The sequence below is a fragment of the Kocuria flava genome (genome assembly GCF_001482365.1).
Taxonomy (GTDB): Bacteria; Actinomycetota; Actinomycetes; order Actinomycetales; family Micrococcaceae; genus Kocuria; species Kocuria flava.
On sequence record NZ_CP013254.1, the window covers coordinates 338,602 to 394,227 of the forward strand.

Annotated in this window: 52 protein-coding genes and 1 pseudogene (2 of these 53 cut by a window edge); 21 read left to right on the top strand and 32 right to left on the bottom strand. The window is 75.9% G+C overall.

What is annotated here, in order from left to right; genetic code table 11:
• From AS188_RS01565 to AS188_RS01585, 5 genes are all read right to left on the bottom strand, one after another.
• Positions 1-161: the start of a macrolide 2'-phosphotransferase gene (locus AS188_RS01565; RefSeq protein ID WP_058857365.1), read on the bottom strand. 733 nt of this gene lie to the left of the window's left edge; only the first 161 of its 894 coding nucleotides appear in the window; the start codon lies at positions 159-161; the stop codon falls past the left edge of the window.
• Positions 158-1,075, bottom strand: coding sequence for a spermidine synthase (locus AS188_RS01570; RefSeq protein WP_058857366.1), 918 nt, complete (start codon positions 1,073-1,075; stop codon positions 158-160). Before AS188_RS01570 ends, AS188_RS01565 begins: the two co-directional genes overlap by 4 nt.
• Complete coding sequence (locus tag AS188_RS17070) at positions 1,072-1,422, bottom strand: GNAT family N-acetyltransferase (RefSeq protein WP_058857367.1); 351 nt, start codon at positions 1,420-1,422, stop codon at positions 1,072-1,074. Before AS188_RS17070 ends, AS188_RS01570 begins: the two co-directional genes overlap by 4 nt.
• A gap of 188 nt (positions 1,423-1,610) precedes the next feature.
• A complete protein-coding gene (locus AS188_RS01580; RefSeq protein ID WP_058857368.1) occupies positions 1,611-1,928 on the bottom strand; it encodes a thiamine-binding protein in 318 nt (105 codons plus the stop codon).
• 117 nt (positions 1,929-2,045) lie between these two features.
• A complete protein-coding gene (locus AS188_RS01585; RefSeq protein WP_058857369.1) occupies positions 2,046-2,615 on the bottom strand; it encodes a rhodanese-like domain-containing protein in 570 nt (189 codons plus the stop codon).
• 123 nt (positions 2,616-2,738) lie between these two features.
• Between AS188_RS01585 and AS188_RS01590 the strand changes: the two genes are divergently transcribed.
• From AS188_RS01590 to AS188_RS01610, 5 genes are all read left to right on the top strand, one after another.
• The gene (locus AS188_RS01590; protein ID WP_058857370.1) at positions 2,739-2,996 is read left to right on the top strand and encodes a metal-sensitive transcriptional regulator; all 258 of its coding nucleotides are present in this window, start codon (positions 2,739-2,741) and stop codon (positions 2,994-2,996) included.
• Positions 2,997-3,128: 132 nt separating this feature from the next.
• On the top strand, positions 3,129-5,222 hold the full coding sequence (gene pta, locus AS188_RS01595; protein ID WP_058857371.1) for a phosphate acetyltransferase: 2,094 nt from the start codon (positions 3,129-3,131) through the stop codon (positions 5,220-5,222).
• Positions 5,223-5,253: 31 nt separating this feature from the next.
• Entirely contained in the window at positions 5,254-6,408 is a 1,155-nt protein-coding gene (locus tag AS188_RS01600; protein WP_058857372.1) for an acetate/propionate family kinase, read from the top strand.
• 88 nt (positions 6,409-6,496) lie between these two features.
• Positions 6,497-6,994, top strand: coding sequence for a hypothetical protein (locus tag AS188_RS01605; RefSeq protein ID WP_058857373.1), 498 nt, complete (start codon positions 6,497-6,499; stop codon positions 6,992-6,994).
• Between the two features lie 109 nt (positions 6,995-7,103).
• Complete coding sequence (locus tag AS188_RS01610) at positions 7,104-8,114, top strand: pirin family protein (protein WP_058857374.1); 1,011 nt, start codon at positions 7,104-7,106, stop codon at positions 8,112-8,114.
• A gap of 30 nt (positions 8,115-8,144) precedes the next feature.
• On the opposite strand, the gene ppc is transcribed toward AS188_RS01610, so the two are convergent.
• Positions 8,145-10,919 carry a phosphoenolpyruvate carboxylase gene (gene ppc / locus AS188_RS01615; RefSeq protein WP_058857375.1) on the bottom strand — a complete coding sequence of 925 codons (2,775 nt, stop codon included), beginning with the start codon at positions 10,917-10,919 and terminating at the stop codon, positions 8,145-8,147.
• Positions 10,920-11,119: 200 nt separating this feature from the next.
• Here ppc and AS188_RS01620 point away from each other — a divergent pair, with 200 nt between their 5' ends.
• Positions 11,120-11,599: a hypothetical protein gene (locus AS188_RS01620; protein WP_058857376.1), complete on the top strand. Its 480-nt coding sequence runs from the start codon at positions 11,120-11,122 to the stop codon at positions 11,597-11,599.
• Between the two features lie 12 nt (positions 11,600-11,611).
• Here the strand turns inward: AS188_RS01620 and AS188_RS01625 are convergent, their stop codons facing one another.
• Positions 11,612-12,115: a phosphoribosyltransferase gene (locus AS188_RS01625; protein WP_058857377.1), complete on the bottom strand. Its 504-nt coding sequence runs from the start codon at positions 12,113-12,115 to the stop codon at positions 11,612-11,614.
• Between the two features lie 185 nt (positions 12,116-12,300).
• On the opposite strand from AS188_RS01625, the gene AS188_RS01630 reads away from it, so the two are divergent.
• Positions 12,301-12,885: a cysteine hydrolase family protein gene (locus AS188_RS01630; protein ID WP_058857378.1), complete on the top strand. Its 585-nt coding sequence runs from the start codon at positions 12,301-12,303 to the stop codon at positions 12,883-12,885.
• A 128-nt stretch (positions 12,886-13,013) separates the two neighbouring features.
• Here AS188_RS01630 and AS188_RS01635 read toward each other — a convergent pair whose 3' ends face one another.
• The 6 genes from AS188_RS01635 to AS188_RS01660 form a co-directional block, all read right to left on the bottom strand.
• Positions 13,014-14,063, bottom strand: coding sequence for an LLM class flavin-dependent oxidoreductase (locus tag AS188_RS01635; protein ID WP_058857379.1), 1,050 nt, complete (start codon positions 14,061-14,063; stop codon positions 13,014-13,016).
• A 65-nt stretch (positions 14,064-14,128) separates the two neighbouring features.
• Complete coding sequence (locus tag AS188_RS01640; RefSeq protein WP_058857380.1) at positions 14,129-14,782, bottom strand: hypothetical protein; 654 nt, start codon at positions 14,780-14,782, stop codon at positions 14,129-14,131.
• Between the two features lie 53 nt (positions 14,783-14,835).
• Positions 14,836-16,701, bottom strand: coding sequence for a gamma-glutamyltransferase (gene ggt / locus AS188_RS01645; RefSeq protein ID WP_058857381.1), 1,866 nt, complete (start codon positions 16,699-16,701; stop codon positions 14,836-14,838).
• A gap of 45 nt (positions 16,702-16,746) precedes the next feature.
• Positions 16,747-20,271 (bottom strand): proline dehydrogenase family protein, encoded by a 3,525-nt coding sequence (locus tag AS188_RS01650; protein WP_058857382.1) that lies wholly within the window; start codon positions 20,269-20,271, stop codon positions 16,747-16,749.
• A 165-nt stretch (positions 20,272-20,436) separates the two neighbouring features.
• Positions 20,437-20,910 carry a DUF2867 domain-containing protein gene (locus AS188_RS01655; protein ID WP_058857383.1) on the bottom strand — a complete coding sequence of 158 codons (474 nt, stop codon included), beginning with the start codon at positions 20,908-20,910 and terminating at the stop codon, positions 20,437-20,439.
• A 69-nt stretch (positions 20,911-20,979) separates the two neighbouring features.
• A complete protein-coding gene (locus AS188_RS01660; protein ID WP_058857384.1) occupies positions 20,980-21,393 on the bottom strand; it encodes an NUDIX hydrolase in 414 nt (137 codons plus the stop codon).
• Between the two features lie 131 nt (positions 21,394-21,524).
• Between AS188_RS01660 and AS188_RS01665 the strand changes: the two genes are divergently transcribed.
• Genes AS188_RS01665 through AS188_RS01680 form a run of 4 tightly spaced genes read left to right on the top strand, consistent with a single transcriptional unit; the run spans position 21,525 to position 25,045 of the window.
• Positions 21,525-22,688 carry an LLM class flavin-dependent oxidoreductase gene (locus AS188_RS01665; protein WP_058857385.1) on the top strand — a complete coding sequence of 388 codons (1,164 nt, stop codon included), beginning with the start codon at positions 21,525-21,527 and terminating at the stop codon, positions 22,686-22,688.
• On the top strand, positions 22,685-23,485 hold the full coding sequence (locus AS188_RS01670) for a CE1759 family FMN reductase (protein ID WP_236945024.1): 801 nt from the start codon (positions 22,685-22,687) through the stop codon (positions 23,483-23,485). Before AS188_RS01665 ends, AS188_RS01670 begins: the two co-directional genes overlap by 4 nt.
• Positions 23,482-23,931, top strand: coding sequence for a MarR family winged helix-turn-helix transcriptional regulator (locus AS188_RS01675; RefSeq protein WP_058857386.1), 450 nt, complete (start codon positions 23,482-23,484; stop codon positions 23,929-23,931). The genes AS188_RS01670 and AS188_RS01675 overlap by 4 nt, the downstream gene beginning before the upstream one ends.
• Before the next feature lie 46 nt (positions 23,932-23,977).
• Positions 23,978-25,045 carry a threonine aldolase family protein gene (locus tag AS188_RS01680; RefSeq protein WP_058857387.1) on the top strand — a complete coding sequence of 356 codons (1,068 nt, stop codon included), beginning with the start codon at positions 23,978-23,980 and terminating at the stop codon, positions 25,043-25,045.
• Between the two features lie 29 nt (positions 25,046-25,074).
• Here the strand turns inward: AS188_RS01680 and AS188_RS17805 are convergent, their stop codons facing one another.
• From AS188_RS17805 to AS188_RS01690, 3 genes are all read right to left on the bottom strand, one after another.
• Positions 25,075-25,176 (bottom strand): MFS transporter small subunit, encoded by a 102-nt coding sequence (locus AS188_RS17805; protein ID WP_414842748.1) that lies wholly within the window; start codon positions 25,174-25,176, stop codon positions 25,075-25,077.
• Positions 25,173-26,630 carry an OFA family MFS transporter gene (locus tag AS188_RS01685; protein WP_058857388.1) on the bottom strand — a complete coding sequence of 486 codons (1,458 nt, stop codon included), beginning with the start codon at positions 26,628-26,630 and terminating at the stop codon, positions 25,173-25,175. The genes AS188_RS17805 and AS188_RS01685 overlap by 4 nt, the downstream gene beginning before the upstream one ends.
• Before the next feature lie 253 nt (positions 26,631-26,883).
• On the bottom strand, positions 26,884-29,217 hold the full coding sequence (locus AS188_RS01690) for a glycosyltransferase family A protein (RefSeq protein ID WP_058857389.1): 2,334 nt from the start codon (positions 29,215-29,217) through the stop codon (positions 26,884-26,886).
• Positions 29,218-29,613: 396 nt separating this feature from the next.
• Here AS188_RS01690 and AS188_RS01695 point away from each other — a divergent pair, with 396 nt between their 5' ends.
• From AS188_RS01695 to AS188_RS17740, 3 genes and pseudogenes are all read left to right on the top strand, one after another.
• A complete protein-coding gene (locus tag AS188_RS01695) occupies positions 29,614-30,264 on the top strand; it encodes a helix-turn-helix transcriptional regulator (protein WP_058857390.1) in 651 nt (216 codons plus the stop codon).
• 312 nt (positions 30,265-30,576) lie between these two features.
• A pseudogene (locus AS188_RS17735) lies at positions 30,577-30,930 on the top strand (FAD-binding oxidoreductase); the annotation flags it as partial.
• 127 nt (positions 30,931-31,057) lie between these two features.
• A complete protein-coding gene (locus AS188_RS17740) occupies positions 31,058-31,864 on the top strand; it encodes an FAD-binding oxidoreductase (RefSeq protein WP_307725695.1) in 807 nt (268 codons plus the stop codon).
• Between the two features lie 12 nt (positions 31,865-31,876).
• Here the strand turns inward: AS188_RS17740 and AS188_RS01705 are convergent, their stop codons facing one another.
• The 3 genes from AS188_RS01705 to AS188_RS01715 are packed head-to-tail and all read right to left on the bottom strand — an operon-like array spanning position 31,877 to position 34,982.
• On the bottom strand, positions 31,877-32,188 hold the full coding sequence (locus tag AS188_RS01705) for an AzlD domain-containing protein (protein ID WP_058857391.1): 312 nt from the start codon (positions 32,186-32,188) through the stop codon (positions 31,877-31,879).
• Entirely contained in the window at positions 32,185-32,919 is a 735-nt protein-coding gene (locus AS188_RS01710) for an AzlC family ABC transporter permease (RefSeq protein ID WP_083529147.1), read from the bottom strand. The genes AS188_RS01705 and AS188_RS01710 overlap by 4 nt, the downstream gene beginning before the upstream one ends.
• Positions 32,916-34,982, bottom strand: a complete 2,067-nt coding sequence (locus AS188_RS01715; protein ID WP_083529148.1) for a glycoside hydrolase family 15 protein — start codon at positions 34,980-34,982, stop codon at positions 32,916-32,918. The genes AS188_RS01710 and AS188_RS01715 overlap by 4 nt, the downstream gene beginning before the upstream one ends.
• 90 nt (positions 34,983-35,072) lie before the next feature.
• On the opposite strand from AS188_RS01715, the gene AS188_RS01720 reads away from it, so the two are divergent.
• The 3 genes from AS188_RS01720 (at position 35,073) to AS188_RS01730 (ending at position 37,976) form a co-directional block, all read left to right on the top strand.
• Positions 35,073-35,387: a metal-sensitive transcriptional regulator gene (locus AS188_RS01720; RefSeq protein ID WP_058857392.1), complete on the top strand. Its 315-nt coding sequence runs from the start codon at positions 35,073-35,075 to the stop codon at positions 35,385-35,387.
• A gap of 53 nt (positions 35,388-35,440) precedes the next feature.
• Positions 35,441-35,650 (top strand): heavy-metal-associated domain-containing protein, encoded by a 210-nt coding sequence (locus AS188_RS01725; RefSeq protein ID WP_083529150.1) that lies wholly within the window; start codon positions 35,441-35,443, stop codon positions 35,648-35,650.
• Between the two features lie 67 nt (positions 35,651-35,717).
• The gene (locus AS188_RS01730; RefSeq protein ID WP_112255019.1) at positions 35,718-37,976 is read left to right on the top strand and encodes a heavy metal translocating P-type ATPase; all 2,259 of its coding nucleotides are present in this window, start codon (positions 35,718-35,720) and stop codon (positions 37,974-37,976) included.
• A gap of 120 nt (positions 37,977-38,096) precedes the next feature.
• Here the strand turns inward: AS188_RS01730 and AS188_RS01735 are convergent, their stop codons facing one another.
• The 4 genes from AS188_RS01735 to pdxR form a co-directional block, all read right to left on the bottom strand.
• Positions 38,097-38,288, bottom strand: coding sequence for a hypothetical protein (locus AS188_RS01735; RefSeq protein ID WP_058857394.1), 192 nt, complete (start codon positions 38,286-38,288; stop codon positions 38,097-38,099).
• Between the two features lie 174 nt (positions 38,289-38,462).
• Positions 38,463-38,885: a hypothetical protein gene (locus AS188_RS01740; protein WP_058857395.1), complete on the bottom strand. Its 423-nt coding sequence runs from the start codon at positions 38,883-38,885 to the stop codon at positions 38,463-38,465.
• Between the two features lie 102 nt (positions 38,886-38,987).
• Positions 38,988-39,578: a hypothetical protein gene (locus AS188_RS01745; protein WP_083529151.1), complete on the bottom strand. Its 591-nt coding sequence runs from the start codon at positions 39,576-39,578 to the stop codon at positions 38,988-38,990.
• A gap of 152 nt (positions 39,579-39,730) precedes the next feature.
• Positions 39,731-41,245 carry a MocR-like pyridoxine biosynthesis transcription factor PdxR gene (gene pdxR, locus AS188_RS01750; protein ID WP_058857396.1) on the bottom strand — a complete coding sequence of 505 codons (1,515 nt, stop codon included), beginning with the start codon at positions 41,243-41,245 and terminating at the stop codon, positions 39,731-39,733.
• Between the two features lie 98 nt (positions 41,246-41,343).
• Here pdxR and pdxS point away from each other — a divergent pair, with 98 nt between their 5' ends.
• Both pdxS and pdxT read left to right on the top strand, forming a co-directional pair.
• Positions 41,344-42,264 (top strand): pyridoxal 5'-phosphate synthase lyase subunit PdxS, encoded by a 921-nt coding sequence (pdxS, locus tag AS188_RS01755; protein WP_058857397.1) that lies wholly within the window; start codon positions 41,344-41,346, stop codon positions 42,262-42,264.
• The gene (gene pdxT / locus AS188_RS01760) at positions 42,261-42,863 is read left to right on the top strand and encodes a pyridoxal 5'-phosphate synthase glutaminase subunit PdxT (RefSeq protein ID WP_058857398.1); all 603 of its coding nucleotides are present in this window, start codon (positions 42,261-42,263) and stop codon (positions 42,861-42,863) included. Before pdxS ends, pdxT begins: the two co-directional genes overlap by 4 nt.
• 86 nt (positions 42,864-42,949) lie before the next feature.
• Here pdxT and AS188_RS01765 read toward each other — a convergent pair whose 3' ends face one another.
• From AS188_RS01765 to AS188_RS01780, 4 genes are all read right to left on the bottom strand, one after another.
• On the bottom strand, positions 42,950-43,837 hold the full coding sequence (locus AS188_RS01765; protein ID WP_058857399.1) for a universal stress protein: 888 nt from the start codon (positions 43,835-43,837) through the stop codon (positions 42,950-42,952).
• 33 nt (positions 43,838-43,870) lie between these two features.
• Positions 43,871-44,827 (bottom strand): universal stress protein, encoded by a 957-nt coding sequence (locus tag AS188_RS01770; RefSeq protein ID WP_058857400.1) that lies wholly within the window; start codon positions 44,825-44,827, stop codon positions 43,871-43,873.
• A 63-nt stretch (positions 44,828-44,890) separates the two neighbouring features.
• A complete protein-coding gene (locus AS188_RS01775) occupies positions 44,891-46,243 on the bottom strand; it encodes an MATE family efflux transporter (protein ID WP_058857401.1) in 1,353 nt (450 codons plus the stop codon).
• Between the two features lie 158 nt (positions 46,244-46,401).
• Positions 46,402-46,779, bottom strand: a complete 378-nt coding sequence (locus AS188_RS01780) for an RNA-binding S4 domain-containing protein (RefSeq protein WP_058857402.1) — start codon at positions 46,777-46,779, stop codon at positions 46,402-46,404.
• 126 nt (positions 46,780-46,905) lie between these two features.
• Here AS188_RS01780 and AS188_RS01785 point away from each other — a divergent pair, with 126 nt between their 5' ends.
• Positions 46,906-47,793 carry an ABC transporter substrate-binding protein gene (locus tag AS188_RS01785; RefSeq protein ID WP_058857403.1) on the top strand — a complete coding sequence of 296 codons (888 nt, stop codon included), beginning with the start codon at positions 46,906-46,908 and terminating at the stop codon, positions 47,791-47,793.
• A 196-nt stretch (positions 47,794-47,989) separates the two neighbouring features.
• Here AS188_RS01785 and AS188_RS16310 read toward each other — a convergent pair whose 3' ends face one another.
• Both AS188_RS16310 and AS188_RS01795 read right to left on the bottom strand, forming a co-directional pair.
• On the bottom strand, positions 47,990-50,371 hold the full coding sequence (locus AS188_RS16310) for an amino acid permease (RefSeq protein WP_083529152.1): 2,382 nt from the start codon (positions 50,369-50,371) through the stop codon (positions 47,990-47,992).
• On the bottom strand, positions 50,368-51,825 hold the full coding sequence (locus AS188_RS01795) for a flavin monoamine oxidase family protein (RefSeq protein WP_058857404.1): 1,458 nt from the start codon (positions 51,823-51,825) through the stop codon (positions 50,368-50,370). The genes AS188_RS16310 and AS188_RS01795 overlap by 4 nt, the downstream gene beginning before the upstream one ends.
• 172 nt (positions 51,826-51,997) lie before the next feature.
• On the opposite strand from AS188_RS01795, the gene AS188_RS01800 reads away from it, so the two are divergent.
• Positions 51,998-52,663: a TetR/AcrR family transcriptional regulator gene (locus AS188_RS01800; protein ID WP_058857405.1), complete on the top strand. Its 666-nt coding sequence runs from the start codon at positions 51,998-52,000 to the stop codon at positions 52,661-52,663.
• 18 nt (positions 52,664-52,681) lie between these two features.
• Here AS188_RS01800 and AS188_RS01805 read toward each other — a convergent pair whose 3' ends face one another.
• The 3 genes from AS188_RS01805 to AS188_RS01815 form a co-directional block, all read right to left on the bottom strand.
• Positions 52,682-54,115, bottom strand: a complete 1,434-nt coding sequence (locus tag AS188_RS01805; RefSeq protein ID WP_058857406.1) for an aminobutyraldehyde dehydrogenase — start codon at positions 54,113-54,115, stop codon at positions 52,682-52,684.
• 241 nt (positions 54,116-54,356) lie between these two features.
• Positions 54,357-54,584 (bottom strand): sulfurtransferase TusA family protein, encoded by a 228-nt coding sequence (locus AS188_RS01810; RefSeq protein ID WP_058857407.1) that lies wholly within the window; start codon positions 54,582-54,584, stop codon positions 54,357-54,359.
• Between the two features lie 35 nt (positions 54,585-54,619).
• Positions 54,620-55,626 carry the 3' portion of a YeeE/YedE family protein gene (locus AS188_RS01815; RefSeq protein WP_058857408.1) on the bottom strand. 49 nt of this gene lie beyond the right edge of the window, so 1,007 of the gene's 1,056 nt are visible here — the last part of the coding sequence; its start codon lies off the right edge, out of view; the stop codon is at positions 54,620-54,622.

The window sequence follows — 55,626 nt, forward strand, 5'->3', positions numbered from 1 at the left end:
CGGGGGATGCGCAGCACCCACCGCCGGCCGTCGGTCCCGTCGGCGAGGACGACCCGGAAGTCGAGCCCGGCCTCCTCGACGCGCAGCGAGGCGGGGTCGAGGTCGAGGCCGTGACGGGCGGCGAGCGCGAGGAGCGCGCCGGCACCGGGCGCGGCGCTCACGGGCGTTCTGCCGGGCCGCGGCCGCCGGGGGCGGGACCGGCCCCCGGGGCGGGGTCGTGGCGGGACGCGGCGCCGGCGGTGAAGGCGCGCACCCAGGCGCCGTCCTTGTACTGGGCGGGCACGGCGCCGCCGAGCAGCTCGCGGGTCAGCGCCGCGGCCGCGGCCGATCCCTCGGCCGGCAGCGGGGCGTGGGAGGCCGCGAGCACGACGTTGCCGTAGCGGCGGCCCTTGAGCATCGCGGGGTCGGCCACGGCGGCGACGTGGCCGAAGACCTCGGCGAGCGCGGCGAGCTCGGCCCGGGCGCCGGCGAGGTCGCGGGTGTCGCCGCAGTTGAGCAGGTAGAGCCCGCCGGGGGCGAGGACCGTCTCGACGTGCCGGGCGAACTCGACCGTGGTCAGGGGCCGGGGCGTCTCGGCCCCGGCGAACACGTCCCGCACCACGATCTCCCGGGTGCCGGGGGTGAGGGCCTCGACGACCTCGCGGGCCTCCCCCACCCGGATCCGCAGCAGCGGGGCCCGGGGCAGGTCGAACCACCGGCGCACGAGCTCGGCGAGCCGGCCGTCGAGCTCGACGACGACCTGGCGCGCGGTGGGGTGGGCGTGGGCGAACCAGCGGGCCAGGGAGCAGGCGCCGCCGCCGAGGTGCAGCACGCGCAGACGGGCCGGGTCCAGGTGGGCGCGCACGTGGGCCCCGGCCAGGGCGGCGATCCAGCGCATGTACTCGAAGTCGAGCCGCTCGGGGTGCTCGGGGTCCACGTGGGAGGAGGGCACGCCGTTGACGTGCAGCACCCAGGAGCCGGGGGCGTACTCGTCGGGGACGAGCTCGGCGGTGCCGGTGTCGATCGGGTAGGTCCCCGCCGCGGGACCGGCGGCCGGCCCCGCGGCCCGTCCCGCCGCGCGGGAGCGGCGGCTCATGCGGGCCCCTCCCGGAGCATGCGGTGCATCCGCTGCCCGGTCCACGGCCCGCCGGCGGGGAAGGACCCGACGAGGGCGCGGAAGCCGTGCTTGGCGTAGAACGCCTCGGCGCGGGCGTTGCCGTCCATGATCCACAGGTAGGTGGCGGCCGCGTCCGTGACGGCGGCCAGCAGCGCGGCGCCGAGGCCGGTGCCGTGGGTCGCGGCGAGCGTGTAGAGCAGGAACAGCTGCCGGCCGGCCGGCGGCGGGGGAACCCCGGCCCGGGCCTCCCACGCCGCGGGGGCGGGCCCGGCGGCGGCGAGGCCGACGGGCGCCCCGTCGTCGTCGACGGCGAGCGCCGCGCGCACGCGCGCGTCGGCGAGCAGGGCGCGGTCGTGGCCGGCGGTGCGCGCGGCCTCGGCCAGCTGCCGGTCGGCGAAGGCGTCGCCGAACAGGGGTCGGTAGGTCTCCTCGAGGCAGCGCAGGTGCAGCGCGGACCAGGCGGCGGCGTCGCCGGTGCCGGCGGGACGGATCCGCGCCGCGGTGCGGGGTGCGGTCAGGACTCGATCGCCTGCCGCTGGATCGCGGCCTCGAGCCGCTCGACCTTGCCCTCGAGCTCGCCGGAGCGGCCCGGGCGGATGTCGGCCTTGAGCACGAGGGACACGCGCGGGCCGTAGGCGCCCACGGCCTCGGTGGCCCGGCGCACGACGTCCATCACCTCGTCCCACTCGCCCTCGATCGTGGTGAACATGGCGTCGGTGCGGTTCGGCAGTCCGGACGCGCGGACCACGCGCACGGCGGCGGCGACGGCGTCGTGCACGGACCCGGACTCGTCCGAGCCGCCCGACGGGGAGACGGAGAAGGCAACCAGCATGGGCCCATCCTCCCACCCGGACCGGCCGCGGTGAAGCCCGCCGCGGGCGCGGGCGCCCCCGTGACGGCGCACGGCCCCGCCGGCTCCTCCCGGGAGCCGGCGGGCGGGGCCGGCCCGTCACCTGTCGGCGAGCTGCTCCAGGACGGCGTCCTTGGACGGGTCCTTCGCGCCCTGGTTCCAGGGCATCTTCGAGAGCACGTTGGCCATCGCGCAGGTGTTCGACAGCGCCGACCAGGCGAGCCCGGCGCCGACGCCGCCGGAGACCAGGCGCAGCTTCGGGGAGACGAGCGTGCCGCCCAGGGTGCCGAGCACCACGAGGGAGCCGGCGACCATGCGCACCTGGCGGTCCATGGCCCAGGTCGAGGAGCCGCGCACGACCGCGCCGCCGGCCTTCTCGAAGTCGTCGACGGTGCCGTCGACGACGTAGGCGTTGTCGGTGCCCGCGGCGGAGAGGCTCTCCTGGGCGCGGGAGGCCCGGGCGCCGGAGCGGCAGATCAGCGCGACCTTGCCGCCGAGGGCGGCGGCGATGTCCTGCGCGTGGTCGGCGACCAGGTCGACGGGGACGTGGTAGGCGCCGTCGATGTGCTCGGCGGCGAACTCGGCGGCGGAGCGCACGTCGAGGACGGCGACCTCCTCACCGGAGTCGATCCAGGACTTCAGCTCGGCGGGCGAGACCTTCGAGGTCATAGGGTGTTTCCTTCCGGACGTCGGTGGGTGTGCCACCAGTGTGCACCATACCCCCTAGGGTATGCAAGATCCCCTAGGGGGTATATGATGGACACCGATCCACCCCGCACCCAGGAGCACGCCATGCAACTCGATCCCCAGGACCTCACCCCCACCCTCAACCGCCTCAAGCGCGCGCAGGGCCAGCTCGGGGCCGTCATCCGCATGCTCGAGGAAGGCCGCGAGTGCAAGGAGGTCGTCACCCAGCTCTCGGCGGTCTCCCGCGCCCTGGACAAGGCCGGCTTCTCGATCATCGCCACCGGCCTGGACCAGTGCCTGCGCTCGGAGGACCCGAGCCTGGACAAGGCCGAGCTGGAGAAGATGTTCCTCTCCCTCGCCTGAGGGGCCCCGCCCGGGCCGTCCGCCCGGGTTCCTCCACCGGGCGCTGCGCCCGGGCGCACTCCGGGGCCGCGGCCGGGCCCACCCCTAGACTGGGGCCACCAGCCCGCCCGCGGCCCCGGAGGACGCCCCGTCATGACCCAAGGCATCTACGTCAGCGCGATGACCCCCCAGTCCGGCAAGTCGCTGGTCGTGCTGGGCCTGGCCGACTCGCTGTTCCGCAAGACCGACCGGCTGGGCTACTTCCGGCCCGTCCACCTCGGGGCGACCCCGGCCGAGGACCCGATGGTCCAGCTGATGAAGCGCAGCTTCGGGCTGACCGACGAGCGCTGCCGGGGCGGCTTCTCCCTGGCCCGCACCCGCGAGCTGCTGGCCGCCGGCGACCACGACGAGCTCGACGCGATGGCGGTGAGCGTCTACGCCGAGATGGCCCCGCACTGCGACGTGGTCGTGGTCGACGGCACCGACCTGCTCGCCCACAACGCCGCCACGGCGGAGTTCGACATGAACGCGCGGATGGCCAACAACCTGGGCGCCTCCGTGCTCGCCGTGGTCGGCGCGGACGAGGCCGAGTCCCGGGCGGACGTGCTCAACGCCGTCGAGGTCACCCGGGCGGAGCTCTACCAGGCCCGGTGCGACATCTTCGCCGTGATCGTCAACCGCACCCGCCCCGAGTGGGCCGAGGAGATCGCCGCGCGGGCGGCCCGGGGCGTGCGCGGGCTGCCCGTCTATGCGATCCCGGAGAACCCGGCGGTCGCGGCCCCCACGGTCGCGGAGCTGCGGGACCGGCACGGCTTCGGCACGGGCCCCGCCGAGGTCTCGATGGACCGCGACGTCAAGGGCGTGAAGGTCGCCGCGATGACGGTCGGGCACTACCTCGACCAGCTGGCCGACGGCGACTTCGTGATCACCCCCGGCGACCGCGCCGACATCGTCGTCGCCTCCCTCGCCTCCGCCCTCTCCCCCGCCCTGCCGGTGCCCTCCGGGATGCTGCTCACGGGCGGGTTCAGCACCGAGGGCCGGATCCAGGACCTCACCGCGGCGGCGCCGTTCCCGGTGCTCACCACGCCGCTGGACACCTACTCCGCGGCCCGCACCGTCTCCCGCACCCGGGGCACGCTCTCGGGCGCCCACCCGCGCAAGGTCGCCGCCGCGCTCGGCGAGTGGGCCCGCCGCGTGGACGGCCAGGAGCTGGTCAGCCGCCTCGACCTGCCCCGCCCGGCCCGGCGGACCCCGCTGCGCTTCCTGCACGAGCTGGTCGAGACCGCGCGGGCGGACCGGAAGAACATCGTGCTGCCCGAGGGCGAGGACCCCCGCATCCTGCGCGCCGCCGAGATGATCCACCGCCGCAACTTCTGCGACCTGACGATCCTGGGCGACCCCGGCCGCATCGCGCAGCTGTGCCAGACGGAGGGCATCGCCCTCGACTTCGCCGAGGAGGGCCTCGACCTCGTCGACTTCGAGCGGGACGAGCGGCTGCGCCACCGCTACGCCGACGAGTACGTGCGCCTGCGCGCCCACAAGGGCGTCACGAAGGAGACCGCCCTCGAGCGGATGCTCGACGGCTCCTACTTCGGCACGATGATGGTGCAGACCGGGGACGTGGACGGCATGGTCTCGGGCGCGGCCCACACCACGGCCAACACCATCCGCCCGGCCCTGGAGTTCGTGAAGACCGCCGAGGGCGTGCGCACCGTCTCCTCGGTGTTCTTCATGCTCCTCGAGGACCGGGTGCTCGTCTACGGCGACTGCGCCGTGATCCCCAACCCGGACGCGCACCAGCTCGCCGACATCGCGCTCGCCTCGGCGCGCACCGCCCGCCAGTTCGGGGTCGAGCCGAAGGTCGCGATGCTCTCCTACTCCACCGGCGGCTCCGGCTCCGGGGCGGACGTCGAGACGGTGCGGGAGGCCACCCGGCTCGTGCGGGGGATGCGCCCGGACTTCGAGGTCGAGGGCCCCATCCAGTACGACGCCGCGGTGGACGCCTCGATCGCCGCCTCCAAGCTGCCGGGCTCGGCCGTGGCCGGGCAGGCGACCGTGTTCGTCTTCCCCGACCTGAACACCGGCAACAACACCTACAAGGCGGTCCAGCAGTCCGCCGGCGCGGTGGCCGTGGGCCCGGTGCTCCAGGGGCTGCGCAAGCCGGTCAACGACCTCTCGCGCGGCTGCACCGTGGACGACATCGTCAACACGGTCGCGATCACCGCGATCCAGGCCCAGAGCGCCTGAGCCCGCCCCACCGACCCAGGGAGTTCCCGCCATGCTCGTGCTCGTCGTCAACTGCGGCTCGTCCTCGCTGAAGTACCAGGTCCGGGAGGTCGCGGCCGGCACGGACGGCGGTACCGTGCTCACCTCCGGGCTGGTGGAGAACATCGGCGGCCCGCAGGTGCGCGACCACACCGAGGCCCTCGAGCTGCTCGCCCGGCGCCTCGACGAGGAGCTGGGCGGGCGCACGGTCGACGCCGCCGGGCACCGCGTGGTGCACGGCGGGGAGCGCTTCTCCGCGCCCGTGCTCGTCACCCACGAGATCGTGCGGGAGATCGAGCGGCTGGCCCCGCTGGCCCCGCTGCACAACCCGGCCGCCGTGCTGGGCCTGCGCGCCGTGCTGCGCACGTGGCCGCACCTGCCGCAGGTCGCGGTCTTCGACACCGCGTTCCACCGCAGCATGCCCGAGCACGTGTGGCGCTACGCGGTGCCGGAGGAGTTCTACGAGCGCTGGGGGATCCGCCGCTACGGCTTCCACGGCACCTCCCACGACTGGGTCACCGGGCGGGCCGCGCAGTTCCTGGGCGTGCCGCGGGAGGACTTCCACGCCGTGGTCGCCCACCTGGGCAACGGCGCCTCGGTCACCGCCGTGCGCGGCGGGCGCTCCTACGACACCTCGATGGGCTACACCCCGCTGGCCGGGCTCGTGATGGGCACCCGCACCGGCGACCTCGACCCCTCCGTGGTCACCTCCGTGCTGCGCCGGGACCCGTCGATGACCCCCGAGGCCCTCGACGGGCTGCTCAACACGGCCTCCGGGCTCAGGGCCATCGCCGGCCACCACGACATGCGCACGGTCCAGGAGGCCGCCGACCGCGGGGACGAGCGCGCCGAGCTGGCGCTCGAGATGGCCGCCCACCGGCTGGCGAAGTACGTGGGCGGCTACCACGTGGCCGTCGGCGGGGCCCGGGCGCTCGTGTTCACCGCCGGGATCGGCGAGAACGCCGCGGCGTTCCGGGCCCGGGTCTGCGGGCGGCTGGGCGCCCTCGGCGTCGTGCTCGACGACGACGCCAACGCGGCCCGCTCCCGCGGGACCCGGCGGATCTCGGCCCCCGGCTCCGGGCTCGAGGTGCTCGTGGTGCCCACCGACGAGGAGCAGGCCATCGCCGCCGCGACCGCCGAGCTGGTCGCCGGGACCGCGGCGGGCTGAGCTCCCCCGCCGCTGGTGGGTGGGGCTCCGCCCGCCCGTCGCACCGGGGCGCTGGCGCACCGATGATAAGTATGCTGAAGTAAGGTGCATGGACGTCTCCGGATTCAAGACCCTGTTCGGCGAGAGCGTGCGCACCTGGATGGACTGGGACGCCGTCGGCGAGGACAACGCCTCCGTGGAGGACCGCGTGATCACCGAGCGCGAGGACGTGGGCGAGCTCTGGACGGTGTGGCACGTGGACCCCGAGGGCAACCCCGGCGAGTGGTCGGAGCCGCAGAACAAGCCCCTGCAGGTCTGCGAGGCCGCCGTGCACGACTGGCCCGAGGACCGCCGGGCGAAGATCGAGCGCATGCGCGAGCAGTTCACCGACGAGAAGGACGAGCCGGTCGTGATGGCCCTGCCGGCCTACCGGGCCGGCGACGAGTTCATCGTCCTGGACTCCAACCACCGGCTGATCGCCGCCTATCTCGCCGAGGTCCCGCTGCGCATCCTTGCCGTGGTCCTCGACGGGCCGCTCTCCGCCCGGGTCCTCCCCGGGCTGCGGCACTTCCAGGACCAGGACCCGCACGCCGGGCGCGGGCACTGAGCGGGCCCCGGGCCTGCCCCGCGCCTTGACGGGCCCTCCGCCCGGGTGTCTGCTGGGTCCGGGACCGCACGACCGTGCGCCGACCCCGACGGAGTTCAGGAGCACCGCGATGACCAACCTCGAGGCCCGCCCGCAGGAGATCGTGTGCACCGAGGCCCTCGGCGCCGGGGCGGCCCTGCTGGCCCCGCGCGACGTGCCCCTGGGCGGGCCGCGGGCGATGACCGTGCGACGGACCCTGCCTCAGCGGGAGCGGTCGCTGATCGGCGCCTGGTGCTTCGTCGACCACTACGGGCCCGACCCCGTGGCCGACTCGGGGGGCATGCGCGTGGCCCGCCACCCGCACACGGGCCTGGCCACGGTGAGCCTGCTGTTCACCGGCGGGATCTCCCACCTCGACTCCGCGGGCCACGCCGCGGAGGTGCGCCCCGGGGAGGTCAACCTCATGATCGCCGGGCGCGGGATCTCCCACCAGGAGTTCTCCACCCCCGACACCGACCTCCTCCACGGGGTGCAGCTGTGGTACGCCCTGCCCGAGGCGACCCGGCACCTGCCGCCCGGCTTCGAGCACCACACCCCCGAGCCGGTGACCCTGGACGGGGCCGTGCTGCGGGTGTTCATCGGCGCGCTGGCCGGGTCCGTCTCCCCGGTGGTCACGCACACCCCGCCCCTGCTCGCCGCCCAGCTCGACCTGCGGCCCGGCGCCCGGCTGGTCCTGGACCTGGACCCGGCCTGCGAGCACGGGATCCTGCTCGACGCGGGACGGCTGAGCCTCGAGGGCGCACCGGTGCCGGGCGACCACCTCGCCTACCTGCCGCCCGGGTACGGGTCCGTGGTGCTCGAGGCCGGCGAGGAACCGGTGCGGGCCCTGCTGATCGGCGGGGAGCCGCTGGGCGAGCAGATCGTCATGTGGTGGAACTTCATCGGCCGCACCCACGAGGAGGTCGCCTCCTACCGGGCGGCCTGGCAGGCCGAGATCGGTGCCGAGCCCGCCGGACCCCCGCCCGGCGGCAGCTGCGACGACGGCGCGCCCCACCCCCGCTTCGGGCCCTACCCGGACGGGCAGCCCGCCCCGCTGCCGGCCCCGGCCCTGCCGGGCGTCCAGCTGCGCCCGCGCGGCTGAGCCCCGCGGGACGGGTCCTCCCGGCGCGCCTCAGCCGGTGTTGCGCAGGCCCGCGGCGATGCCGTTGATGGTGATGAGCATCGCCCGCTGCAGCTGCTCGTCCGGCTCGCCGCCGGCCTCCCGGAGCCGGCGCAGCAGCTCGACCTGCAGGTGGGAGATCGGGTCGAGGTACTGGTCGCGCACCGCGAGGGTCTGCTGCAGGACCGGGTTGTCGTCCAGCGGCTCGGCCTGGCCGGTGAGCCGGGCGAGCTCCTCGCAGGTCAGGGCGAACTCCGCCCGGACGGTGTCGAAGACGTGGTGCAGCCGCTCGGGCACGAGCGCGGAGACGTACTGGGCGGCGATCCCGAGGTCCGTCTTGGCCACGGTCATCTCCACGTTGGAGACCAGTGAGGCGAAGAAGTGCCAGCGCTCGAGCATCGCCGCGAGGTCCTGTGCCATCCCGGCCTCCCGGGCGGCGCGCAGCCCGGAGCCCACGCCGAACCAGCCGGGGACGATCTGGCGCGACTGGGTCCAGCCGAAGACCCACGGGATGGCGCGCAGCCCCTCGATCCCCGCGTCCGACGACGGGCGCTTCGAGGGCCGGGAACCGATGTTCAGCGCCCCCAGCTGCTCCACGGGGGTCGCGGTCACGAAGTACTCGGGCAGGTCGGGGTCCTCGATCAGCCCGCGGTAGGCGGCGAAGGCGGCGTCGCTGACCACGTCCATCACCTGCCCCCACCGCTCGAGCTCGGCCTCGGAGGAGCGCGGGCCCTGGTGCAGGGCGGTCGCGCGCAGCACGGCGGCCAGGGACAGCTCGAGGTTCTCCCGGGCCAGGGCCGGCAGGGAGTACTTGTCGCTGATCACCTCGCCCTGCTCGGTGAAGCGGATCTCACCGTCGAGCACTCCGCCGGGCTGGGCGAGGATCGCGTCGTGGGTGGGGCCGCCGCCGCGGCCCACGGACCCGCCGCGGCCGTGGAAGAGCCGCAGCCGCACCCCGTGCCGGGCGGCGACGTCGCGCAGCCGGCGCTCGGTGCGGTGGATCTCCCACCGGCTGGTCATCACCCCGGACTCCTTGTTGGAGTCGGAGTAGCCGAGCATGACCTCCTGCAGGTCCCCGCGGGCGCGCACGACCTCACGGTAGGCGGGGTCGGAGAGCAGCTCGTCGATCACCTCGGCCGAGCGGCGCAGCTCGTGGACGGTCTCCAGCAGCGGGGCGAAGCCCAGGCCCGCCCGGGGCCGCTCCCCCGTGAGGTCCACGAGCCCGGCCTCGCGGGCGAGGACCACGGGGGCGAGGATGTCGTCCGCGCCGCGGGTCATCGACACGATGTAGGTCTCCACGGCCTCCTCGCCGTAGACCGCCTGGGCCCGGCCGATCTCGCGGAAGACGGCGAAGGTGCGGTCCGCGTCCCCCTCGAGCTGCACCGTCCCGGTGGCCAGTCCCGGCGGGGCCAGCGGCCGGCGCCCGGCCAGCTCGGCGGCCAGCACCCGGGTGCGGCCGGCGCGGTCCAGCTGCGCGTAGGGCCGGTCGTGCTCGCCGAGGCGGTCCAGCAGCTGCCCGACGGCCTCGTGGTGGGCGTCGGCGTGCTCGCGCACGTCGAGGGAGGCCAGGACCAGCCCCGATCCGGCGATCGTGCGCGCGGCCGCCGCGAGCGCCCCGCCGGCCGCCCGCTCGCCCGCGTGCGCGCGCAGGGACCGGGCGACCACGTCGAGGTCGGCGAGCAGCTGCCCGGTGCTGCGGTAGTCGCGGCCGGGCTCGTGGGCGGTCTCCTCCGCGAAGCGGCGGCGGGTGTTGAGCAGCTTGGCCTTGATGCAGGTGAGCTTGAGCCGGTAGGGCTCCTGGGCGTTGAGCTCGAGCACGCGGGCGTCCAGGCCCGGCAGGTGGGCAACGTCCTCGGCCACGGAGTCCAGCAGCTCCTGCTCCACGGCCACGATCGCGGTCGAGGAGGACAGCCGGGAGACGAGCAGCTCGAGGAAGCCCAGGGCGGTGTCGACGGCGGCCTGGCCCTGCAGGCGGAGCACCTCGCGGGTGATGGCCGGGGTGACGTTGGGGTTGCCGTCGCGGTCGCCGCCGATCCAGGAGCCGAAGCGCAGCGGCGGTCCCGCGGGCAGGGCCACCTCGTGCTCCCCGAGCAGGTCCTCGAGGTCGGCCAGCAGCCCCGGCACCGTCCCGGAGAGCACCTCCCGCAGGTAGTACAGGGCGTTGCGGGCCTCGTCGAGCGGGGTGGGCCGGGACCGGCGCAGCTCGTCGGTCTGCCACAGCAGCTCGACGAGCTCCGCGAGGCGCCGGTCCTGGCGGCGGCGGGCCGCGGTGCCCTCGGCGGTGTCCTCGGCCAGCAGGTCGGAGAGGTGGCGGATCTTCGTGAGCACCGACCGGCGGGAGGCCTCGGTGGGGTGGGCGGTGAACACCGGGCGCACGTCGAGGCGCTCCACGGCGGTGCGCAGCCCGTCCGGGCCGGCCTCCCCGGCGACGTCGGCCACGGCCGCGGCCAGCCACGCCTGCGCCTCGGGGCGGGCGCCGAGCAGCCGCACCCGGTGGACCTGCTCGGCCGCGTTGGCCAGGTGGAAGTAGTGGGCGAAGGCCCGCACGAGGTCGGTCGCCCGCTCCAGCGGGAGGGAGCCCAGCAGCTCGCGGGCGCGGCGGGCGGCGTCGTCGTCGCCGGAGGCCTTGGCCTCCTTGGTGAGCCCGCGCACCTGCTCGACGAGCTCGAGCAGCTCGGGCCCGCGCTGGCGCACCAGGGTCTCCCCCAGCAGCGTGGTGATCCGCCGGACGTCGGCGCGCAGCGGGGCGTCGATGCGGTGGGGGACGGGACGGTCGTGCTCGGTCATGGGCGGGCGCTCCTGCCTGCTCGGTCGGGCCGGTTCCGGGCACGACCGCCGGGCGGACGCGCCGTCGGTGTCCTGGCTCACCCTACCGGCCCGCCCCGGCTCGCTCCCAGGCCCGGCGTGGCCGGGCGCGCCGGGCGGGGCCCGCGACCCGTACCACCGGGCGGGCGGGCGCGGTAGGTTCGGCGCAGGAGGTGTGCGCGATGACCCACCACCCGGGCCGCGTCCCCGGCGGGACGCCGGGCGGACCCCGCGGCGGGGCGCCCGTGCCGGCCGCGCTGCGGCCGCTGCTGCGCCTGACCCTCGTGTCCATGGCCGTCACCGTGCTCACCGGGGTGGTCGAGGCCTGGACGGGCCCGGGGCCCGTGCCCGGTCCCCTGCCGGGGGCCGGGATCGCCGGCCCGACGACACCGCTGGGGCTGGCCGTGCTCGCCTACGGGCTGCTGCTGACGGCGGCGCTCTACGCCCTGGTGTACCTCCCGCTGCGCGAGCGGCGGCAGTGGGGGTGGGTGCTGGGGATCGTCCTGTGCGCGCTGGCGGTCCTGGGCGACGTCGTGGACCTGCTCGTCCACCTGCTCTCGGGGCGCCTGCTGCCGGGGCTGCTGACGCTGGCGCTCGTGGGCGTCAACACCGTGTGGCTGGTGGTCGCCGGCCGCCCCGCGGTGCGCGCGGTGCTGCGCTGAGCGCTGTCCGGGTCAGGCCCCGGCGGTGAGCGGCGGGGCCGCGGACCAGGGGAAGACGATCCACTCGTCGGTGGCCCGCCACACGAAGTCGGGCTCGACCACCGAGCGCGGCTTGGCGTAGATCACCGCGGAGCGCGCCTCGGCGCCGAAGCCGCGCAGCAGCTCGAGCACCAGGGCGAGGGTGCGCCCGGAGTCGGCGACGTCGTCGACCACGAGCAGCTTCCGGCCCGCGATCGACTCGGTGTCCAGCATGGGGGCCAGCAGCACCGGGTCGGGCAGGGTCTGGTGGACGTCGGTGTAGAACTCCACGTTGATCGCGTCCGAGAGCTTCACGCCCATCGCGTAGGACAGCGCCCCGGCCGGCAGGAGGCCGCCGCGGGCGACCGCGATGATGATGTCCGGCACGAAGCCGCTGTCCACCACCGTGCGGGCCAGCTCCTGGGTCGCCTCCCCGAAGCCCGCCCAGGTCAGGACCTCCTTGCCCTCGAGCTCCGCTGCGTCCGCGTGATAAGCCATGGCGCACACGCTACCCGAGCGGCGCCCCGGCCCCGTGCGCCCGGCCGGGGTGCGTCCGGCGGGCCGGCCGCTCTGCCGTCCGCGCAGGTCATCAGTATGCTGGGCGAAACGGGCGGTCCCCCGCCCGGAATCCGCACCGACCCGCACCGCGCGGCGCCCGCGGGCACCGCGCCGGAAGGAGCACCATGAGCCCGCGCCACCCCGGGGGCCGCACGGCCCTGCTCGTCGTGGACATGCAGAACTCCTACTTCGACTTCCCCGAGCTCGAGGAGCAGCGCGAGCCCGTGACCGCGAAGGTCAACGAGCTCGTTCGCGCGGCCCGGGCCGGGGACAACCCGATCCTGCTCGTCCGCACCCAGCACGAGCGCGACCGCTCGACCTGGACCGTGAGCATGCACGACGACGACCAGGGCTTCGCCTTCCCCGGCACCGAGCAGGCCGAGTACGTGGCCGGGCTCGACACCGAGGACGGTGTCGGGCTCGTGAAGACCCGCGACAGCGCCTTCTTCAACACCGACCTCGCCGCGCGGCTGCGCAACCTCGGGGCGGAGCGGGTGGTCGTCTGCGGCGTCTCGACGCACAGCTGCGTGGCCCAGACCGCGATCGACGCCTTCGCCCACGACTTCCGCGGCGCCGTGGCCCGCGAGGCGGTCGCCTCCGAGAACGCCGAGCTCTCCCGGGCGCTGCTGGCCTTCCTCGAGGACGAGCTGCGCCAGGAGCTCCTGGACCAGGAGGAGGCGGTGGCGCGGCTGCGCGGCGGCTCCGCCTGAACGCCTGCCCGGACCCCGGCCCCTCCCCGGGCTCCTCCCAGGGCGCGAGGGGCGGCGTCCGGCGGGTATGCCCCTCGCGGAGCCGCCGGACGCCGCCCCTCGCGGCAGGTGGGGAGTTGCGGGAAGGGTCAGGCCGTGGCCGCGCCCTCCGGCAGGTCGGCGAGCATGTCCTCCACGTAGCGGCGGACCTCCGTGCCGTAGAGCTCGATGCTGCGGGTCATCCGCGCGTGCTCCAGCGTGCCGGCGGCGTACTTGAGGTCGAAGCGGGAGGCGCCCAGCGCCGTCGTCGAGGCCACGATCTTGCGGGCCACCGTCTCGGGGGAGCCCACGAAGTAGGCGCCCTCGGGCCCGCACATGGCGTCGAACTCCGCGCGGGTGAGCGGGCCCCAGCCGCGCTCGCGGCCGATCCGCCCGTGCGTGTGGGCCTGGGCCGGGAAGAACTCCTCGCGGGCCTGCTCGTCGGTCTCGGCGACGTGGCCCGGGGAGTGGAAGGCCACCGGCTGGGGGCCCTTCCCGAAGTGCTCCAGGGCCCGGCGGTAGTAGTCGGCGAACGGCCGGAACGCCGCGGGCCGCCCGCCGATGATCGCGAAGATCACGGGCAGCCCGTAGCGGGCCGCCCGGACCACGGACTCCGGCGAGCCGCCCACCGCGATCCACGCCGGCAGCGAGCCCGACTCCGTCCTGGGATGGACCTGCAGGCCCTGGATGGGGGCCCGCAGCCGGCCCTCCCAGTGGACCGGGCCCTCGGCGCGCAGCACGTCGAACAGCGCGAGCTTCTCCTCGAACAGCTCCCCGTACTGGGACAGCGGCAGGCCGAACAGCGGGAAGGACTCGGTGAAGGAGCCGCGGCCGAGGATCACCTCGGCCCGGCCCGAGGAGAGGGCGTCGACCGTGGCGAAGCGCTGGTAGACGCGCACGGGGTCGTCGGAGCTGAGCACCGTCACGGCCGAGCCCAGGCGGATCCGCTCGGTGCGGGTGGCGATGCCGGCCAGGACGGTCTCGGGGCTGGAGACCGCGAAGTCCTCGCGGTGGTGCTCACCGATGCCGAAGAAGTCCAGGCCCACCCGGTCCGCCAGCTCGGCCTCGGCCACGACGTTGCGGATCACCTGGGCGGCGCTGAGCATCCGGCCGTCGGGGCCGGGGTAGATGTCGCCGAACGTGTTGAGCCCGAGCTCCATGGGTCCTCCTCCAGATTTTGTTGAACTGTCCACAGAACCGGGAGGGGGTGCCGCGTATTCCGGGCTCAGCGGTTCACCCACTCCCACGCGAGGTGCTTCTCGGGGGCGGGGACGCCGCTGACGATCCAGGCGATCTCGTCGGTGGACAGCGGGAAGGCCGGGCGGTCCGGGTCGGCCTCGACCTCGCCCGGGCGGCCGAGGCTCCACAGCTGCGCGAACACCGTCGTGGCCCCCCACCGCTCCACGAGCGCCCCGAGGACCTCGTCCGAGCGCTCCGCCAGGTGGTCCTGGAGGAAGCCGCCGACCAGCCGCGCGAAGCCCTCGGGGTCCTGCTCGGCCTCGGCGGGGTCCAGCTCCCAGTGCTCGCCGAGGACGGCGAGCAGCTCGGCGTCCTCCAGCGGCGCGCCGTCCTCGCGCGGGTCGGGCAGCTCGACGGTGTCGGGGTCCTCCGTGCCGACGGCGAGGAAGCGCTGCTGCACGGCGAGCAGGGCCGCCACGAGCAGCACGTCCGCGGCCCGCCCGGACCCGTCCCCCGGCTCGAGCAGGGCCTCCCAGCCGTGGCGCACCCACGCCCAGGTGCGCTGCTCGTCCCGGTCGACCGAGCGCGAGCGCCACCCGGTCGTGGCGGCCCGCCACCGGGCGTCCAGGGCCGGGTCGCCCGCGGCGGTGTCGGCCGGGCCGGGGACCGGCTCCGGGTCGGGGACGTGGCTGAAGAGCACGGGCTTCCTCCTGGGCGGTGGCGCGGCGGGTGACCTGCCCAGGGTAGGCCGCTTCAGCGGGACCGGTCGGGGCGCACCACCATGGCGGAGCCGCCGTGGCCGCGCTCCGTCTCGGCGGCGGCCTCGAAGCGGCCGTCGCCGAGGATGCGGATCGCCGAGGCGTTGCCGATCCAGCGCACGTCCTCGAGCTCGTGGCCGAGCCCGCCCAGCTGCGCGCCGAGGGACGAGCCGGCGAGGCCGAGGTCGGCGCCGGCGGTCTCCCCGTTGCGGGAGCTCAGCCGCGGGGCGGCGATGGCGTCGACGAGCGGCAGCCCGCGGTCGACGTGGCCCGTGACGATCTGGGCGACCGTGGTGATGATCGTGGCCCCGCCCGGGGTGCCCACGGCCAGCCACGGCTCGCCGTCGCGCAGCACGACGGTGGGGCTCATCGACGAGCGCGGCCGCTTGCCGGGGCCGGGCAGGTTCGGGTGGGGCACGCCCTCGGTGATCGGGGCGAACTCGAAGTCGGTGAGCTCGTTGTTGAGCAGGAACCCGTGGCCCGGCACCGTGATCCCCGACCCGCCGGTCTGCTCGATGGTCAGGGTGTAGGCGACCACGTTGCCCCAGCGGTCGGCGACGTTCAGGTGCGTGGTCGACACCCCGCCGGCCACGGCCTCCTGGGCGGGCGCGGCGGCCCCGCACGCGGCGTAGTCGCCGTCGGGCTGCCCGAACGGGACCGGGCGCGGCCGGGCGGCCGCGGGGTCGAAGCCGCAGGCGCGCTCGTCGGCGAAGGCCTGGCCGGTGAGCTCGGCGACGGGCACGTCCGCGACGTCGCCGACCCACCGGTTGCGGTCGGCGAAGGCGGTGGCCGTGGCCTCGGCGAAGCGGTGCAGGTACTGCTCCTCGGGGACCTCGGACAGGGTCTCCCCGGTGCGCTCGTCGTAGGCCTCGAGCAGGTTCAGGGTCTCGGCCACGGTGGTGCCGCCGGAGCTGGGCACCCCCATGCCGTAGACCTCCAGGCCCCGGTACTCGCTGCGGGTGGGCTCGCCGAACAGCGCCTCGTAGGAGGCGACGTCCTCGAGGGTGAGCTCGCCCTGCAGCACCTCCACGCCCTCGGCGGTGGTCGGGGTGCGGGTCTCGGCCACGATCGCCTCCGCGATGCCGCCCTCGTAGAAGGCCTCCGTGCCCTGCTGACGGATGGTCCGGTAGGTGCGGGCGAGGTCGGGGTTGCGGAAGACGGTGCCGACCTCGGGGGCCTGCCCGTCGACGAGGAAGGTCTCGGCGGTCTCGGGGAACTGCGCGAAGCGCTCGGCGTTGGCCGCGGTCTGCTCGGCGAAGTTGGCGTCGACGGCGAACCCGCGCTGGGCGATCCGCTCGGCGGGGTGCAGCAGCCGGCCCAGCTCCATCGTGCCGAACTCCTCGGCCGCGGCCTCCCAGGTGGCCAGGGTGCCGGGCACGCCCACGGACTTGCCGGAGTTCACCACGGTGTCGAAGTCGAGGGGCTCGCCGTCCGCGCCGAGGAACTCGTCCTCGTCGTAGGTCGCCGGGGCGGTCTCGCGGCCGTCGATCGTGCGGACCTCCCCGGTGCGGGCGTCGTAGTGGACGAAGAAGCCGCCGCCGCCGATGCCCGCGGAGTAGGGCTCGGTCACCCCGAGGGTCGCGGCCATCGCCACGGCGGCGTCCGCGGCGTTGCCGCCGCGCTCGAGGACGTCGATGCCGACGCGGCTGGCCACGGGGTCCACGGAGGAGACCGCCCCGCCGCGCCCGCTCATCTGCGGGACCTTGGGCGGCTCGGCCGTGGGCGGGCCGCCGCCCCGGGCGTGCCCGGGGTGCTCGTGCGGCGGGCGCTCGTGGGCGGCCGCGGGGCCGGCGAGGACGGTGCCGGGCAGGGCGAGCGCCCCGGCCAGTCCGAGGGCGAAGGTTCTCGAGGAGGCGCGCATGGGCTCATGCTGGCACCGGGGCGGGGCCCTGACCAGGACGAACGGCTAGAAGTCCGACCGTTGCGCGCCCGCGTCGGCCGGGGCGGCGCCCCCGAGCAGGCGGCGCACGACCGTCTGGGCGTCCCGGGAGGGGTTGCCGAAGCGGTGGGTCGTGACGGAGACGGACTGCTCGGCGAGCAGGTGCAGCAGCTCGACCCGGGAGGCGCCGACGACGGGCCCGGCGAGCACGGCCGTCTCCGGGTTCCCGGCGAGGGCCGCGGCGAGCCCGGGGGCCGTGCCGACCACGCGGATCCGCCCGGCGGTGCCGGACTCGGCCCAGTCGGCGGCGACGTGGGCGAAGGCCTCGTCGGCGCAGGGGTCGAGCATCGCGCGGAAGAGCTCGCGCACCGGGGCGGGGACCTCCGCGGCGGGGGCGAGCACCACCCGGGAGCCCGAGCGCACCGCGGCCAGCCCGACCCGGGCCACGTCCGTGAGCGGGGCGTCCTCGGCGGCGCGCACGACGACGTCGCGCGGGCGGTAGCGCAGCACGTTGGCCTCGCACGCCAGCCCGCTGGGGTCGTGGGCCCTGCCGAACTCGAGCTCCCACCAGCTCTGGTCGTGCTCGGCGCAGGCGCGCAGCCACGCGGCGTCGGGCTCGGGCAGCAGCGGTGCGAGGGCCTCGAGGTGGGCGGCGAGCTCGGGGTCGAGCCGGGCGCCGGTGCCGCCGGTCGCGAAGGGCGCCTTCTCCCAGGTGCCGAGGCCGGCGAGGTAGTGGGGTCCGCCCGCCTTGGTGCCCGGGCCCACGGCGGAGCGCTTCCAGCCGCCGAAGGGCTGGCGGCGCACGATCGCCCCGGTGGTGCCCCGGTTGACGTAGAGGTTGCCGGCCTGCACGAGCTCGACCCAGGTGCTGATCTCGTCGGGGTCCAGGGAGTGCAGCCCGGCGGTGAGCCCGTAGTCCACGGCGTTCTGCAGCTCGAGGGCCTCGGGCAGGTCCTCGGCGCTCATCAGCCCGAGCACGGGCCCGAAGCACTCGGTGCGGTGGAAGAAGGAGCCGGGGGCGACCCCGGTGCGGATCCCGGGCCGCCACAGCCGCCCGGTGTCGTCGAGCGGGCGCGGCTCCAGCAGCCACTCCTCCCCCGGCTCGAGCCGGGTCAGGGCCCGGTGCAGCTTCTCCCCCGGCTCGCCCACGACCGGCCCGACGGTGGCCTGCAGGTTCTGGGGCCGGTCGACGACCAGGGAGGAGGCGGCGTCGAGCAGCTGGCGGCGGAAGCGCTCGGAGCGGGCCACGCTGCCCACGAGGATGCCCAGGGACGCCGCCGAGCACTTCTGCCCGGCGTGGCCGAAGGCGCTGGCGACGAGGTCCTCCACGGCCCGGTCCCGGTCGGCGCTGGGGGTGATCACCAGGGCGTTCTTCCCGGAGGTCTCCGCCGTGAGGCCGCGCCCGTGCCGCCAGCCGCTGAACAGCCGGGCGGTCTCGTAGGCACCGGTCAGCACGACCCGGTCCACGCCCTCGTGGGCCACCAGCGCCCGGCCGGTCTCCCCCTCGACGGAGTCGACGAGCTGGAGCACGTCCCGCGGCACGCCGGCCGCCCACAGGGCCTCGACCACGGCGGTCGAGCAGCGCCGGGTCTCCGGGGCGGGCTTGTGCAGCACGGCGGCGCCCGCGGCCAGGGCCGCCACGGTGGAGCCGGTGGGGATGGCCAGCGGGAAGTTCCACGGCGGGGTGACGAGCACCAGCGTGTCGGGGACGAACCGGGCGCCGTCGACGTCCTCGAGCTCGAGGGCGCGGCGGGCGTACCAGCGGCAGAAGTCGACCGCCTCGGAGACCTCGGGGTCGGACTGGTCGAGGGTCTTGCCGGCCTCGGCCCCGGCGACGGCGAGCAGGTGCGCGCGGCGGGCGGCCAGCACGTCGGCCGCCCGGTTGAGGATCTCCGCCCGCTCCCGCGCCCCGCGGGCGCGCCAGCCCTCGGCGGCGGCCCGGCCGGTGGCGACGACCCGGTCGACGTCGCCGGGGCCGAACGGCTCGGGGACGGGCAGCGCCCCGTACCAGGCGCGGTCGGCGATGCGGGCCCCGATCCCCCGGGCCCAGGTCTGGTTCGCGGGCAGGGAGACGTCGGTGTCGGGCTCGTTGCGGAACGGCTCCGTCAGCGGCACGTGGGCCGAGCCGGCGCCGTGCGCGCCGCGGTCCTGGGTGCGGGCGGGGGCCGGGACGGCGCCGTCGTCGTCGGCGAGGGCCTCGAGGGCGGCGCGGAAGCGGGTCTCCTCGCGGCGGAAGACCTCGTTGTCCGGGGCGAGGGCGAAGATCCCGGACATGAAGTTCTCGGGCGAGGCGTTCTCCTCGAGCCGGCGCACGAGGTAGGAGACGGCGACGTCGAACTCCGCCGGGCGCACGGCCGGGACGTAGAGCAGCAGCTGCCCCACGTCGGCGCTGACGGCCCGGGCCTGCTCCACGGCCATGCCCTGGAGCATCTCGAACTCGATCCGCTCCGTGACGCCGCGGCGCCGGGCCAGCAGGTGGGCGAAGGCGATGTCGAACAGGTTGTGCCCGGCGACCCCCAGGCGCAGCCCGCGCATCCGCTCGGGCTCGAAGAGCCAGGCCAGCACGCGCTTGTAGTTGGTGTCGGTCTCCTGCTTGGACCCCCACGCGGCCAGGGGCCAGCCGTGCAGCTCGGCGTCCACGCGCTCCATGGGCAGGTTCGCGCCCTTGACCAGCCGCACCTTGATCCCGGCCCCGCCGTCGGCGACCCGCCGCGCCGACCACGCGGAGAGCCGCTGGAGGACCCCGAGCGCGTCCGGCAGGTAGGCCTGGACCACGATCCCGGCCTCCAGCCCGCGCAGCTCGGGGTGCTCCAGCAGCCGGGTGAAGACCTCGGTGGTCAGGTGCAGGTCGGAGTAGACCTCCATGTCGAGGTTGAGGAACGTCGTGCCGGCGGGGGCGGCGGCCGCGGCGCGGTAGAGGGGCAGCAGCCGGTCGACGACCTGCGCCACGGTCTCCTCGAAGCCCCAGTGGGAGAGCTGCGGGACCACCGAGGAGACCTTGATCGAGACGTAGTCGACGTCCTCGCGCTCGAGCAGCGCCGCGGCGTCGGCGAGGTGCTTGTCCGCCTCCTGGGCCCCGAGCACCTCCTCGCCGAGCAGGTTGATGTTGAGCCGGTGGCCCTGGGCCCGCAGCTGCCGCACGGCCCGGCCGAAGGGCCCGGGCCGGGCGTCGACGATCATGTGCCCCACGAGCCGGCGCAGGCGCGCCCGGGCGGCGGGCACGACCACCTGCGGGGCGGTCGGGGCCAGGGCCGCGCCGGCGCGCAGCTGGGCGCGGTCGGCGCGCGGCATCGTCCGGGGCACGATCGGGGCCAGGGCGTGCAGGGCCGCGGCGGCGGCCCGCTCGTCCTCGGTGCGCACCACGCGGTCGACGAAGCCCACGGTGAACTCCAGGCCGTGGGGGTCCTGCAGGACGGTCGCGAGCCGGTCGGCGGCGGCATCCCGGTGGCGGCGCCCGCGGCGGGCCCGCTCGAGCCAGGTGCGCACGAGGGCCACGGCGTCGTCGGCGAGCACGCCGAGGTCGTCGGTCGGGTCCGGGGCATCGGCAGGCATGGCACGCTCCTGGGCTCCGCCCGGCCTCGGTCGCCGGGGCACTCCCCCGGCTCCCGGCCGGTTGCCGCCGGGCGCGTCGGCCGGTGCCACCACGCTACGGCGGGGCGGGCCGCTGCGGAAGGGACCGGCCCGCCCGGATCCCGTCCGCCCCGGCGGGCGGGGCGCTCAGCCGGCGGCGGCGCGCAGGACGTCGTCGGCCAGGCGCCCGAGCACGGCCCGGTGCGGGACGAGCATCGCGTACCAGTAGAGGTGCCCGGCGGGCCCGGCGGGCCGGAAGACGGTGGTCTGGCGGTAGCGCACGGTGCCGCCGGGGCCCGGGAGCAGGGCGATGTCCAGCCAGGCCTCCCCGGGCATCCGGACCAGGGAGCGCAGCCGCAGGTGCCGGCCCCGCTCGAGAGCCTCGACCGTCCACCAGTCCAGGCGCCGGCCCTCGGCGAGGCGGTCCGGGTCCTCGCGGTGGCGCAGCCGGGAGGGCGGCAGGGACGCCCGGTTGGGCAGGGCCCGCAGGAACCACAGGCGGTCGGTGCCGTGCCAGCCGCGCTCGCCGCCGAGGCCCTCGACGGCGGCCCACAGCGCGTCGGGTCCGGCCGTGCTCGTGCGCTCGACGGTGTCGACGTAGAAGCCCCGTTCGCGTGCCATGGGTCCATGGAAGCACGGCCGGGACGACGACGGGGCGCGGATCGCGCAACCGGTCCGGGGATGCCGGCCTCAGCCGCCGGCGGGCTCGGGGGGCAGCACGCCGAAGCGCACGAGGTGCCCGATCAGCCCGTCGGTCGTGGGAAGCCCGGCCAGCTCTCCGGGGGAGGCCCAGCGCACCGCGGCGGCGTCGTCGCCGGCCCGCAGGGTCCCGCCGCAGGCCACGGCCTCGACGTCGTGCACCTCGTAGACGAGGTCCTCCCCGGCGGGCACCCGCACCGTGCCGAGCTCCCGGCGGACCCGCACCCGCAGCCCGGTCTCCTCGAGGACCTCGCGCGCGGCGGCGCCCGCCACGGTCTCCCCGGGCTCCAGCGCGCCGCCGGGCAGGGTCCACCGGCCGCGCTGGGGCGCCCGGCCCCGCTGCACGAGCAGCAGCCGGCCCCGCTCGTCGAGGACGACGGCCGCGGCGGCCCGCACGGTGCGCATGAGGCGCACCCTACCGGGGCGGGGGGGCGGGCCGGGAACAAACCGGCGGGGACCCGCGTTCCCCAGGTAGTTCAAATTTGAAAGACCTGGGCGGCGCCCGCGCGGGTCCCGCGACCGACCAGGAGGACGGCATGCAGTTCGGCATCTTCACCATCGGGGACGTCACCCCGGACCCCACCACGGGGCGCACCCCCACCGAGCACGAGCGGATCATGGCCACCGTCGAGATCGCGAAGAAGGCCGAGGAGGTCGGCCTCGACGTCTTCGCCACGGGCCAGCACCACAACCCGCCGTTCGTGGCCCCGGCGAACCCGCCGATCCTGCTGGCGAGCATCGCGGCGCAGACCGAGCGGATCCGGCTGTCCACGGCGACCACGCTGATCACCACGACCGATCCCGTGCGCATCGCCGAGGACTACGCCTACCTCCAGCACCTGACCGGGGGCCGGGTGGACCTCACCATGGGCCGCGGCAACACCGGTCCCGTCTACCCCTGGTTCGGCCAGGACATCCGCCAGGGCATCCCGCTCGCGGTCGAGCACTACCACCTGCTGCACCGGCTGTGGCGGGAGGACGTGGTCGACTGGCAGGGCCGGTTCCGCACCGCGCTCCAGGGCTTCACCGCGACCCCGCGCCCGCTCGACGGCGTGGCGCCGTTCGTGTGGCACGGCTCGATCCGCTCCCCGGAGATCCCCGAGCAGGCCGCCTACTACGGCGACGGGTTCTTCCACAACAACATCTTCTGGCCCGCCGAGCACACGCAGCGGATGGTGGAGTTCTACCGCACCCGCTACGAGCACTACGGCCACGGCTCGGCCGACCAGGCGATCGTGGGCCTGGGCGGGCAGGTGTTCATGCGCCGGCGCTCCCAGGACGCCGTGCGGGAGTTCCGCCCCTACTTCGACAACGCCCCGGTCTACGGCCACGGGCCCTCCCTGGAGGACTTCACGGCCCAGACGCCGCTGACCGTGGGCACCCCCGAGCAGGTGGTCGAGAAGACCCTCGGCTTCCGCGACTACGCCGGGGACTACCAGCGCCAGCTCTTCCTCATCGACCACGCCGGGCTGCCGCTGAAGACCGTGCTGGAGCAGATCGACCTGCTGGGCGAGGAGGTCGTGCCGGTGCTGCGCAAGGAGTTCGCCGCGCTGAAGCCCGCGCACGTGCCCGAGGCCCCGACCCACGCCTCGCTGGTGGCCCGCCACCGCGCCGGCCAGGACCCGGTGCCCGGCGGCGCCGACGACTCCCCCGCCGGGCGCGCCCGCGCCGCGCGGTCCCCGGAGGAGGCCCGCCGGTGAGCACCCCGACGACGACGGGCGCGCCCCGCCCGCTCACCCTGGCGGTCGTCTCCGCGGGAATGTCCGACGCGTCCTCGACCTCGCTGCTGGCCGACCGGCTGACCGGGGCGGTCCGCGAGGCCCTGGCCCCCGTGCCGGTGCGGGTCGAGCGCATCGAGCTGCGCCCGCTGGCGCACGCGATCGCCGACCACCTGCTCACCGGGTTCCCCGGCCCGCAGCTCGCGCAGGCCCTCGCGGCGCTGGACCGCGCGGACGCCGTGGTCGCGGCCACGCCCACGTACCAGGCCTCCTACTCGGGGCTGTTCAAGTCCTTCGCCGACCTCATCGGCGCGGACGTGCTCGAGGACGTGCCCGTGCTCGTGGCCGCGACCGGCGGCAGCGCCCGGCACTCCCTGGTGCTCGACACCGCCCTGCGCCCCCTGTTCACCCACCTGCGGGCGCTCGTGCTGCCCGTGGGGGTGTACGCGGCCACCGAGGACTGGGCCGGCCCGGAGCTCGAGGCCCGCATCCGGCGGGCGGGCGCCCAGCTGGCCCGCCACCTCGCCCCCGCGGCGCAGGGCGCACCCGGGGCCTCCGGCGCGGGCGGGGCGGCGGGCGGACCCGGGCCCGCCGGCACGGATGCCGCCGCCGGCGGGTCCGGACCTGCCGGGACGGACGGTGCCGCCGGCACCCCCGGCGCGGACCGCGGGCCCGCGCCGGCCGCCCCCGCCCGTCGCGCGACCGCCCCCTCCGGGCCCGTGTACGACGGGACCGCGGTGCCCGCCTTCGCCGACCTGCTGGCCGGGACGACCCGGTGAGCGCCCCGGCGGACGGCGGGCACCCCTGGGAGGTCTGGCGGCTGTTCTTCGAGACCTCGGCCCGGCTGACCACCGAGATCGAGGCCCGGCTCAAGGAGCACGGCTGCTCGCTGATGGACTACCAGGTGCTCCTGCTGCTGCGCGAGGCCCCCGGCCACCGGCTGCGGATGGGCGAGCTGGCCCAGCGCCTGGTCTTCTCGCCCAGCCGGCTGAGCTACCAGATCGGCGTGCTCGAGAGGCGCGGCTGGGTCCGCCGCCGGCGCTGCACCGAGGACGGGCGCGGCCTGGAGGCCGAGCTCACCGACGAGGGCCTGCGCGCCTTCCGGCGCCTGCGCCCGGCCCACGCCCGCGACGTCGAGGAGCTGTTCCTCTCCACCCTCCACGACGACGACGCCGAGCGGCTGCGGGCGGTCATGGAGCGGCTGGCGCACCGGCTCGGGCAGTAGAGTGCGGACGCGGCACCCGGCCGCCCCGCCACCGGAAAGGGACCCCGTGACCTCCAGCCCCCTGACCCGCCACGACCCCGCGCGCCGCGGCTTCGGCAGCGACAACCACGCCGGGGTCCACCCGGCCGTGCTCGAGGCCCTCGCCGCCGCCAACGGCGGGCACGTGGGCGCCTACGGCGCGGACCCGTACACCGAGGCGCTCCAGGACGTGGCCCGCCGCCACTTCGGCGCGCAGGCCGAGTGCCACCCGGTCTTCAACGGGACGGGGGCCAACGTCGTCGCCCTCGCGGCCATGACCGACCGCTGGGACGCGGTGGTGTGCACGGACTCCGCCCACGTCGACGTGGACGAGTGCGGGGCCCCCGAGAAGCTCGCCGGGGTGAAGCTGCTGCCGGTGCCCAGCTCCGACGGGAAGCTGACCCCCGAGCTCGTGGACCGCCGGGCCCACGGCTTCGGCGTCGAGCACCACGCCCAGCCGCGGGCGATCACGGTCTCGCAGTCGACGGAGCTCGGCACCCTCTACACCCCCGACCAGCTGCGGGCGCTGTGCGAGCACGCCCACGGGCTCGGGCTGAGCGTCCACCTCGACGGGGCCCGGCTGGCCAACGCCGCCGCGGCCCTGGGGGTGCCGCTGCGGGCGCTGACCACCGACGCCGGCGTCGACGTCGTCTCCTGGGGCGGGACGAAGAACGGTGCCCTGGGCGCGGAGGCGGTCGTGGTGCTCGACCCCGCGGCCGTGCGGCAGCCGCGGTTCGTGCGCAAGCTCTCGGCCCAGCTGGCCTCGAAGATGCGCTTCGTCTCCGCCCAGCTGCTCGCCCTGCACGAGGGCGAGCTGTGGCGGGAGTCCGCGGCGCACGCCAATGCCGCTGCCCGCCGGCTCGCCGACGGCCTCGCCGCCGTGCCCGGCGTCCGGATCACCCAGGCGGTCGAGGCCAACGCCGTGTTCGCGGTGCTGCCCGCCGGGTCGGCCGAGCGGCTGCAGCGGCGGTGGCCGTTCCACGTGTGGGACGGGACCACCGGGGAGGTCCGGCTGATGTGCTCGTGGGACACGGCCGCCGAGGACGTCGACGCGTTCGTGGCGGCCCTGCGCGAGGACGCCGCCACCGCCCCCTGACCCGCCGCCTCCCGGCGACGGCGGGACCGTCAGCCGAACAGGGCGGCGACCTTCATGAGGGTCTGCACGATGCCGTAGCCCAGCGGGACCCCGACGAGCACCCAGCCCAGGGCGAGACGTGCTGTGGTCATGACCGGTCCTCCTTCGCGGCGACGACCGGCGCCGGGACGCGCCTGCCGTCAGCGGGTCGTTCGTCGTCGTCGGTCCCGGCCCGTCCGTGGGCGGGGCTGTCCGAGGGCTCGTGCCAGCGGGCGTCGACCGGGGTGACCAGGAGGTTGGCGACGAAGCCGACGACGAGCAGCGCGACCATCGTCAGCAGGGCCGGCCGGTACGCCGCGGCGGTGAGCTCGCCGGGGGTGCCCTGGGCGTCCAGGAACGCGTTGACGATCAGCGGCCCGGCCACGCCCGCCGCCGACCACGCCGTGAGCAGCCGGCCGTGGATCGCCCCGACCTGGTAGGTGCCGAAGAGGTCCCGCAGATAGGCCGGCACGGTGGCGAAGCCGCCGCCGTAGAAGGAGATGATCACGAAGGCCAGCAGCACGAACAGCAGCGTCGAGGAGGACCCGAACAGGGCCAGGACCGTGTAGAGCGCCGCGCCGACGCCGAGGTAGATCAGGTAGATCCGCTTGCGGCCCACGACGTCCGAGGTGGTCGACCACACGAAGCGCCCGCCCATGTTGCCGATCGACAGCAGGCCCACGAACCCGCCCGCGACGGCCGCGGTCACGAGGGAGGAGCCGTCGGCCTGGCGGAAGAAGTCCCGGATCATGGGCGCCGCCTGCTCGAGGATGCCGATGCCGGCGGTGACGTTGCAGAAGAGCACGAGCCACACGAGCCAGAACTGCCGGGTGCGCACGGCGTTGCGCGCGGAGACGTGGTTGCTGGTGACGAGCTCCTGCGTCCTGACCGTGGTGGGGTCGAAGCCCGCCGGCCGCCAGCCGGGCGGGGGGACCTTGATGGTGAACGCGCCGAACATCATGTAGGCGAAGTAGACGACCGCGAAGGTCAGGAAGAGCTTGCCGACGGCGTCCCCGCTGGGCGCCCAGCCCTCGGTGCCGGAGGCCGGGTCGTAGAAGCTCAGCAGCGCGGAGGAGACCGGGCTCGCGATGAGCGCGCCGCCGCCGAAGCCCATGATCGCCATGCCGGTGGCCAGCCCGGGACGGTCGGGGAACCACTTGATCAGCGTCGAGACCGGGGAGATGTAGCCGATGCCCAGGCCGATGCCGCCGATCACCCCGTAGCCCACGTAGACGAGCCACAGCTGCCGGGTGAAGATCCCCAGCGCGCCGACCAGGAAGCCGCCGGTCCACAGCAGCGCCGCGGTGAACATCGCCTTGCGGGGGCCGTGGGTGTCCACCCAGGTGCCGAAGACCGCGGCCGACAGGCCCAGCATCACGATGGCGATCGAGAAGATGAGGCCGATCTGCGTCAGGGACGCGCCGAAGTGCTCGACCAGGGCGGTCTTGTACACGCTCGTGGCGTAGGCCTGGCCGATGCACAGGTGCACCGCCAGCGCCGCCGGGGGGATCAGCCAGCGGTTGAAGCCCGGGGGCGCCACCGTGTGCTGTCGATCGAGCCAACCCATCGCTGCACTCCTCGCTCGTCGTGGGGAGTCCCTCGCGTCGCCGGGGCGCTCCGGGGTGAAGCATGTCACATCCACATCTCGAACGGGAAGCAGCCTGCCCGTTCCCGGCGGGGCATCCTGCGCCTCCCCCGTCTCCGCGAGAGCCCGTGCCCGTCGCGAGGACCCACGCCGCCGGTGCCTGCTGCGTGGGGCCTCGCGCGCCCCGTGAGGTCTCGCGGGGAGAGGGAGGGACGGGGACGACGGCGGGCGGCGCTCAGCCGGCCCGGAACCACCGGCCCAGCCGCCGCAGCAGGCCCCGGAGGCCCCGGTCCCGGGCGGCGGCCTCGAGGCGCTCGATCCGCACCGCCTGTTCCCGGGCGAGCTCGAGCAGCTCCCGCAGCAGCTGCTCCGACGCGTCGAGGCGGCGGTGGAGGCCGCCGGCGTGCTCGGCCGCCTCCCGGGCCAGGTGCAGCGGCAGGCCGATGCCGTGCTCCGCGGTCCACTGCTTCAGGTGCCGCTCGCGCACGAGCAGCTCCTCCCGCTCGGCCCGGCCGGGAGCGCCCGGGGCGGCGCCGGCCGGCAGCCGCCCGCGGACCACCTCGACCGGGCCGTCGAGCACGCCCACGGTGAAGGTCTCCAGGAACCGGAGCCGGAACTCCCACTCCCCCGCCGCACCGAGCTGCTCGTCGTAGTCGCCCAGCACGTCGTGGACGGCCCGGCGGTGGACGAGCACGCCGGGGGCCTGCCCGCCGCCGCGCACCAGCTCGGAGAGCGTCAGCTCGCCCCGGGCCGGCGGCTCCGGGCCCGGGCCGGTCTCGCGCGCCGCGCCGTCGGCCGGGTCCAGCTCGGCGGCGCGGGTGCGCACCAGCACCCCGTCGTCGGCCACCAGCGGGTCCTCGAGGCAGGCGACCGCGCGCTGCAGCAGGGCGGGGTGCCACCGGTCGGCCTCGTCGTGGAGGACGACGAGCTCCGAGTCCGCCGCCCGCAGCCCGCGGTTCGCGGCGGCCCAGGGCCCCGCGTCCCGCCGGCGGTGGAGCACCTCGGTCCGGTCCGCCAGCGCCTCGGCCCGCTCCGCGAGGACCGCCTCGACCGCGGCGCGGTCGGCGCCGTCGGCCACGACCAGCAGCCGCCAGTCGGTGAAGGTCTGGGCGAGGACGTCGTCGACGGTTCGGGCCAGCAGGGCCGGCTCCTCGCCGTGGGTGCGCAGCAGCACGGCCACGGTCGGGCGCACCGCCGGGACCGCCGGCCGGGCGTGGCGGCGGCGCAGCTCGGCCACCACGGGGGCCGCGACGCCGCGCGGCGGAGGGTCCTCGTCCGGCCGCGCCTCCGGCACCGCCCCGCCGAGCGCCGTGACGGCGTCGTCCCACCAGGCCCCCGCCGCCGCCCGGACCGCCGGGGCGGCCGAGGCGAGCGCCGAGCAGAACGCCTCGTGCCGGGCGAGGGCCTCGGTGGCCCAGCGCTGGGCCGCGTCCCGAGTGTCCCAGGCGGCCGGCCCCGGGGTGAGCAGGGCCGCGAGGGGCACGGTATGCCCGCCGAGCCCCCACGAGGTCAGCACCCCTTCCATGCGATCATCGGCATATGCACTGGTCGCAACGGGGAGCGCGGCCGTTCCGGCGGCGAGCGCGGCGCGCACGAGCTCCGGGTGCGAGGTGACGACCCAGTCGGCCTCCGCCAGCCGGGCGGCCAGCGCCTCCGGCGCGGCGGGACGGGCCGGTTCGGCCAGCCGTGCCGCGACGCGGTCGGACAGCGGGACGCCCGCCGCCGCTCCGTCCGGGGCGGCGGCGGGCCCGTCCGGGGCTCGGGCCGGCTCCGGGACGGGCGGGCCCCCGGCGGCCGGGGCGGGCGCTCCGCAGGCCGCCGCGGCGGCCTCGTCCGCGGCCGCCGGGGCGGGCGCGCCCCCGAGGACGGTGACCGCACCACCCGTGCGGTGGGCGAGGGCGTCGAGCACGGCCGCCAGGGCCGGGGCCGCCTCGCCCGGGGAAAAGGGGCCGTCGTGGGGCTCGAAGCACGCGAGCAGGTGCGGCCGCCCCGCCCCGGCACCGTCGGCGGCACGCCCCGCGGCGGGCATCCCCGGGCCGCGGTGGTCCTGCGGGGCGGCGAGGACGGAGGCGTCCCCGGCGATCCGCAGGGCGGGGTGCTCCGGGCACAGCCGCCGGGCCACGGCCAGGGACGTCCGGTCGGCCAGGCCCACCAGGTCGGCCGCGCCGAGCAGCTCGCCCACGAGCCGGGCCCGGGGGCCCGCGCACCCGGCCTCGAGACCCAGGCCCGCGACGACCACCGGCCGGGCGGCGCGCTGGGCCGCCCGGGCGGCCCGCCCCCAGGCGGTGAGCTCGGGTACGCTCGCCGGAGCGCACCCGGTCCCGCCGAGGACCAGGAGGGCCTCCGGGCCCGCCGCACCGCTCCGGTCCCCGGCGTCCGGGCCCGCCGCGTCCGCACCGGCCGCACCGGCCGCCGGGCCGGAGGGCGCCGGACCGTCAGCCGCCTCGGGGAAGGGCTCCGCGGACCGGAGCACCTCCACCCCGCGGGCGGCCAGGGCCGCGAGCACGGCACGGTGCCCGAGGGCGGCGGACGGGTCGGCGGGCGGAGCGGTCAGGAGCGCGACGCGCATGACGGGATCCTCTCGGACGCGGTCCCGGGGTGTCCGGACGCCCCCATTGTCCTCCGCACGGCGGCCGTCCCGCACTCCCCCGTCCCATACGGGACGCGGGACGCGCGGCGTCATGTGTACGAACTTGAAGGTCCGCACGCGCTCGTGTTGGCGGCCGTCCCCCGGGTCGGGGATCCTGGAGGTTCACAGCGCACTTCCTCCGCCGGCGCGACCCGCCGGACGCTCCGACCGCGCACGGGCACCCCTCCCGCTCACCCCAGCATGCCGACTGCGGCATATGCCGGCGTGCGACCGGGGGTCCGTCGTCGTCGCCGTCCGGGTGCCGGAGCGGTCCGGCCTCCCCCCGGTCCCCGGAGACCCGCCCCGCCGGGCGGGACGATCCCAGGAGCCCGCCCCATGCTGCACGCCGCCGTCATCAGTCCCCAGCCCATGACCCGCATCGCCATGCAGCGGGAGTCCCAGGACCACCCCGAGCACGGGGTGCGCATCGGGGCGGCGGCCGGGACCGTGGCGGAGCTGCTCGAGCAGGGCCCGCTCGAGGCGCCGGTGGTGCTGCTGAGCATGGACACCCTCGACGGGCGCAGCACGGCCCAGAACATCGCCGACCTCACCGCCCACGACCACGCCGTGGTCGTGCTGGCTTCCCACACGGACGTCGCCCGCGTGCGCTCCGCCCTGGCCTTCGGTGCGGCCGGGGCCGTGGGCAAGTGGGAGCCGATCCGCTCGGTGTTCCGCACGATGCGTCTGGCCTGCCAGCTCGGGGACTTCGTCAGCGACCAGCTCCAGTCGGCCCTGGCCGCCCTGCCCGACCGCTCGCCCGCCAAGCTCTCGGCGCGGGAGCGGGAGGTGCTCACCCACTACGTGGAGGGCCTCCAGGAGCAGGAGGTCGCCGCGACGCTGGGCATCGCCGAGTCCACGGTCGAGGAGCACCTGAAGCGGATCCGCCGCAAGTACGCGCTCGTCGAGCGCCCGGCCCGCACGAAGCTCGAGCTCTACAAGCGCGCCGTCGAGGACGGCGTCGTCCCGCCCGTGCTGCCCCTGGCCTGAGCGGGCCCCGGGGCCCGGCGCACGGATCCCGGCCGTGACCTGGGCCGACCCGTTGGCGGGCCCCCGCCCCGGACCTAGAATGAGGGGCACCACCCCACGGGTCGCTCCGGCGACCGCGCCGGCACCGATCCGCTCACCAGGTCGGGGGAGCACCCCCGTGCACAGGAAGCCGGTCCGATGAACGCCGCGCAGCAGCCCAGGCCCGGGAGCACGCCCCGGCCACCCCTCGACGAGCTCCGGGACCACCTCACGGGCACCGTGACCGTGCCCGGCGACCCCGGCTACGACGACGCCCGCCGGGTGTGGAACGGCATGATCGACCTCCGCCCCGCCGCCGTGGTGCGGGCCGGCTCGGTCGCCGACGTCGACCCCGTCCTCGGCGCCGTCCAGCACACCGGGCTGCCGCTGGCGGTGCGCGGCGGCGGCCACGGCGTCGCGGGCCACGGCACGGTCGAGGACGGGATCGTGCTCGACCTCGGCGGGCTGCGCGCGGTGTCGGTGGACCCGGACAGCCGCGAGGTCGTCGTGGCGCCCGGGGCGACCCTGGCCGACGTCGACGCCGCGACCGCCCCGCACGGGCTGGCCGTGCCCCTGGGGGTGGTGAGCGCGACGGGCGTGGCGGGCCTGACCCTCGGCGGCGGCGTCGGGTGGCTGACCCGCACCTGGGGCCTGGCCCTGGACAGCCTCCTGGCCGCCGACGTCGTGACGGGCACCCGCGAGCACCTGCACGCGAGCTCGGTGCACAACCCCGACCTGTTCTGGGGGCCTGCGCGGCGGCGGCGGGAACCTCGGGGTGGTCACCTCGTTCGTCTTCCGGGCCCGGCCCCTGCCGGCCCCGGTGCTCACCGGCACCCTCGTGTGGGCGCGGGAGCACTGGCGCAGCGCCCTGCGCGCCTTCGGCCGCTGGTCGCAGGAGCTGCCCGACGCGATGAACCCGATCGTCTCCTTCCTGCGGCTGCCCCCCGAGTTCGGCGTCGGCGAGGACACCGTGATGCTCGTGGCCTTCGCGTGGGCGGACCCCGACCACGCCGCGGGCCTGGCCCTCGTGGACCGGCTGCGGACGGCCGCGCCGCCCGACGGGGAGGAGATCGCCCCGCTGCCCTGGCCGCAGTGGCAGTCCGCGATGGACGGGCTGTTCCCCACCGGGTCCCGGGGGTACTGGAAGAACCTCTCGTTCGCCGGCCCGGACGGGCGGATGCTGGACGCCCTCGTGGCGGTCGCCGGCGAGGTCGACTGGGCGGGCACGGGCCTCGACCTGCACCTGATGGGCGGGTTCTTCGGCCGGGTGCCGGAGGGCACGACCGCGTTCCCGAACCGGTCGGCGCAGCTGTGGCTCAACGTCTACGGGTTCTGGCAGGACCCGGCCGAGGACGAGCGGCTCACCGCCTTCGCCCGGTCCGCCCACGCCCGGCTGCTGCCCTTCGCCGACCGCGGGGAGTACGTGAACTTCCTCGGCGCCGAGGGCGCTCCCCCGGGGGCCGAGGCCGCCCGGCGGTCGTGGGGTCCGGAGAAGCACCGCCTGCTGGCCGAGCTGAAGCTGCGCTACGACCCGCAGAACCTGCTGCGGCGCAACCACAACGTCCTCCCCGCGGCCGCCTGAGCCGGGACGGGCTCAGGGGACCCCGAGCAGGCGCAGCACCGCCGCGGCGGCCGCGCCGAGGACCACGACGACCAGGAACGGGGCGCGCAGCAGCAGCGCCGCCGCGGCCACGGCCAGGGCGCCGACCCGGGCGTCGAGCACGATCGCCTGCCCGGAGCCCACGGCGTTCATCACCACGAGCGCCGCGAGCAGCCCGACCGTGACCGTCCCGGCCATCCGGCCCACCCGGGGGTCGTCGAGCACCCGGTCGGGGACGAGGTAGCCCACGAACTTCAGGGCGAAGGCCAGCCCGGCGGCGGCGAGGACCCAGAACCAGGTGCTCACGCCCCGGCCTCCCGGCAGCCGACCCGGGGCGCGGGGGCGCCGTCGCCGCCCCCGCCGCGGCGGGCCCAGCCGATCGCCCCGGCGACGACCGCGGCCACGAGGATCGGCACCCCGGGCGGGAGCACGGGGATCGTCAGCGCCGTGACGAGCGCGCAGACGGCGGCCACCGCCACGGGCTCGCGCGCGCTCAGCCGCGGCCACAGCAGGCCCAGGAACGCGGCGACGGCGGCGCCGTCGAGACCCCACCGGGCGGGGTCGCCCAGGGCGTTGCCCAGCAGCGCCCCCAGCACGGTGAACAGGTTCCACAGCACCCACACGCCCAGCCCGGCGACCCAGAACCCGCGCCGCTCCTCGACCGGGTCGGCCTGGGAGGACGCGGCCGCGTTGGACTCGTCGATGGTCACGTGCGCCGCGAGCACCCTCTTCCAGCCGCGGGGGCGCACCAGGGCGTTCATGCTCATCCCGTAGACGGCGTTGCGCACCCCCAGCAGCGTGGCCGCCCCGAGCGCGGAGGCCCCGGCGCCGCCGCCGGAGAGCACCCCGATGAACGCGAACTGCGACCCGCCGGTGAACATCAGCGCGGACAGCGCCACCGTCTGCCAGAACGTCAGCCCCGCCGCGACGGACAGGGCGCCGAAGGAGATCCCGTACAGTCCCGTGGCCACGGACAGGGACAGCCCGATCCGCACCGCCGGCGAGGACCGCCACGGCACGGCGGCCGCGGAGCTCACGCCGGCTCCCCGCCGGCCGCCCCGGCCGGCGGGGCCGCGTACGACGGGACGGCGGACGGGGCCTCCCCGGCAGCGGAGGAGCCCTCCGGCGCCGCGGAGGGCTCCTCCGCGGGCGCGTCGAGGGCGTCCAGGGCGTCGAGGGCCTGCACGAGCGCGAGGTGGGTGAGGGTCTGCGGGAAGTTGCCGGTGAGCCGGTGCAGCTCGGGCGAGTACTCGGTGGCCAGCAGCCCGAGGTCGTTGGCCGTGGCGAGCACCCGGTCCACGAGCCGCTCGGCGTCCTCCCGCCGGCCGGTGCGGGCGTACTGGGCGGCCAGCCACAGGGACGCCCCGAGGTGCGGTGGGTCCTGGCCGGGGAAGCCGTCGACACCGATGACGCCCGCGTAGGCGTCGGGGTCGGCGGGGTCCACCGGGCCGAGGACGTTGCGGTAGCGGTGGATCAGCCCGCACGGGTGGCGCAGCTGCTCCTCGATCCGCCGCACGGTCCCGAGCATCCGCTCGTCGTCGTGGGCCACGAAGCCGACCTGCGGCAGCTGCAGCAGGGAGGCGTCCACGCTCGTGGTCCCGTAGTACTGGACGAACGAGCCGATCTCGGGGTCGTAGCCGGAGGTCCAGATCTCCTCGGCGAGCGCGTCCCGCAGCTGCTCCCACAGCGCGGCGTCGCCGGGCAGCCCGTGCACGCGTACGGCGTCCACCCCGGCCTGGAGGGCGGCCCACATGAGCACCCGGGAGTGCGTGTAGTACTGGCGCTCGCCGCGCATCTCCCACAGGCCCTGGTCCTGGACCTCGTAGTTCTCCACGACGGAGCGCAGCATCGCCTGCTGCAGCGGCCACGAGAGGTGGTCCTCGGCGGCCCCGCGCCGGCGCAGCCGCTCGAACACGACCATCACGTGGCCCACGGCGTCGGACTGGTGGTGCACGGCGGTGCCGTTGCCCTCCCGCACGGGCCGGGAGCGCTCGTAGCCGGGCAGGTCGAGCTGGTGCTCGCGCCCGCGCCGCTCCCCGGCCACGCCGTAGAGGTTCTGCAGGTCGTGGGGGTCCCCGGCCACCGAGCGCAGCAGCCAGTTGCGCAACTGGGAGGCCTCCCGGTCGTGGCCGTGGTCGAGCATGACCTCGAGGGCGGTGGCGGCGTCGCGCAGCCAGGCGAAGCGGTGGTCCCAGTTGCGCTCGCCGCCGATCACCTCGGGCAGGGACGTGGTGGGGGCGGCCACGAGCCCGCCGGTCTCCTGGTGCATCAGGGCGCGGACCACGAGCAGGGACCGGCGCACGGCCCCGGTCCGCTCGACCGGGACGGGTTCGTGCCCGGCCGCGGGCCCGTCGGGCTCCTCGGCCCCCGCCTCGGCGGGCCCGTAGAGCCCGGACCACTCCTGCCACAGCTCCACGGTGCGGTTGAGCTGGTCGTTGACGTCGATGGGCGCCGGGGGCGTGCGGTGGGAGGCGAAGTGGGTGAGCACGAAGTCGCGGGCCTGCCCGGCCGAGACCGTGAACGTCCCGCGGTGGCGGCGCTCGTCGTCGTCGCTCGCGGCCTCGGGCAGGGGCTCCCCGCGCAGGACGACGGCGTCGGGCCCGGCCATGGCCACGAGCATCGGGGGCGCGGCCTCCTCGCCGTCGGGGCCGAGCTCCCCCTCGAAGCGGCTGACCCAGGGCACCACGGTGCCGTAGCCGAAGCGGATCCGCAGCTCCTGGTACATCTCGACCTCGCCGGTGAGGCCCTCGACGCGGCGCACGACGTCGGTGCGGGAGGTCAGCGGCAGGAAGTCGGTCACGCGCACGGAGCCGGTGTCGGTGACCCAGACGGTCTGCAGGACGAAGGTGTTCTCCACGTAGAACCGCTCGGCGACCTGGGCGTCGGCGTCGTCGTCCTCGAGCAGGTCCCCGGCCTCGTCCACGGCCCCGGCGGGGGCGAGCAGCCAGCGCCCGTGCTCGGGCTCCCCGAGCAGGGCCCCGAAGACCGAGGGCGCGTCGAACCGCGGGGCGCACAGCCAGTCCAGCGACCCGCTGCGGGAGACGAGCGGGCCGGTGCGCATGTTCGAGAGCAGGGCGTAGTCCTCGATCGGTGAAGCCATGCCCCAAGATTCGCACATCGCACGGGCACCGGGGGTTGCACTATACCCCTAGGGGGTATAATCTCGGGGCAGGACGACCGAGGAGGACCCGTGACCGAGAACCTGCCGCCGCACGGCTACACCCAGGAGAAGGACGCCTGGCTCAAGCGCCTGCGCCGCATCGAGGGCCAGGTCCGCGGCATCCACCGCATGGTCCAGGAGGACCAGTACTGCATCGACGTCCTCACCCAGATCTCCGCGATCCAGTCGGCGCTGCGCTCCGTGAGCCTGGGCCTGCTCGACGAGCACCTGAACCACTGCGTGGCCGGTGCCGTGCAGGCGGCCCGGGAGACCGGCGGCACCGCGGACGTCGACGAGAAGCTGCGCGAGGCCTCCGCCGCCATCGCGCGCCTGGTCAAGAGCTGACCGCGCCCCACCAGAACGACCCCACCAGCACCACGACCCACGAGGAGCACACCGTGCAGACCGTCATCAACGTGTCCGGAATGACCTGCGGCCACTGCGTCACCGCCGTCACCGAGGAGCTCACCGCCCTGGAGGGCGTCCAGGCCGTCGACGTCGACCTCGTCGCCGGCGGGGTCTCCCCCGTGACCGTCACCGCCGGGCGCGAGCTGAGCCCGTCCGAGCTCCAGGAGGCCGTCGAGGAAGCGGGGTACAGCATTGCCTGAGACCCGCACCCCCGTCCCGGCCGAGGTCGCGGGGCCGCTGCGCACCCTCGAGCTCGGCATCACCGGGATGACCTGCTCCTCGTGCGTGGCCCGGGTCGAGAAGAAGCTCGGGAAGCTCGAGGGCGTCGACGCCTCCGTGAACCTGGCCCTGGAGACCGCGACCGTCCACGCCCCCGAGGCCGTGAGCGACGAGGAGATCCTGCGCACCGTGGAGAACGCCGGGTACGGGGCCGTCCTGCAGGGCGGGTCCGCCCCGGGCGGCTCCGCCGGGCCCTCCGGCGCGGCCGGGGACGACGACGGCGGGGCGCGGCCCGGCCCCGACGCCATGGCCCGGGTGGCCGGGCGCGAGGCGTCCTCGCTGCGCTCCCCCGAGTCGCTGCGCCGCCGGCTCGTGGTCGCCGCCGCGCTGTCCGTGCCGGTGTTCGCGATCTCCATGGTCCCGGGGCTGCAGTTCCCGCACTGGGGCTGGGTGGTCGCGGTCCTGAGCCTGCCGGTCGTCACGTGGGCGGCCTGGCCCTTCCACCGCTCGGCGGCCGTCAACGCCCGGCACCTGACCTCCACCATGGACACCCTCGTCTCCATGGGCGTGTCCGCCGCCTACCTGTTCTCGCTGTGGAACCTGCTGCGCGACCCGGACATGACGGCCGGGGCGATGCTCGGCCACGCCATGGACATGAGCGGCCACCAGCTCTACTTCGAGACCGGCGCGCTCGTCACCGCGTTCCTGCTGCTCGGGCGCTGGCTCGAGGCCCGGGCCAAGGCCCGCTCCGGCGAGGCGCTGCGCGCCCTGCTGGAGCTCGGCGCGAAGGACGCGGTCGTGCTGCGCGACGGGCAGCAGGTGCGGGTGCCCGCGGAGGCCCTGCGCCCGGGCGACCGGATCCTGGTGCGCCCCGGGGAGAAGATCCCCACCGACGGCACGGTCCTCGAGGGCCGCTCCGCCGTGGACACCTCCCTGCTCACCGGCGAGTCCCTGCCGGTCGAGGTCGCCGAGGGGGACACGGTCACGGGCGCGACCGTCAACACCACCGGCCGGCTCGTGGTCGAGGCCACCCGCGTGGGCGCCGACACGACCCTGGCCCAGATGGGCCGGATGGTCTCCCGGGCCCAGGCGACCAAGGCCCCCGTGGCCCGGCTGGCCGACCGCATCTCCGGGGTCTTCGTCCCGGTCGTGCTCGTGCTCGCCCTGGCCACGCTCACCGGCTGGCTGCTGCTGACCGGGGACGTGCACGCCTCCTTCGTGGCCGCCGTCTCCGTGCTCGTCATCGCCTGCCCGTGCGCGCTGGGCCTGGCGACCCCCACGGCCCTGCTCACGGGCACGGGCCGCGGGGCCCAGCTGGGGATCCTCATCAAGAGCGCCGAGGTGCTCGAGGACACCCGCACCGTCGACACCGTGGTCCTCGACAAGACCGGCACCGTCACCAGCGGCCGGCTCGCCGTGGCCGCCGTGACCCCGCTCTCCGCGTGGTCGAAGGACCAGGTCCTGGACCTCGCGGCCTCCGTGGAGGACTCCTCCGAGCACCCGATCGCCCGCGCGATCGCGGCCGCGACCCCGCACCGCTTCCCCGTCTCCCGCTTCGTCTCCGCCCCCGGCGGCGGCGTGCGCGCCCACGTGGCCGACGGCATGCACTCGCGCTCCGTCGTCGTCGGGCGCACCACCTGGCTCGCGCAGAACGGGATCCGGCTCGACGACACCCAGCAGGAGGCCCTGCGCCGGGCGCAGGGCGGCGGGTTCACCACCGTCCTCGTGGCCGTGGACGGGGCGCTGGCCGGGTTCGTGGACCTCGCCGACACCGTCAAGGACGGTGCCCGCGAGGCCGTGGACCGCCTGCGGGAGCTCGGGCTGCGCCCGATGCTGCTGACCGGCGACAACGGGCCCGTGGCCCGGGCCGTGGCGGCCGAGGTCGGCATCCCCGCCGGGGACGTCGTCGCGGACGTCTCCCCGGAGGGCAAGGTCGCGGTGGTCCGGGACCTGCAGGACGAGGGCCGCGTGGTGGCCATGGTCGGCGACGGCGTCAACGACGCCGCGGCGCTCGCCCAGGCCGACCTCGGCGTGGCGATGGGCTCCGGCACGGACGCGGCCATCGAGGCCGCGGACCTCACGATCGTGCGCGACGACGTGCGGGCGGTGCCGACGGCGATCGCGCTCTCCCGCCGGACCCTGGCCGTGATCAAGTCCAACCTGTTCTGGGCGTTCGCCTACAACGTGGTGGCCATCCCGGTGGCCGCCGCCGGGCTGCTCAACCCCGTGGTCGCCGGCGCGGCCATGGCCTTCAGCTCCGTGTTCGTGGTGCTGAACTCGCTGCGGCTGCGCGGCTTCGGCCGCTGAGCCGGCTCCCCGCCGCGGCGGGGAGCCGGAGGGCCCGCCGCGGCAGGAGGTCTCCTGTCGCGGCGGGCCCTCCGCCGTGGGCGGCCCGGCCCGCCGGGCACGGCACGACGGGCCGGGGCCTCAGGCCGTGCCCGGGTTGACGGGGCTGTCCTCCTCGGTGTCCAGCTCGGGCAGGGACGCCTTGTGGTCCTCCTGGGCGACGTCGCCGGCGTCGTCGTCCGCGGAGCGCTCGGGGTGCTCCGCGAGCCGGTGCTCGACCTGCTCCTCGAACTCGCCCTCGCCCTGGGCCGGCTGTGTCGGCTGATCGCTCATGCGTGGCTCCCGTCTCGTGGCTGTGCGGCGCACGCCCGCGGCGGGCGCCTCCGTGCCGGCCGATCCTACCGGTGGGACGCGCGCACCGGCCAGAAACGGGACCGGTGGGATCCGGGTCGGGAGCGGCGGGCGCCGGACCACCGCGCCCGGCGCGGAGGGTGCGGGCCCGCCGGATCAGGAGCGGGGGGCCGCGGGACCGTCGTCGGGGGTGCCGGGGCCGCGGCCGAGGAGGTCCTCGCCCTCGGTGTCGGGGCGCACCCGGCGGCCGAACTCGGCCTCGCCGTCGCGGCGGGCGGCCGCCTCGCGCTGGCGCCGGGCCTTGGCCTCGGCGTAGAGCCGCGCGGAGGAGCGGTTCACGCCGGTGCCCTGGCCCAGGCTCGGGTCGTTGGGCCGCTCGACGATCATCAGGGTCGCGCTGACCACGACGGTCGCGATGAACGCGATGCCGGCGGCGATGAGGGCCAGGTCCAGGCGCAGCGCGTTGTCGGTGCCGCCGGTCGCGAAGATCGCCACGGCGGCGAAGGCGACCACGGCCATCACGGTGGAGAGGATGAGCGGTCCCTTGACGTCGGCCCGGGAGCCCTTGCGCTGTGCCACTCGTCCTCCTTCGGGAAGGTGCTGCTGGGGTGGGGTGCCGCGGGGATCCGGCCCGCGCGGCGCGGCCGGCCCCGACCGGGGTCCGGCCCGCGGTGGTCCAGTCTACGCCGTCCCGGTGGGGGCCCGTCCCCGGCGGTCCTCGTGGCGCAGGGTCAGCGCGGCGAGCAGGTGGGTCACGCCGATCACGATCGCGGAGCCGCCGACCACGCCGAACAGGGCCTTGGGGCCGAGGTCGACGACGAGCACGAGCCCGGTCGCGGCGAGGACCGTGGCGAGCCCGGCGATGGTCCAGTCCCGGCCCAGGGGGAAGTCCGTGCGGTGCTTCAGGCCCAGGGCGAGCTCGGTGAGCCCCGCCAGGCCCATGACCGACCCGGCGTAGAGGACCAGGCTCGCGGGGTCCTCCGCGCCGAGGGCCGTGAGGACGCCGCCGACGAGGTAGAGCACCCCGTAGGACTGGGGGATCTGGCGGCCGGGCCCGAGGTCGACGGCGTCGTTGCCGTTGAGCCGCAGCTGCAGCAGGACGCTCGCCGCCCCGGTCGCGGCCAGGTACAGGCCCGTGCCCCACGCCACGGCGGTCATCCCCGGCTCCTGCCAGAAGATCGTCACGGCCCCCAGCACGAGGGCCGCGAGCGCGCGCACCAGCGTGGGCGCGAACAGGTCGCGGTGGATGCCGGTGCTCGGGTCGGGCTGCACGGATCGGGCCTTTCGGGAGGGTGCGGGGAGGGGCGGAGCGCCCCGGCCAGTCTAGCCACCGGGGCGGGGCCCGCCCGCCCCGGGTCCGCCGGGAGCCCGGCCCCCCGGGCACCTCCCAGCGCACCCCCGGCCCGTGCCCAGGAGGGCCGCGCTCAGGCGGCGCCGGAGGGACGGGCCAGGACGCCGGCGAGGACCTCGAGGGCGTCCGGCAGGGCGTCGTCCCCGGCGGCGTCCCCGCTCGCCCCGAAGCCGACGACGACGCCGCGGCGGGAGCCCCGGGATCCCTCGGCCCAGTAGGTGCCCAGCGCCGCGACCCGCACCCCGGCGGCGGCGGCGCGGTCGACCACGTCCTGCTCCTCGAGCGGGACCTCGCCGGTGAACTCCAGGACGGCGTGCAGCCCGCCGTCCATGGGCACGGCCCGGACGCCGGCCGTCCCGGCCAGCGCGGCGGCGAGCAGGTCCCGGCGGCGCCGGTACTCCCGGCGCATCCGGGCGGTGTGCCGGCGCAGCCCGCCCGCGGCGAGGAACCGGGCCAGGGCGTCCTGGGCCACGGCCGAGGCGGGGTTGCCGAGGTCGGTGCGCAGCCGCAGCAGCTCCTCCCGCAGCGCGGGCGGGGGCAGCAGGTAGCCGACGCCCAGGCCGGGCGCGAGGACCTTGGTGAAGGAGCCGAGGGTCGCCACGTGCCCGCCGTCGTCGGCCCCCGGGGCGCGGTCGAGGGCCGCGAGCGCCGGGAGGGGCTCGCCCACGTAGCGCAGCTCCGAGTCGTAGTCGTCCTCGACGACCAGGGCCCCGTGGGCGCGGGCCCAGCCGAGCAGCTCGAGCCGGCGGGCCGCGGGCATGGACGCGCCCAGGGGGTACTGGTGGCTGGGGGTGACGACCACCGCGTCCGGGGCCCGCTCGACCTCCCAGTCCCCGGCCGCCCCCCAGGCGCCGGCGGGCAGCCGGGCGGGGTCGAGGCCGTGGGCGTCGAGGGGCACGGGCAGCACCTCGTGGCCCAGCCGCTGCGGGACCCGGCGCAGGGACGGGTAGCCGGGGTCCTCGACGGCCACGCGCAGCGGGCGCCCGGCGCGCCCGTGCAGCACGGCCAGCAGCAGCTGGAGGCCGTCGCGGGCACCGGTGGTCACGAGCAGGTCCTCCGGGTCGCGGACCACCCCGCGCATCAGCCGCAGGTGCTCGGCGATCTGCTCCCGCAGCGCGGCGGAGCCCTGCGGCGGGGGCGGGGCGGCGCCGGCGGCCGCCGCGGCGGCGTCGCGCCACGCGGCCCGCCACGCGGGGGTCGCCAGGCGGGCGGTGTCGGGGCGCCCGGGGGTGAGGTCGATCATCGGCCGCTCCCGCCGCGGCCGGGCCGCCCGCACCGGCCGGGCGTCGGCCGTCCCGGCCGGGGGCGCCGGTGCCGCCGGGCGGGCGAGGTCGGGGTGGACCACGGTCGCCTCGGTGGTCGCGTGCAGGTAGCCCTCCCCGTGCAGCTGGTCGTAGGCGGTGACCACCGTGCCGCGGGAGACGCCCAGCCGGGCGGCCAGCCCGCGGGTCGGGGGCAGGGGCTCCCCAGGGCGCAGGGCCCCGGAGACCACGAGCTCGCGCAGCTGCCGGACCAGCTGGGCCGGCAGCGGGACCAGGTCGGAGCGGTCGAGCCGCAGCGGCAGTTCGGCGCCGTGGGGGTGCCGCACGTGCGCCTCCTGTCGTCGTCGTCCGCCCTCTTGGTCCACCGGATTCTACGCCCGGTGGACCTGTCGGTGGACCAGTGGGAGGCCCGACGATGGGGTCCATGACCGATCTGCAGACCTCCCCTGCCCAGCCCCTCACGGGCTCCCCCCTCGTCAAGCGCGGCCTGGCCGACATGCTCAAGGGCGGCGTCATCATGGACGTCGTCACCGCGGAGCAGGCGCGCATCGCCGAGGACTCCGGGGCCGTGGCCGTCATGGCCCTCGAGCGGGTGCCCGCCGACATCCGCGCCCAGGGCGGCGTGGCCCGCATGTCCGACCCGGACCTCATCGAGGCGATCGTGGACACCGTCTCGATCCCGGTGATGGCCAAGGCCCGCATCGGCCACTTCGTCGAGGCCCAGGTGCTCGAGCACCTCGGCGTGGACTACATCGACGAGTCCGAGGTGCTCTCCCCCGCCGACTACGTCCACCACATCGACAAGCAGCGCTTCACCGTGCCGTTCGTGTGCGGGGCGACCAACCTCGGCGAGGCCCTGCGCCGGCTGGCCGAGGGCGCGGCCATGATCCGCTCCAAGGGCGAGGCCGGCACCGGTGACGTCTCGGAGGCCACCAAGCACATCCGCACCATCCGCGGCCAGATCGCCGAGCTGCAGGGCCTGTACCGGGCCGCGCCGGACGCGCTCTACGTCAAGGCCAAGGAGCTCGCCGCGCCCTACGACATCGTCCTCGAGGTCGCCCGGACCGGGAAGCTGCCCGTGGTGCTGTTCACCGCCGGCGGCGTGGCCACCCCGGCGGACGCGGCCATGATGATGCAGCTCGGCGCCGACGGCGTGTTCGTGGGCTCCGGGATCTTCAAGTCCGGCAACCCTGCCGCCCGCGCCCAGGCCATCGTCAAGGCCACCGCCTTCTACGACGACCCCGAGAAGATCGCCGAGGCCTCCCGCGGGCTCGGCGAGGCCATGGTCGGGATCAACGTGGCCGACCTCCCGGCCCCGCACCGGCTCGCGGAGCGCGGCTGGTGAGCTGCGCGCCCCGGGTCGGGGTGCTCGCCCTGCAGGGCGGGGTCGCCGAGCACGCCGCGATGCTGCGGGGCCTCGGCGCCGAGCCCGTGCTCGTGCGCACTCCGGAGCACCTCGCCGGGCTGGACGCCCTCGTGCTGCCCGGCGGGGAGTCCTCCACGATGGACCGGCTGCTGCGGCTCTTCGGGCTGCGCGAGCCGCTGCGGGCGGCGGTGCTGGGCGGGCTGCCGACCCTGGGCACGTGCGCGGGGCTGATCCTGCTCGCCGCCGCGATCGAGGACCCGGCCCCCGGCCAGCGCGGCCTCGAGGTCCTGGACGTCACGGTCGCCCGCAACGCCTTCGGCCCGCAGGCCGCCTCCGAGGAGACCGTCCTGGCCTGGGGCGAGGAGCGGGCCCCGGTGCGGGCGGCGTTCATCCGGGCGCCGGTCGTCACCCGCACCGGTCCCGGCGTGGCGGTCCTGGCCCGTCACCGCGGGCAGGTCGTCGCGGTCGCGAGCGGCAGCGTGCTCGGGATCTCCTTCCACCCGGAGCTCACCGGGGAGACCGCGGTCCACGAGCGGCTGCTGGCCCTGGCGGCGGGACGGCGGGCCGCCGCGGCCTGAGCACGGGCCGCGCACCGCACGCACGGGGCGGCCCCGGGAGTCCTGTCCGGACCCCGGGGCCGCCCCGTGCGTCGCGGGCCGGGCGCTCAGTCCTTCCGGCGGGAGGGCACGACCATCACGGGCCCGCGCCCGTCGTTGAGCACGGCCTGGGAGACCGAGCCCATGAGCAGCCCCCGGAAGCCGCCGTAACCGCGGGAGCCGACGACGAGCAGCGCCGCCGGGCGGCCGGCGTCGACGAGCCGCTCGGTGGGCGCGCCCGAGAGCACCGCCGTGGTCACGTCCAGCCCGGGGCGGTCCGCGCGCACCGCGGCGGCGACCTGGTCGACCATCGCCTGGGCCGGGCCCACGAGCTGCTCGCGCACGGCCCGGTCCAGGTCGGCGGAGGCCGTGGGCATGCTCAGGGCCTCCGGGATCACCGTGAGCAGGACGAGGCCGAGCCCGTGGTCCTCGGCCCAGCGGGCGGCGGCCTGCACGGCGGGGTTGTCCCGGCCCAGCCGGTCCACGCCCACCACCACGCGCCCGTCGAAGGCCGTGCCCGGCCGCGGCGCCGCCCCGGGGTCCCAGCCCTCCGGCAGCACCACGACGGGGCAGGCGGCGTGCGCGGCGACCGCCGCGGAGACGGAGCCGAGCCGGCCGCGCACGCCGTGGCGGCCGCGGCGGCCGACGGCGAGCACCGCCGCGCCCCGGGACTCCTCGACGAGCACCCCGGCGGCGTCCCCGCGCTCCACGACCGCGACCGCCTCGACACCCTGCTCCCGGGCCCGGCCCACCGCCGTGGCGGCGACCTTGTCCGCCTCCTCCTCGATCGCCTCCAGGAAGGGCCCGTACAGGCTCGGGTCCACGGCGACCGGCCGGCCCATGGACACGACCACCCGCAGCGGCGCCGCCGTGGCGGCGGCCTCGCGGACGGCCCAGTCGAGGGCGCGGTCGCTGTTCTCGGAGCCGTCGTAGCCGACGACGATCTGCGCTGCCATGGCCAGGGGACCTCCTGAGGGTCGAGGGGCGGATCAGGCCGGGTGCGAGGGGACGACCATCACGGAGCCCGTCGCGTTCTCGAGCACCGCCTGGGAGACCGAGCCCAGCAGCAGCCCGCGGAACCCGCCGATGCCCCGGGAGCCGACCACGACCAGCTCGGCGGAGTCGGTGGCGCGCATGAGGATCCGCGCCGGGCGGCCCACGAAGATGTGGTGCTCGACCTCGAGCTCGGGGTGCTCCGCGGCGATCTCGCGGGAGATCTCGGCGAGCTTCTGCTCGGCCTCGTGGAAGTAGCGGGCCTGGTTGAACTCGTCCTGGAACCAGGAGGGCGTGCCGGACAGGGCGCCGTTGACCGAGACGAGCGCGAGCTTGCTGCCGTGGCCCCGGGCGTACTCGACCGCCTGCCACAGGGCCGGGTTGCGGGCGCCGAGGGCGTCGAGGCCCACGACCACGCGCCCGGAGAAGTCGATCTCGTCGACCTTGACGGGACCGTTGGGCTCGAGGGCCATGTCCCCGCCGCCGCCGTGCCGGGCGGGGCGGTCCTCGGAGGCCTCGGGGACGATGATGACGGGGCACTTGGCGTGGGCGGCCACGGCCGCCGAGACCGAGCCGAGCCGGCCGCGCAGGGCGCCGCCGCGGCCGCGCTTGCCCATGACCACGAGGGCGGCGCCCTCGGACTGCTCGACGATCGCCTTGGCGGCGTCGCCGCCGGCCTCGACGGTCTCGGCCTGCACCCCGGCCTGCTGGGCGAGCTCGCGGGCCTCCGCGAGGTGCTCGGCGTTCTCCTTCGTCACCGCCTCGGTGAAGCGCTGCTCCAGGCCGGGGTCGCCCACGCCGATGACCGGGTAGGCGCCGACGAGCCGGACGGGCAGCTCGAGCGCACGGGCCTCCTCGAGCGCCCGCTGGAGGGCGTGGCGGGCCTGGTCGGAGCCGTCGATGCCCACGATCACGGCGGAGGTCTGGTTGTTGTCGCGAGGCGCAGTAGTCATGGTCGCATCGTAGGTGATCCGCGCTACGTTCCCGGTCCGGATGCGCCGTTGTTACCGGTCCGGTCAGCGGGCGGCGGCGGTCAGCCACGCGTCGGAGCGGGCGCGCAGGCCGAGGGTGAGCGCCCGGGCCCCCATGTAGCCGCCGGCGTAGGCCGTCCACAGCCACACGAGGCCCGCGGTCCCGTCCCCGCCGCGGGCGGCGACGAGGCCCAGCAGCGGCAGGTAGAGCACGAGGTTGAGCACCCCGGCGAGGGCGAGGTAGCGGGCGTCGCCGGCGCCGATGAGCACGCCGTCGAGGACGAAGACGTAGGAGGCCAGCGGCTGGCCGACGGCGACGACGACGAGGGCCGCCGCGAACAGCGCCTGCACCGCGGGGTCGGGGCTGAGCAGGAAGCCCAGGCGGGTCCCGACCAGTGCCACGAGCACGCCCGTGACCACGCCGAAGCTCAGCCCCCACAGCACGAGCCGGTCCATCAGCTCGCGCACCGCGCGCCGCCCCGCCGGGTCGCGCAGGTCCCGGGCCCCGGTCTCGCGGCCCAGCAGCGCCTGCGCGGCGATCGCCAGGGCGTCCAGGGCGAAGGCGAGGAAGTTGAAGACGGTGAGCACGAGCTGGTGCGCGGCGAGGTTCTCGGCCCCCTGGCCGGTGACCACGAGCAGGGTGGTCACGATCGCCACGCGCAGGGAGACGGTGCGCAGCATCAGCCACGACCCCACGGTCAGGTGGGCGCGGACCCGGGCCGGGCTCGTGGCGGCCCCGACCCCCTCCGCCCGGGCCAGCCGCACGACGATGCGCAGGTAGGCCAGGGCCATGGCCCACTGCACCGCCGAGGTGCCCAGGGCGGCGCCCGCCACCCCGAGGCCCGCCCCGTGGACGAGCACGAGGTTCAGCCCGGCGTTGGCCGCGGCCCCCACCCCGGCGATGACCAGCGGGGTGCGGGTGTCCTGCAGGCCTCGCAGCACCCCCGTGGCGGCGAGCACGAGCAGCATCGCGGGCAGGCCCGGCAGGGACCAGAGCAGGTAGGTGACGGCGTGGTCGAGCACGGCCCCGCTCGCGCCCGTGGCCGCGAGCAGCGGCCGGCCCAGCACCGCGCCGGCCCCGGCGAGGAGCACGCCCAGCCCCGCGGCGACCCACATCCCGTCCCGGCCCACGGCGAGCGCCTCCCCGAGCCGGCCGGCGCCGAGGTGGCGGGCCACCGCCGGCGTCGTGGAGTAGGCCAGGAAGACCATCAGCCCCACGACCGTCTGCACCACGGTCGCCGCGACACCGACGCCGGCGAGCTGCGGGGTGCCGAGGTGGCCGACGATCGCCGAGTCGGCGAGCAGGAACAGCGGCTCGGCCACGAGCGCGCCGAAGGCGGGCACGGCCAGGGCCAGGATCTGCCGGTTGAGACCGCGGGGGCGGGAGGTGGTGGTCACCGGACCAGGCTAGCGACCCGCCCCGACCCCGCCTCTCCCCCGCCCCCGAGCGCTCCTCCCGCGGGATCCCCCGCCGGCCGCGGGCCCCCACGCCCGCGGCGGGGCCGGCGCGAGGCCGCGCGGCGGCCGGGGGATCCCGCGGGAGGGGCGGGAGGGGGTCACAGGCCGCGGAGGCGGTCCGTCTCCCGGCGGTCCTTCTTCGTCGGCCGGCCCGCGCCCCGCTCGCGGCGGGGCACGGCCGCGTGCAGGGCCGGCGTGCGGGGCGGGCTGCGGTCCACGTAGGCCTGCGCGGCCACGGGCGCCCCCACCCGCTTGGTCAGAAGCCGCACGACCTCGAGCACCTGCTCGTGGCCGGGCCGGCGCACGCTCACCCGCTGGCCCGGCCGCACCGGCTGGGCGGCCTTGACCGAGGTCCCGTCGATCTTCACGTGCCCGGCCCGGCACGCCGCGGTGGCGGCGGAGCGGGTCCTGAACACGCGCACCGCCCACAGCCACACGTCCACGCGCACGGTGGCCGGCGCCTCCGTCGTCGTCATCTCGCCTCCGTCCCCGAAAGTGGTGCACGCCACAGCGGGCACCGGATTGCCCATACACTGAAGCACATTCACCGGCCGGCCGCGGCCCCCGCCCGGTCCGCCACCGCCCGACGGAAGGACAGTTCCATGACCAGACCCGCACAGCGCCGGACCCGCGGGACCCTGTCCCTGCTCGCCGTCTCCGCGCTCGCGCTCAGCGCCTGCGCCGGCGGCGGCGGGGAGGAGGAAGGCGGCGGCGAGGCCGGCGGCGGGGAGGTGCAGCTGATCAACGAGGGCACCCTCACGGTCTGCTCGGACATCCCCTACCGCCCGTTCGAGTACACGGAGGACGGCGAGACGGTCGGCTTCGACGTCGACCTGGTCAACGCGATCGCCGAGGACATGGGCGTGGAGACCGAGTTCATCCGCACCTCGTTCGAGGGCATCCAGTCCGGCGTGGCCCTGGACTCCGACCAGTGCGACCTCGCGGCCTCGGGGATGACCATCAACGAGGAGCGGGAGTCCGTCATGGACTTCTCCGAGCCCTACCTCGACGACAACCTGGCCCTGCTCGTGACCCCGGACTCCGGCATCCAGGGGGTCGGCGACGTCGCCGGCAAGCGCATCGGCGTGCAGCAGGCCACCACCGGCGAGGCCCAGGCGCAGGAGAACGGCGCCGAGGTCGTCCAGTACGAGGACTCGGCGCTGATGATCCAGGGGCTCAACACCGGCGACGTCGAGGGTGTGATCGGCAACATCTCCGTGATGGGCCCGGCCATCACCGACAACCCGGACCTGCGCCTGGTCGAGGAGATCGAGACGGGCGAGCAGCTGGGCCTGGCCGTGAAGACCGGCAACACCGCGCTGCTGGAGCAGGTCGACCGGTCCCTGGCCACCATGAAGGAGGACGGCAGCCTCGCCGAGCTCGAGGCGAAGTGGCTTGGCACCGGCGAGGCCGCCGGCGGCAGCACCGGGGAGCCCACCGGCGCGAGCACCGCCGACCCGGGGGCCACGGCGGAGCCCACCGCCGGCTGAGCCGCCCGGCCCGGGCCGCCCGGGTGTGAGCACCGCCACGGACGCCGTGGCCCGCGCGGGGCGGGCCACGGCGTCCCGCTCCCGCCGCACCGGGACCGTGCACGCCCCGCTGCACCCGTCCACCGACCACGTCGCGGTCCTGCCCGCGCTCGCCGGCCCGCCGGGCCCGCGCGGCACGGAGCCGGCCGTGCCGGGATCAGTCGAGGACCGGCAGCTCCGTGGTCTCGAAGCGCTCGCGGAAGAACGCCGGGTTGCGGCGGTGCTGGAGGACCATGACGACGACGCCGAGCAGCAGGATCCCCACGCCGAGGACGAAGACCAGGCCCACCCCGCCGATCGCCGACCCGGAGCCGTAGTCCGGGTCCATGGAGTCCCAGGAGGTCTGCACGAAGAAGACCAGCAGCAGGATCCCGCCCAGCAGCGGGGCGAGGAACTGGGCCAGGAAGGCCTTCGCGCTGCGGCGGGACTGCCGGCGGAAGTACCACACGCAGGCCAGGGCCGTGACGCCGTAGTAGAAGCAGACCATCATGCCCAGGGCGGTGATGGTGTCCCACAGGACGTTCTCGGAGACCACGCGCATCACCGCGTAGAACACGGCGGTGACCACGGCGGCGGCCACGGTCGCGTAGCCCGGGGACTGGAAGCGCGGGGCGATGCGGGCGTAGCGGGAGGGCAGCGCCCCGTAGTGGCCCATGGCGAGCATGGTGCGGGCCGGGGAGACGAAGGTGGACTGCAGCGAGGCCGCCGAGGAGGAGAGCACCGCGAGGGACATCAGGATCGCGAAGGGGCCCATGACCGGCCCGGCGAGCGCGGCGAAGATGTTCTCCTGGATCTCCTCGTTGCCCAGGCCCAGCCCCTCCTCGGCCACCCCGGAGTAGCTGAGCACGGCCAGGGCGATGGTGAGGTAGAGGGTGACGATCACGAGGATCGTGGCGATCGCGGCCCGCCCCGGGGTGGTCGCGGCGCCGCGGGTCTCCTCGTTGATGGTCAGCACCACGTCCCAGCCCCAGTAGATGAACACCGACAGGGAGACCCCGGCCGCCAGCGCGGAGAAGGAGTCGATGCCGAGGGGGTTGAACCACTCGGCCCGGATCGTGAGGCCCTCGAAGGCGGTGCCGCCGGCCACGTGGCCGAAGGCGGCCGCCGAGAACCAGAGCAGCACGACGATCTGGAAGGCCACGAGCACGTACTGGACGGCCTTGGTGGTCTCCATGCCGCGGTAGGAGATCCAGGCGGCGAGGGCCACGAACGCCAGGCAGGTGGCGATGTTGACGGGGACGCTGCGGGTCAGCCCGGCGAGCGCGTCGTTGCCCGTGAGCTGGGCGAGGGCGAGGTAGAAGAAGTCCACCGCGATCCCGGCGAGGTTGGAGAGCACGAGGATCGTGGCGGCGAGCAGCCCCCACCCGCCGAGCCAGCCGACCCAGGGGCCGAAGGCCTTGGAGGCCCACGTGAAGGTGGTGCCGGAGTCGGGCATGGCCCGGTTGAGCTGGCGGTAGCCCACGGCCACGAGCAGCATCGGCAGGAAGCCGATGAGGAAGATGGCGGGCAGGGAGGTGCCCACCACGGAGGCGGTGGGGCCCAGGGCCCCGGAGAGGGTGTAGGCGGGGGCGATGCAGGAGACCCCGATGACGACGGAGCCGAGCAGCCCCACGGAGCCGGTCCGCAGACCCTTGCGGTGGTCGGTGCCGTGCTCCCCGGCGGGGGCGGCCGCGCTGGTGCCGGTGTCCGGGACGGCCTCCGGGTCCGGCCGGGGCACGACGACCATCGGCACGGGCAGGTGGGCGAGGACGCGGGCGGCGGTGCCGCCCAGGAAGATCTGCCGGCCGCGGGCGAGCCGGGAGGAGCCGATGAGCAGGATCCCGCCGGGGGCCCAGTCCACGGCGCGCACGGCCTTCTTCAGGGAGGGGCCGGCGGCGACCTCGACCGTGACGGGGTTGGTGCGGCGCACCGCGGCCGCGGCCTCCTCGAGGTGGTGCTGGACCGCCCGGCGGGCGGCGTCGTCGTCCTCGCGGGGCAGGAAGGAGAGCAGCACGAGCTCGAGGTCGCTGCGTCCCACCGCCCGCGCGGCCTCGTCGAGGACCTGGTGGGCGCCGGGGCGGGTGCCCACCGCGGCGTAGAGGCGGGTCAGCGGGGTCTCCCCGCGGTAGCGGCGCGGGGCGAGCGCGACGGGCACCGGGGAGCTGTGCAGCAGGGCGTCGACGGCCGGGCCCAGGGACAGGCGCCCGGTCCCGGAGTTCGACCCGACCACGATCAGCCGGGCGCCGAGCTCCTCGGCGGCCTCGACGAGCCCGCCGGCCACGGAGTCGGCCTCGCGCAGGTGGGTGCGCACGACGACGTCGTCGGGCACGAGCGCCGCCGCCTCCTCCAGCCACCGCCGGCCCTGGGTGCGCAGCACCGGGGAGATGTCCCCGACGGGCGGGTAGACCTGCTGGAAGGGGTCGTCGCGGCGCAGCACGAGCACGAGGTCGAGCTCGGCGCCGAAGGCGCGGGCCATCGCGGCGCCCAGGCGCACGGCGTCGCGGCTGCGCTTGTCCCCGGCGCAGCCGACGACGTAGCGCACGGGCCCGGGGGCGCTCATCGTGCCGCCCCCGTCAGCGCGGTCCCGGCCGCGCCCGCGGGGACCTGCCCGAGCACCTCGGCGGCGGCCAGCCGGCCCTGGCGCAGGGCGCCGTCGACGTGCTGGTAGCCCTCGGCGGCGAGGTCGGAGCACGCCCAGCGGATCGGGCCGACCGGGGTGCGCTGGTGGGCGCCGTAGCGGTGCAGGCCGCCGAGGTCGTAGCTCGCGGCGTAGGCGCCGCGGGTCCACTCCTCGGAGCCGAAGTCGGACTCGTAGTAGACCACCGGGTGCAGGGCCTCCTCCCCGAGGTAGTGGGAGATCGACTCGAGGATCAGCCGCCGGCGCTCCCCGGCGGGCAGGCCGAAGAGCTCGTCGGCCTTCTCGTCGGAGACGAAGCCGACCAGGGTGCCGCGGGGGTCGTCGTGGTTGGTGTTGTCGTAGACCTCCTGGGCGAGCTCGTGGGCGCCGAAGCCGGTGCCGGACAGGCCCTTGTCCCGCCAGAAGGGCGTCTCGTAGACGGCGTGGACCTTGATCACGAGGCCCAGGGACTGGTGCTGGTGCATCTGGTGCTGCAGCCGCGGCAGGGGCGGCTCGAAGGAGATCCGGGAGTAGAGGTTCGGGGGCACGGCCACGACCACGTCCTTCGCGACCACGGTGAGCCGGTCGGACCAGACCGTGACCGGGGTGCCGGGCACGTGCTCGGCGTAGGTGTCCTCCGGCCCGCCCCACCGGACGGTGCGCACGGGGGTGTTCAGGAAGACGACGTCCTCGCCGAGCTCGGCCGCCATCGCCTCGGAGACGGACTGCATGCCGCCGATCACCCGGCGGTCGAGGATGAAGTCCTCGTCCACGAGGTTCGAGAAGGACCCGGCGGAGGCGGCCATGAGCACGGCCTGCAGGGCGGAGAACGCGTGGGCGGGCTTGGTGAGCATCCCGCCGGCCACGAAGATGCCGATGTTCTCGCAGGCCCGCTCGTCGTCGGAGTGGGCCCGCAGCCAGGCGTGGAAGGAGACGGTGTCCAGCTCGCGGGCCCGCGGATGGGCCCACGGCTCGGCGGCGCCGATCTCGGCGGCGAGCTCGTCGAGGATCCCGATGAGCCTGCCCATCTCGGCGACCGTGGCCTCCCCGGCCGGGAACATCGAGCCGGTGTAGGTGTGCCGGCTCCCGTCCGGGGCGAGGTAGACGGAGGCGCCCTCGCGGTAGCGGGGGAAGGTCTCCAGGCCCAGCTCGTCGACGAGGGCCAGCAGCTCGGTCTGGTCCGGGGAGACCCACTGCCCGCCGATCTCCAGGAACGCCCCGTCGACGGTGCGCGACCAGGTGCGCCCGCCCACGCGGTCGCGGGCCTCGAGCACGGCCACCGACCGCCCGGCCGCGGCGAGGGTGCGCGCGGCCATCAGGCCCGCGGGCCCGGCGCCGACGACGACGACGTCCCGCTCGATCGCCCGCTCGCTGCCCAGGGTGCGCTGATCCGACATGGTGATCTCCTTCACTCCAAAATGAATTAGGTTCATTAAGAGGCACCGGCGGCATCCCGTCAAGACCCCTCCCGCGGCGGGGGGGCCTACACTCGACGGGAACCCCGCCGGACCCGCCGCGCGAGCTGCCGCCCGCGGCCCACGACGCCCGACCCCAGGAGGAGACCCGACCGTGGCCCCTGCCGCACCCCCCGCCCGCGGGCGCGGGCGCCCCAGCCGCCCCGTGCTCTCGACGGAGCGGATCACGGACGCGGCGATCCGCATCGTGAGCACCCGCGGCTACCGGCACCTGACCATGACCGGGCTCGCCCGGGAGCTGGAGGTCTCGACCTCGGCGCTGTACAACCACACCCCGTCCAAGCGCGACGTGCTCATCCGCGTGCAGGACCGGATCAACGACGGCATCGACTGCTCCGGCTTCGGGACCCTGCCCTGGGACCGAGCCCTCGAGCTGTGGGCCCGGTCCTACCGCGACTGCTACGCGGAGCACACGGCCATGATCCCGGTCATGGCCGTGCTGCCCGTCGCCGACTCCCCGCACACCCTGCGGATGTACGAGACGGTCGCGCGCGGGCTGGCCGAGGCCGGTTTCGCCGGCGGGACGGTCGTGGACGTCGTCGTGGCGGTGGAGTCGTTCGTCTTCGGCTCGGCCTACGACGCCACCGCGCCCGCCGAGATCTTCGAGCCCGGCGACCGGGCCGAGCTCGCCCCGGTGTTCACCCGCTCCGCCCGGGCGCGCCCGGCCGACCCCCGGGCCGCCGCGGACCGGGCCTTCGACGTGGGCCTGGGTGCGATGCTCGAGGGCTTCCGGGCGCGCCTGGCGGCCGGCCGGGACTGAGGCCCGGCCGGGCGCCCCTCAGACGTCGAGGGCGTGCATCACGTGCTTGACCTGGGTGTACTCCTCGAGGGAGTACAGGGAGAGGTCCTTGCCGTAGCCGGAGCTCTTCGACCCGCCGTGGGGCATCTCGGCGACGAGCAGGACGTGGGTGTTGACCCACACGCAGCCGAACTCGAGCTCGCGCGAGACGCGCATCGCGGTGCCGTGGTCGGTGGTCCACACGGACGAGGCCAGGGCGTAGTCGACCCCGTTGGCCAGCTCCAGGGCCTCCTCCTCCGTGGCGAAGGACTGGACGGTGAGCACCGGCCCGAAGGTCTCCTCCTGCACCAGGACGTCGTCCTGGTGCACGCCGGTGACCACGGTGGGCTCGAAGAAGTACCCGGCGGCGCCCTCGACGGGGCGCCCGCCCGTGACCACGGTGGCGTGCGCGGGCAGCTCGGCGAGCTTGCGGCAGACCGTCTCGAAGTGGGCGGCGTTGTTGAGCGGGCCGTAGAAGTTCTCGGCGTCGTCGGCCCGGCCCGTGACGATCCCGCGGGCCGCCTCGGCGAGCAGGCGCACGAACTCGTCGTGGGCGCTGTCCTGGACGAGCACGCGCGTGACCGCGGTGCAGTCCTGGCCGGCGTTGAAGGTGCCGAACTCGACGAGCGCCTGCGCGGCGGCGGGCAGGTCGGCGTCCGCGAAGACGACGGCGGGGGCCTTGCCGCCCAGCTCGAGGTGGGCGCGGGTGAGGTTGCCCGCCGCGGCCGTGGCCACGGCGCGCCCGGCCCGCACGGAGCCCGTGATCGCGACCATCGCCGGGGTGCGGTGCGCGGCCATGAGCGCGCCCGTGGAGGCGTCGCCGAGCACCACGTTGACGACCCCGGCCGGCAGGATCCCGTCGATGAGCCGGGCCAGCACGAGCGTGGACTCGGGGGTGGTGTCGGAGGGCTTGAGCACCACGGTGTTGCCCGCGGCCAGGGCCGGGCCCAGCTTCCACAGCGCCATGAGCAGCGGGTAGTTCCACGGGGTGACCTGGGCGACGACGCCGAGAGGCTCGCGCCGCACGTAGGAGGTGTGCTCGCCCAGGTACTCGGCGGCGGCCCTGCCCTCGAGGGTGCGGGCGGCGCCGGCGAAGAAGCGCAGGCTGTCGGCACCGGCGGCGACCTCCTCGTCGGCGATCATCTGCCGGGGCTGGCCGGTGTTGCGGTGCTGGGCCTCGACGAGCTCGGCACTGTGCTCCTCGAGGGCGTCGGCCAGGCGCAGCAGCAGCCGCTGGCGCTCGCCCGGCGTGGTCCGCTTCCAGGTCCGGAAGGCCTGCTTGGCGGCGGCGAAGGCGGCGTCGACGTCCTGGGCGTCGGAGACCGGCGAGACGGCGACCGCGGTGCCGGTGGCGGGGTCGACGACGTCGAGGCGGCCGGTGCCGTGGGCGTCGGTGAAGGCGCCGTCGACGTAGTTCTGGAGCACGTCGCTCATGGTGGGGTCCTCTCTGCGGGGCGGGCGCGGGGCTGCCGCCCACTGTAAATGAGTGCCATTCATTTTAGTACCCCGGGGTGTGTCCCGCCACACATCCTCCCCCGTCCGGCCCTTCCCCTTCCCCCTGCCCTTCCGTTCCGCCCCGCCCCTGGGCGCGAGACCCCACGGCAACGGCGAACCCCCACGCCGCAGCGGCGTGGGGGTTCGGGGGCGCGACGGGATCCCGCGAGAAGGGGCGGGGTCAGGCCTTCTGGACCGTGATCGACCACTCCGCGGCGCCGCGCTTGGTGAACTCGGTGACCGGGTAGCCGTTCTCGGCGGCCCAGCGCGGGATCGCCTCGGTGCCCTGGGTGCAGTCGAAGTGGATGACGAGCTCGTCGCCGGCGGGCATCTCGGCCATCGCGGCCTTGGCCTCGACGACGGGGAAGGGGCAGACGAGGCCGTCGGTCTCGAGGACGTGCTGTGCCATGAGGGGTTCCTCCTGGGGTGGGGACGGGACGGGGGTCAGACGCCGGCGGGCACGCGCCCGGGGGCGGCGGTCTTCTTGCGCGGGGCGATGAACAGCTTGGCGGCCGCCCCGGTGCCGAGGATCATGACGGCGAAGCTCACCCAGCCCTGCCACTCGAACGCGGCGGTGGCGACCAGGGCGTTGCCGATGGTGCAGCCGCCGGCCCAGGCCGCGCCGACGCCCATGAGGGCGCCGCCGCCGATGGAGCGCACGATCGTCTGCGCGTCGGGGACGCGCAGCTTGAACTCGCCCGAGCCCTTGGCGGCGACGAACGAGCCGATCAGGATGCCCAGGACCAGGAACACGCCCCAGTCGACGAGCTCGACGTCGCCGGTGACCAGGTAGTTCGTGATGTTGGCCGAGGGGGTGGTGATGCCCAGGCCGGACTCGCGGCCGGTGGCCCAGCTGGCGGGCCAGGCGATGATCGCGATGGCGCCGAGGACGAGCGCGGTCGCGAAGGGGTTCCACGACTTCTCGAACAGCAGGTGGTTGAGGCCGGTCTTCTCCGGGGGGAGGGTCGCGAACTTGGCCCGCGGCTTGGTGAGGTGGTGGCGGGCCCACACCCCGGCGACCGCCACGAGGACGAGCACGAGCAGCCACGGGGAGATCCCGAGGGTCTCGTGGATCGAGCCCTGGGTGCCGACGGTGACCCCGCGCATGGCCTCGGTGGCCCCGGCCAGGGGCCCGTACTTGGACACGGCCGCGAACAGCGCGTAGAAGATCAGCGCGAACCAGGACCCGACGAGCCCCTCGGAGGCGCGGTAGTAGGTGCCGGTGGCGCAGCCGCCGGCGAGGACGATGCCGAAGCCGAAGATGAAGCCGCCGACGATCGTGGCCAGCCAGGGGAAGGCGGAGGCCCCGAGGGTGATGACGCCGAGGGCGTCGAGCACCCAGATGCCCACCGCCTGGACGGCGATGGCCACGAAGAAGGCGGACAGCCACCACGTGTTCTTCGCGATCCAGACGTCGCGGAACGCGCCGGTGACGCAGAAACGGCCGCGCT

What these genes read in the sequence shown, in the direction of transcription:
- AS188_RS01570 (WP_058857366.1), bottom strand. Translation starts at nt 1,075, where the DNA reads ATGAGCCGCCGCTCCCGCGCGGCGGGACGGGCCGCGGGGCCGGCCGCC.
- AS188_RS01580 (WP_058857368.1), bottom strand. Translation starts at nt 1,928, where the DNA reads ATGCTGGTTGCCTTCTCCGTCTCCCCGTCGGGCGGCTCGGACGAGTCC.
- AS188_RS01585 (WP_058857369.1), bottom strand. Translation starts at nt 2,615, where the DNA reads ATGACCTCGAAGGTCTCGCCCGCCGAGCTGAAGTCCTGGATCGACTCC.
- AS188_RS01590 (WP_058857370.1), top strand. Translation starts at nt 2,739, where the DNA reads ATGCAACTCGATCCCCAGGACCTCACCCCCACCCTCAACCGCCTCAAG.
- pta (WP_058857371.1), top strand. Translation starts at nt 3,129, where the DNA reads ATGACCCAAGGCATCTACGTCAGCGCGATGACCCCCCAGTCCGGCAAG.
- AS188_RS01600 (WP_058857372.1), top strand. Translation starts at nt 5,254, where the DNA reads ATGCTCGTGCTCGTCGTCAACTGCGGCTCGTCCTCGCTGAAGTACCAG.
- AS188_RS01605 (WP_058857373.1), top strand. Translation starts at nt 6,497, where the DNA reads ATGGACGTCTCCGGATTCAAGACCCTGTTCGGCGAGAGCGTGCGCACC.
- AS188_RS01610 (WP_058857374.1), top strand. Translation starts at nt 7,104, where the DNA reads ATGACCAACCTCGAGGCCCGCCCGCAGGAGATCGTGTGCACCGAGGCC.
- ppc (WP_058857375.1), bottom strand. Translation starts at nt 10,919, where the DNA reads ATGACCGAGCACGACCGTCCCGTCCCCCACCGCATCGACGCCCCGCTG.
- AS188_RS01620 (WP_058857376.1), top strand. Translation starts at nt 11,120, where the DNA reads ATGACCCACCACCCGGGCCGCGTCCCCGGCGGGACGCCGGGCGGACCC.
- AS188_RS01625 (WP_058857377.1), bottom strand. Translation starts at nt 12,115, where the DNA reads ATGGCTTATCACGCGGACGCAGCGGAGCTCGAGGGCAAGGAGGTCCTG.
- AS188_RS01630 (WP_058857378.1), top strand. Translation starts at nt 12,301, where the DNA reads ATGAGCCCGCGCCACCCCGGGGGCCGCACGGCCCTGCTCGTCGTGGAC.
- AS188_RS01635 (WP_058857379.1), bottom strand. Translation starts at nt 14,063, where the DNA reads ATGGAGCTCGGGCTCAACACGTTCGGCGACATCTACCCCGGCCCCGAC.
- ggt (WP_058857381.1), bottom strand. Translation starts at nt 16,701, where the DNA reads ATGCGCGCCTCCTCGAGAACCTTCGCCCTCGGACTGGCCGGGGCGCTC.
- AS188_RS01650 (WP_058857382.1), bottom strand. Translation starts at nt 20,271, where the DNA reads ATGCCTGCCGATGCCCCGGACCCGACCGACGACCTCGGCGTGCTCGCC.
- AS188_RS01655 (WP_058857383.1), bottom strand. Translation starts at nt 20,910, where the DNA reads ATGGCACGCGAACGGGGCTTCTACGTCGACACCGTCGAGCGCACGAGC.
- AS188_RS01660 (WP_058857384.1), bottom strand. Translation starts at nt 21,393, where the DNA reads ATGCGCACCGTGCGGGCCGCCGCGGCCGTCGTCCTCGACGAGCGGGGC.
- AS188_RS01665 (WP_058857385.1), top strand. Translation starts at nt 21,525, where the DNA reads ATGCAGTTCGGCATCTTCACCATCGGGGACGTCACCCCGGACCCCACC.
- AS188_RS17805 (WP_414842748.1), bottom strand. Translation starts at nt 25,176, where the DNA reads ATGACCACAGCACGTCTCGCCCTGGGCTGGGTGCTCGTCGGGGTCCCG.
- AS188_RS01685 (WP_058857388.1), bottom strand. Translation starts at nt 26,630, where the DNA reads ATGGGTTGGCTCGATCGACAGCACACGGTGGCGCCCCCGGGCTTCAAC.
- AS188_RS01690 (WP_058857389.1), bottom strand. Translation starts at nt 29,217, where the DNA reads ATGCGCGTCGCGCTCCTGACCGCTCCGCCCGCCGACCCGTCCGCCGCC.
- AS188_RS01695 (WP_058857390.1), top strand. Translation starts at nt 29,614, where the DNA reads ATGCTGCACGCCGCCGTCATCAGTCCCCAGCCCATGACCCGCATCGCC.
- AS188_RS01715 (WP_083529148.1), bottom strand. Translation starts at nt 34,982, where the DNA reads ATGGCTTCACCGATCGAGGACTACGCCCTGCTCTCGAACATGCGCACC.
- AS188_RS01730 (WP_112255019.1), top strand. Translation starts at nt 35,718, where the DNA reads ATGACCTGCTCCTCGTGCGTGGCCCGGGTCGAGAAGAAGCTCGGGAAG.
- AS188_RS01735 (WP_058857394.1), bottom strand. Translation starts at nt 38,288, where the DNA reads ATGAGCGATCAGCCGACACAGCCGGCCCAGGGCGAGGGCGAGTTCGAG.
- pdxS (WP_058857397.1), top strand. Translation starts at nt 41,344, where the DNA reads ATGACCGATCTGCAGACCTCCCCTGCCCAGCCCCTCACGGGCTCCCCC.
- AS188_RS01765 (WP_058857399.1), bottom strand. Translation starts at nt 43,837, where the DNA reads ATGGCAGCGCAGATCGTCGTCGGCTACGACGGCTCCGAGAACAGCGAC.
- AS188_RS01770 (WP_058857400.1), bottom strand. Translation starts at nt 44,827, where the DNA reads ATGACTACTGCGCCTCGCGACAACAACCAGACCTCCGCCGTGATCGTG.
- AS188_RS01780 (WP_058857402.1), bottom strand. Translation starts at nt 46,779, where the DNA reads ATGACGACGACGGAGGCGCCGGCCACCGTGCGCGTGGACGTGTGGCTG.
- AS188_RS01785 (WP_058857403.1), top strand. Translation starts at nt 46,906, where the DNA reads ATGACCAGACCCGCACAGCGCCGGACCCGCGGGACCCTGTCCCTGCTC.
- AS188_RS16310 (WP_083529152.1), bottom strand. Translation starts at nt 50,371, where the DNA reads ATGAGCGCCCCCGGGCCCGTGCGCTACGTCGTCGGCTGCGCCGGGGAC.
- AS188_RS01795 (WP_058857404.1), bottom strand. Translation starts at nt 51,825, where the DNA reads ATGTCGGATCAGCGCACCCTGGGCAGCGAGCGGGCGATCGAGCGGGAC.
- AS188_RS01805 (WP_058857406.1), bottom strand. Translation starts at nt 54,115, where the DNA reads ATGAGCGACGTGCTCCAGAACTACGTCGACGGCGCCTTCACCGACGCC.
- AS188_RS01810 (WP_058857407.1), bottom strand. Translation starts at nt 54,584, where the DNA reads ATGGCACAGCACGTCCTCGAGACCGACGGCCTCGTCTGCCCCTTCCCC.